Consider the following 55312-nt stretch of genomic DNA (forward strand, 5'->3'; position numbering starts at 1 on the left):
GCCGCCCGCGGTCGACGGCCGTTCGGCCTGGCCATCCTCGACGTGGTGATGCCCGGCACCGGCGGCCTCGAGCTGGCCCGCCGGATCCGCGCGGACGCCAGCCTCGACGGCCTGCGCCTGCTGCTGCTCTCCTCCGACCATCACGTCGGGCGGCGCGCGGTGGCGGAGTCCGGGGCCGACGGGGCGCTCAGCAAGCCGGTCCGGCACTCCGAGCTCTACGACACGCTCGTCTCGACGATGGCCGCAGGCCTGCCGGTCGAGCCCGAGCCCGAGCTGGCCGCCGCCGTCGCGTCGCTCGGCATCTCGGTGCTCGTCGTCGAGGACAACCCGGTCAACCAGCTGGTGGCCACCGGCCTGCTGGAGAACCTCGGCGCCTCGGTCGCGCTGGCCTCCGACGGGCTCGACGCGATCGCCCAGCTCGCCCGCACCCACACCTTCGATGCGGTGCTGATGGACTGCCGGATGCCCCGGATGGACGGCTTCGACGCGACCCGGGCCATCCGGGCCTCCGAGCCCGACGGCGTCCGGGTCCCGATCATCGCCATGACCGCCTCCGCCCTCGAGGGCGAGCGCGAGCGCTGCCTGGCCGCCGGCATGGACGACTTCCTCACCAAGCCTGTCGACGCGACCGCCCTGGAACGGGTGATCCGGCGCTGGACCGGACCGCAGACCGGTCAGGAGCCGCTCCCCTCCGCGGACCCCGCGGCCGAGGCGCCCGCCACGGGCGTCGTGCTCGACCCGGCCCGGGTGCGGATGCTCGACGAGCTCCGCAAGGACGGCATCAGCTTCTTCGAGCGCACCGCGGCGTCGTTCATCGGCCGCATCGACTCCCAGGTGGCCGCGATCCAGGACGCCATCGACGCCCGCGACGCCAACCGCACCTTCACCTCCGCCCACCTGGTGAAGGGCAGCGCGCTCAACCTGGGCCTGCCGCTGGTGGCCGCCGCGGCCGCGCGGGTCGAGTCGCACGCCGAGGGCGGCCGTGTCGACGGGACCGAGCCGATGATGGCCGACCTGGGCCGCGAGGTGGGCCGGGCCGTCGCCGCGCTGAAGGACGCGACCGGTTGAGCCTGCTGACGACTCGGTTCGAGGTCGTCGCCCGGCACCGGCCGGTCGACCTCGTGCTGCCCGGCGAGCTGCCGACCGCGCCGTACCTTGCCGTCACCGGTGAGGGGCCACTGACGATCGCGGGCCCGGACGTCGAGATCACCGCCGGGTACGACGGCCACGCGTGGCTCACGGTCGACACCGGCGGCCGGCGGCCGACCCGCCACCGCAGCCGGCGCCACGGCCGGGCGAAGGCCCGCGTCGACGCGCTCGGCCTGGCCCTGACCGGCACCCAGGCGACCGTGCTGACCCGCGAGGCGGACCGCTGGGTGGCCCGCGGGCGGGTCGACCTGGAGGGCCGGGTCGACACCCGCGACGAGGACTGGCTGGCCGGCGTCGGGACCAGCGGGGGCACGGCCGGCGCGTTCGGGCAGCTGGGGCTGCGCGACCTGCGGCTGGTGACCCGGGCCGACGGGTCGCCGTACCGGCTGGGTCGGGTGCTGCTGCTGACCGCCACCAGCGCCGGACCGGGCTTCTTCGCGACCGCGCACACGTCGGTGTGGTCCCTGGACCCCGACACCCTGGAGATCGCGCACCGCGGCGACCTGTTCTTCCGCCGCCCCGACAAGCCCGGGGTGTACGGCGACCACGCCACCCACCTGGTCCGCGACGACGAGGCCGGCCGCTGGCTGGTCGCCACCAGCGGCTGGGGCGACTTCGACAAGCGGCGCCCGGTGCAGGTCCTGCTCGCCTCCTCGACGGCCGACCTGTCGACCGGGGCGCACGTCCTCGACACCGAGGTGCTGGCACTGCCCACGGACGGGCTCACCTCGGTCGCCGTCTGGGACCCGCACCTGGTCCGCACCGACGACGGCTGGCTGGTCGGCTACGTCAGCGCGAGCCGCTACTTCCGCTTCCACCCGGTCCTCGCGGGCGGCCCGTCCCTCGACGAGCTGCGGCTGCTCGGCGCCGACCCGGCCCGCCGGGCCTGCGAGGGCACCACCCTGCACCGCGACCCGGCCTCCGGCGCCTGGCAGGTGCTGGCCAGCGACCGCAGCGGCGAGTACCCCGTCTACGACCTCGCGCTGTCACCCGTCGGGCGGCTGTCCGCGCCGTACCCCTCGAACATCCCGTGGCCCACCGTCGTCCCCGTGGACGGCGGCTGGCTGATGGTCGCCTTCAACGGCTCCGGGTACGGCGGCCGGCTCACCGGCTACGGCACCCACGGCGACGTGGTGATCATGCACTCCACCGCTGGTTGAGGAGGGACGAAGTCCCGTCTCGAAACCCGTCTTGCCAGGAGTCGGCCTCGATCGAGGCCGACTGTCGACTCACCGGGTTTCGAGGCTCGCTCCGCTCGCACCTCAACCAGCGTGGGGCGGCGGCTAGTCGGTGATGGCCAGCAGCGGTCGGACGGCGGTCCGGGCCGCGTGGATGCGGGACTTCACGGTGCCGAGCGGGATCTCCAGCAGCGCCGCGATCTCGCTGTACTCCAGCTGCTGCACGTCGCGGAGCACCAGCGGCTCGACCAGCTCCGGGTGGCTGCTGCCGACGACCTCGAGGGCCTCCAGCAGGTCGAGCCGGCTGCCGGCGATCACGCTGGTGGTGCGCGGGTCGGGCGCGACGGGCAGCTCGTCGGTGAGCCGCTCGGCGGCGCGGCGCTTCAGGGTGCGGTAGGTGCCTCGCGCGCTGTTGGACGCGACCGCGTGCAGCCAGGTGGTGAACCGGCTGCGGCCGCCGAACTGGCCGATCTTGGTGGCGACCAGCAGCAGCGCGTCCTGGGTCGCCTCCTCGGCGTCCTCGGGGTAGAGCAGCATCCGGCCGCAGGTACGGCGTACCCGCGGCTGCACCGCGGCGAGCAGGTCCTCGAGCGCGGCCCGGTCGCCGGCTGCCGCGCGCAGCGCCAGGGCGTCGAGCTCGTCGGGATCGGAGAGGTCGGGCATCTGCGGCAGACTACCGATCGTGTCCCTCCCCGAACGCCTCGGCCGCCTGGAGCGCGTCGAGGCGATCGGCGCCGGCGGGTTCGCGACGGTGTGGCTCTACCGCGACACCGAGCTGCAGTCCGACGTCGCGGTGAAGGCGCTCGCCGACAACTGGGCCCGCCGACTCGACGTCCGCGAGCGGTTCCTCGAGGAGGCCCGGATCCTGCGCCGCGCGGACTCCGACCACATCGTGCGCGTGTACGACGTCGGTGAGGTCGACGCGACGCCGTACTTCGTGATGACCTACGCCGACCTCGGCACGCTGGCCGGCCTGACGGCGCCCGGCCGCCCGCTCCCGTCCGGTCGGGTCCTCGACCTGGTCACGCAGGCCGGCGCGGGGCTGGGAGTGCTGCACGAGCTGGGCATCGTGCACCGCGACGTGAAGCCGCAGAACCTGCTGCTGCGCAGCGGCGGCAGCGGTGGCGAGCGGGTCCTGGTGGCCGACCTGGGCGTGGCCAAGGCGATGCTGCACGCCAGCGGGCTGACCCAGGTCGTCGGGACGCCGGCCTACATGGCGCCCGAGCAGGTCAGCGGCACGGGCATCGACCGGCGGGCCGACGTGCACGCCCTGGGGGCGGTCGCCTACCAGCTGCTCACCGGGCAGCAGGCCCGCACCGCCACGATGCACGAGCTGCTGACCGCCACCCTCCCGCCGGCGCCGTCGACGCTCGCCGACCTCGCCCCCGCCGTGGACGAGGCGCTGCTGCGCGCCCTGGAGCCGGACCCCGCGGACCGCTGGCCGGACGTCGCCTCCTTCGTCGGGGCGCTCCGCGAGGCCCTGGCCGGCCCGGACCCCGACACCGGCTCCGCCACCCTGATCACCTCGCGCACGCTGCTCGGGGAGCCGGTCGCGCCCGCCCCGCACCGCCCCTCGCTCACGCCGCTCTTCTGGCTGCTCCTCGTCGTGGTGCTCGGCGCGGCCTTCGCCGCTTCGTACGCCGCGACCAACGCGCTGAGCTGACGGTCGCCTAGCCTGGGACGTGACCCGCGCCACCCCTGCGGGCACCCACCACCCGGCGCCACACCACCCCGTGGCCGACAGATCGGACACCACCATGACCGACCCCTTCGACCTCGCCCCCGAGCACGAGCAGGTCGTCTTCGCGAACGACCCGGCCACCGGCCTGCGCGCGATCGTCGCGATCCACTCGACGGCCCTCGGCCCCGCCCTCGGCGGCACCCGCTTCCATCCCTACGCCACCACCGACGCCGCGCTCCGCGACGTCCTGGACCTCTCCCGCGGGATGTCCTACAAGGCCGCGCTGGCCGGGCTCGACCTCGGCGGCGGCAAGGCCGTCATCATCGGCGATCCGCGCACCCTGAAGTCCGAGGCGCTGCTGCGCGCCTACGGCCGGTTCGTGCAGTCGCTCGGCGGCCGCTACCGCACCGCCTGCGACGTCGGCACGTTCAGCGTCGACATGGACCAGGTCGCGCGTGAGTGCGACCACGTCACCGGCCGCACCGTCGCCCACGGCGGGGCCGGCGACAGCTCCGTGCTCACGGCGTACGGCGTCTTCCAGGGGATGCGCGCCGCCGCCGAGGCCGCCTGGGGCGGTACGTCGCTCGCCGGTCGGACGGTCGGCGTGGCCGGCGTCGGCAAGGTCGGTCGTCACCTGGTGCGCCACCTGGTCGAGGACGGCGCCGACGTGGTCGTCACCGACCCCTGGCAGCCCGCGCTCGACACGCTCGTCGCCGACCACCCGGAGGTCCGCGTGGTCGCCTCGACCGCGGCCCTGGTCGCCGAGCCGCTCGACGTCTACGCGCCGTGCGCGCTCGGCGGCGCGCTCACCGACGAGGTCGTCGCGGTGCTCCGCGCGCGCGTCGTGTGCGGAGCGGCCAACAACCAGCTCGCGCACCCCGGGGTCGAGAAGTCGCTGGCCGACCGCGGGATCGTCTACGCACCCGACTACTGCGTGAACGCCGGCGGCCTCATCCAGGTCGCCGACGAGATCGACCCGAGCGGGTTCAGCTTCGAGCGCGCGCAGCAGCGCGCGAGCGGGATCTTCGAGACCACGCGGGACGTGCTGGCGCTCGCCGTACGGGACGGCGTGTCTCCTGCCCTGGCGGCCGACCGGCTGGCCGAGGCGCGGATGCGCGACGTGGGCCGGCTGCGAGGGATCTGGATCAGCTGACACTCAGCGGTGGACGGTCCGCACGCGCGGACCGTCCCCGCCGAGGTCAGTCGCGCTGGGGTTCTGAGTAGTCCGACCACTTCTCGAGGACCTCCGGGTCCACGGGATCGGATTCGACGATGTTCTCGTCGCCGTGCAGCTCCTGCGCCAACTTCCCGAAGTCCGTCTCGTGAGTGCGGTACTTCAGGTCGCGTGCGACCTTCGTCTGCTTTGCCTTCGCTCGGCCGCGCCCCATAGGGTCAGCCCCCTCGCACGTTGGCCGGGGCACAGTGGCTCCCGGGCTGGTCCTCAGTATTTCTTCGTGGGGGCAACGCTACCTGTTGGGTGGCTGTTCCCGCACACCGAGTGTCCGAATCGCCGGTGGACGAGGCCGAACTCACCAACCGGGGTGCTGTCCGGTGAGCCGGACCCGGCCCCCGTCGGTGTCCGAGGAGCTCACCTCGCCGGCCGCCCAGGCCCGGATCCCGAACCCGTCGAGCAGTGCCACGGCGGCGTCGACGTCCGCGGCCGGCATCAGCGCGACCATGCCGACGCCGCAGTTCAGCGTCATCTCGAGGTCGGGCTGCGAGACGTCGCCGACCCGGCGGACCAGGTCGAAGATCGGCTGCGGCGTCCAGGTCGTCCGGTCGAGGGTGGCGGTCAGCTCGAGCGGCATCACCCGCTCCAGGTTGGCGGCCAGGCCGCCTCCCGTCACGTGGGACATCGCGTGGGTGGCCGTCGCGTCGGCGAGCGCGAGGCAGGCCTTCGCGTAGATCCGGGTCGGGGTCAGCAGCTCCTCGCCCAGCGGGCCGCCGAGCTCCGGCACGTTCCGGTCGAGCGCCCAGCCGGCCTTCTCGAGCAGCACGTGACGGACCAGGGAGTAGCCGTTGGAGTGCAGGCCGCTGGCGGCCATGGCGACCACCACGTCGCCCGGGCGGACCCGGCCGGGGCCGAGCAGCCGGTCGGCCTCCACGACGCCCGTCGTGGCGCCGGCGACGTCGTACTCGTCGGGGCCGAGGAGGCCCGGGTGCTCGGCGGTCTCGCCGCCGACCAGCGCGCAGCCGGCCTCGACGCAGGCGTCCGCGATGCCCTTGACGATCGCGGCGATCCGCTCGGGCACCACCTTGCCGGTGGCGATGTAGTCGGTCATGAAGAGCGGCTCGGCCCCGCAGACGACCAGGTCGTCGACGACCATGCCGACCAGGTCGTAGCCGATGGTGTCGTGGACGTCCATCGCCTGCGCGATCGCGACCTTGGTGCCGACGCCGTCGGTGGAGGTGGCCAGCAGCGGGCGGGTGTACTTGGTCAGCGCCGAGGCGTCGAAGAGGCCGGCGAAGCCGCCCAGGCCGCCGATCATCTCGGGCCGGCGGGCCCGCTCGATCGAGCCCTTCATCAGCTCGATGGCCCGGTCGGCCGCGTGGATGTCGACGCCGGCCTCGGCGTACGCGTTGCTGCCGGGGACGGCGTCGTTCACAGGAGTGACCTCACGGGTTGTTGAGCACGGGCAGCGCACGGCCCATGGTCGGGGACTTCAGGGTGGCCTCGAGCAGGTGCTTCCCGAGCAGCGACTCGTCGGGCAGCGGGACGGGGTACTCGCCGGTGAAGCAGGCCCGGCACAGGCTCTCCTTCGGCTGGCGGGTCGCCTCGATCATCCCGTCGAGGGAGATGTAGCCGAGGGTGTCGGCCCCGACGCTGGCGGCGATCTCCTCGGGCGTCAGGCCGTTGGCGATCAGCTCGGCCCGGGTGGCGAAGTCGATGCCGTAGAAGCACGGCCACTTCACCGGGGGGCTGGAGATCCGCACGTGCACCTCGCGGGCGCCGGCCTCGCGGAGCATCCGCACCTGGGCGCGCTGGGTGTTGCCGCGCACGATCGAGTCGTCGACCACGACGATCCGCTTGCCGCGGATCATGTGCTCGAGGGCGTTGAGCTTCAGCCGGATGCCGAGCTGGCGCAGGGTCTGGCTGGGCTGGATGAAGGTGCGGCCGACGTAGGCGTTCTTGACGAAGCCCTGGCCGAACGGGATGCCGGACTCCTCGGCGTAGCCGGCGGCGGCGGGGGTGCCGGACTCGGGGACCGGGATCACCAGGTCGGCCTCGACCGGGAACTCGCGGGCCAGCTGGCGGCCCATCTCGACGCGCGACTCGTGGACGCTGCGGCCGCTGATGGTGGCGTCGGGGCGGGCGAGGTAGACGTACTCGAAGACGCAGCCCTTGCGGTCGGGCTCGGCGAACTTGTGGGAGCGCAGGCCGTTCTCGTCGATGACGAGCATCTCGCCGGGCTCCACCTCGCGCACGACGCTCGCGCCGATGGTGGCCAGGGCGGCGTCCTCGGAGGCGACGACCCAGCCGCGGTCGAGGCGACCCAGGACCAGCGGCCGGATGCCCTGCGGGTCGCGGGCGGCGTACAGGGTGTTCTCGTTCATCCACACGAAGCAGAAGGCGCCCCTGAGCAGCGGCAGCACCTCGAGGGCGCGCTGCTCCAGCGACGTGTCGGGGTGGTGGGCGAGCAGCGCCGTGACGAGGCCGGTGTCGTTGGTCGACGTCTCCTGCGGGCGGGTGTGCAGCTCGAGCTCGTCCTCGGGGCCGGGCAGGTCCTCGACCATCTGGGAGAGCTCGTGGGTGTTGATCAGGTTGCCGTTGTGACCGAGGGCGATCGAGCCGTCGGCGGTCGGCTGGAACGTCGGCTGGGCGTTCTGCCAGGTGCTGGCGCCGGTCGTGGAGTAGCGCGAGTGGCCGATCGCCAGGTGGCCCTTGAGCGAGGCCAGCGTGGTCTCGTCGAAGACCTGCGAGACCAGACCCATGTCCTTGTAGACCAGGATCTGACGGCCGTTGGAGACGGCGATGCCTGCCGACTCCTGGCCGCGGTGCTGGAGGGCGTAGAGACCGAAGTAGGTCAGCTTGGCGACGTCCTCGCCCGGGGCCCACACCCCGAAGACGCCACAGGCGTCCTGGGGGCCCTGGTCCTGCGGGTCGAGGGCGGCGGTGAGCCGGCCGTCGCCGCCTCTGCGTGAGCTGCCACTGTTGCTGAGGTACGGCACGCGCCGAGTCTACCGATCCGAAGGCTCAAGAGTCGCTTCGTGGTGCCGAACGTCACCGCAGCATCCGGGTACTGCCGTAGTCGGACGTACGATCGATCCCATCCCCCCGCCAGCATCCCTGGAGGCCATCCCGTGCCTGCGCCGCCGCCCGAGTCCGCACGGTCGGGCGCGTGGGCAGCGGCGGCCGAGGACGACGCGCTGCTGCTGATCGCCGAGGGCGTCACCCAGATCGCCGGGTTCGGCGTGGCGGCCATCAGCGTCGCGCGCGACGACGGGCACATGCAGGTGATGGCGGTCGCGGGCAGCGACGACGCCCGCCAGCAGCTCGAGGGCCGACGGACCCCCATCGACGCACTGATGACCGAGCTCGCGAAGGCCGACGACTGGGGGATGCTGAAGTTCGTGCCGCACGAGCGGCTCGACCTCGGCGAGGGCGAGTGGGGATGGGTGCCCGACGTCGAGCCGCTCGCCGGCGACGACGCCTGGCACCCGATGGACCTGCTCGTCGCGCCCCTGCACGACCAAGACGGCACCCTGCGCGGCAGCCTGTCGATCGACCTGCCGGCCGACGGCCGCCGGCCCGGCCCCGACCAGCGCCGCGTCCTCGAGCTGTACGCCGAGCAGGCGGCGCGCGCCGTACTCACGGCGCTGGAGCGCGAGGAGCTGGCCGCCCAGGTCCGGCTGGCCGACACCGCCCGGCGGATCGTGCGCCAGGCCTCGGTGCAGCCGTCGCTCGAGCACATCCTGCAGACCTCCCGGCCCGCGCTCACCGAGGGCTTCCGCGCGATCGGCATGTGGATCCAGACCTTCGACGAGGACGGGCTCGGCACCGGCAGCGTCTACTCCGCCGACGGCGCCGTGGTCGAGCTCCCGCTGGACCTCATCGAGATCGCCGAGACCGCGGCCCGCCTGCTCTGGGCCGAGCAGCAGGTCACGGTGGTCGCCGCCGGCCGGCCGCTCGGCGTCCTCACCGCGGAGCAGGGGACCCGGGTGGTCGACTTCCTGCACGCGATCGAGGTCGGCTCGATCCTCTTCGTCCCGCTCGGCGCGGGGCGCGAGTGCCTCGGCAACCTGGTGCTGACCCGCCCGCTGCACGCCCCCGACTGGACCGAGACCGAGTCCGCCGCCGCGCTCGACGTCGGCCGCGATCTGGGTGGCGCGATCCTCAACGTGCGCGCCTACGAGCGCGAGCACCGGCTGGTCACCGAGCTCCAGGCCCTCGACACCTACAAGAGCCAGCTCATCGCGACGGTCTCCCACGAGCTGAAGAACCCGCTGACCTCGGTCCTCGGCCACCTGGAGATCCTCGAGTCCGTCGAGGGGCTCCCCGGCCCGGTCCGCACCTCACTGAACGCGATGGAGCGTGGCGCCCGCCGGCTCGGTCGGGTGGTCGACGACCTGCTGCTGCTCGCCAAGGTCGGCGACCCCGACAACCCGGTCGTGGCCCGCCCCGTCGACCTGCGCACGATCGTCGACGACGTCGTCGAGCTCACCGCGGTGGAGGCCGAGCGGCGGCACCTCACGGTGACCGTCGAGGCCGGCTCGGAGCAGGTGCTCGCCAGCGGCGACGCCACCGAGCTCGACCGGGTCGTGTCCAACCTGGTCAGCAACGCGCTGAAGTACACCGCCGAGGGCGGCCGGATCACCGTCTCGGTCGCCCGGGTCGGCAGCGAGGTGGAGCTGCTCTGCAGCGACGAGGGCCTCGGCATCTCCGCCGAGGACCAGAAGCAGCTGTTCACCGAGTTCTTCCGCTCCTCCAACCCCGCCGCCGTCGCCCAGCCCGGCACCGGGCTGGGCCTGGCCATCGTCAGCCGGATCGTGCAGCGCCACGGCGGGCACATCGCGGTCGAGTCCGAGCTGGGCAAGGGCAGCACGTTCCGGGTGCTGCTGCCGGCCGCCTGAGCGTCAGGCCATCGCGCGGGCGCCCTGCTCGATCGCCTCCCGGATCCGCACGTAGGTCCCGCAGCGGCAGATGTTGCGGATCGAGTCGAGGTCGGCGTCCTCGATCTCGCGCTGCTCGCGTCGTACCTTCCGGACGAGGGCGACCGCGGCCATGATCTGGCCGGGCTGGCAGTAGCCGCACTGGGCGACGTCGCGGTCCAGCCAGGCCTGCTGCATCGGGTGCAGGTCCTCGTCGACGGTCCCGGCGAGGCCCTCGATGGTGGTGACCTCGTCGTCCGCGGCGAGGTCGCCGACCCGGACCGCGCAGGGGTTGAAGCCGCGGCCGTTGACGTGCGAGGTGCACGCCTTGCACACGTTGATGCCGCAGCCGTACTTGGGGCCGGTGACCCCGAGCAGGTCGCGGAGGACCCAGAGCACCCGGACGTCCGGGTGCACGTCGACGGTCACGGTCCGGCCGTTGAGGCGGAAGGTCTGCTTCGGCACGGCGCGCTCCTCAGACGATCTTCTTCAGGCCGTTGACCGGCGACGGTGGGACGGGCGGGACGTAGGGCTTCACGCTGAACTCCACGGGGTCGCGGTGGTTCACCGGGAAGTACGACGGACTGCGCCCGGTCGCGCGGGCGTAGGCGCAGGCGACGGCCGCGAAGCTCGCCGCGACGCCGGCCTCGCCGGCACCGCCCGGGACCCCCGTGGTCGGTGGCATCACGATCACCTCGACCTCGGGTGGGACGTTCCACTGGCGCGTGTAGAAGTAGTTGTCCCAGCTGGCCTCGAGGAAGTGGCCGTCGCGCAGGTGCATGCTCGAGGTGAGCGCGAGGGCGATGCCGTCCATGATCCCGCCCTGCATCTGCGCCTCCAGCCCGCGCGGGTTGACCGGCAGCCCCACGTCCACGGCGAAGGTCACCCGGGTGACCCGGGGCCCGCCGACGCCGTCCCGGATGTCACGACCGGTCTGGACGTCGCGGCAGTCGAGCTCGACCAGGCAGGCGCTGGCGCCCTTGTACTCCTTGTGGATCGCGATGCCCTGCGCCGTGCCGGCGGGCATCGCCCGGCCCCAGTCGCCGACCTCGGCGACCTTCTCCAGGACCGCCCGGGTCCGCTCGTCGCGCAGGTGACGGCGGCGGAACTCGTAGGGGTCCTCCTTGACCACCGTGGCGATCTTGTCGACGGTCAGCTCCCCCGCCGCGCGTACGTCGGGCGAGTAGATGTTGCGCATGCTGCCGGTGTTGAAGCGGTCGTCGGTCTCGGTCAGCGTCTGGGTGACGACGCCGAAGTCGTAGGGCACCTCCTGGGTCAGCGCGAAGATCGTCTCCGCGAAGCCGAGGTTGCCCAGTCCGGTCGGCAGACTGGCGGCGGTGGCGGTGATCAGCTCGCCCAGGCCGTGGCGGTAGTCGGTCTCGATGCTGGTGTGGCTCTGCTGGAACGCGACCACCTTCTTGCCGACGACCACGGCCCGGACCCGGCTGGTGCACATCGGGTGGCCGCGGCCGACCCGGGCGTCGTCGGCCCGGTGCCACATCAGCTTCACCGGCTTCCCCATCGCCCGGGACACCTGGGCCGCCTCGAGGGCGCCGTCGAAGAAGAGCCGTCGTCCGAACGACCCGCCGCCCTGCACGACGTGCACGTCGACCCGATCCTGCGGCAGGCCGAGCACCTCGGCGATCCGCTGCTGCGCGGCGATCGGGGACTTGAGCGCCGACCAGATCTCGGCCCGGTCCTCGCGGACGTCGGCGATCGCGGAGTTGGTGTCCATCGCGGAGTTGCTGCGGAAGTAGCACAGGACGTCGGTCTCGACCGTCCGGCTCAGCGGGGTGTTCGGGAGAGCCGGCAGCGGCAGCTGGGCACGCCGGAGCTCGCGGACGACGTCGTCGTCGGACATCCCGGCGACCGGGCCGTCACGCCAGTCGACCTTCATCGCCCGGACGGCGTCGATGCACTGGCCGAACGTCTCGGCCCGCACGGCCACCCCGAAGGGCAGCACGGCCACGTCCGTCACCCCGGGCAGGGCCAGCACCTCCGCCTCGTTGCGCAGCCGCCGCGGCTCGCCGTTGAGCGTGGGGGCCCGGCAGACCATGGTCGGCAGCGCGCCGTCGACCTGGAGGTCGGTGGCGAAGGTCTTCCGCCCGGTGACCGCGTCCCGCGCGTCGACCCGGCCCTGACCGGTGCCGACCACCCGGAAACGGCTCGGGTCCTTGAGGCGGACCCGGACCGTCCGGTCCGTCCGCGAGGCCGCCGCGCGCGCGAGGTCGCCGTACGACGCGGTGCCGCTCGGGCCCTGGACGATGCCGCCCTTGGCGACCAGCTTCGCGACCTCGTCGCCCAGCAGCACGGCGGCGGCGTCGAGGAGCGCGCCCCGGGCGACGGCCGCGGCGACCCGGACTGGGGTGTACGTCGAGATCGTGGTGTTCGAGCCGCCGGTGAGCTGGTTGAACAGCAGCTCGGGTCGCGCGTCGGCCAGGGTGACCCGGACCTTGTCGAGCGGCAGGTCGAGCTCCTCGGCGATCAGCATCGCCGTGGAGGTGGTGACGCCCTGGCCGTTCTCGGAGCGCGGGAGCGCGAAGGAGGCGGTGCCGTCCTCGTGCAGCTCGATCCGGATCAGGTTGGCCGTGGGACGGGCGGCGTCGGTCAGCAGGTCGTTGAGGTCGTAGAGCTCGGCCGGCTGCGGCACGGTCGGGACCGCGGCTGCCGGCTCGGCGCCGAGGGCCAGGTCGGCGGCCGCGACCAGGGTGGTGCCCCCGAGGACGTAGCCGACGAAGGAGCGGCGGTCGACGCCCGGCGGGGCCACCGCCTCCGGATCGAGGGGACGGTGGACTGCGGACATGGCGACTCCCGAGATACGGGGGGCCGGAGCATGCCCCCGGCGACTTCGTTACCCCGGAGTGACGACGGTCACTCGCGAGTGGTTCGGAGCCGCCGGGAGGGCGGATGGGTCCCGGGGAGCTAGGCGCCCAGGTTGCGCAGCAGCAGCGCCTCGGCGAGCACGACCCGCTCGAACTCGGCCAGGTGCAGGCCCTCGTTGGCGCCGTGGGCCCGGGTGTCGGGGTCCTCGACGCCGGTGACCAGGACGCTGGCCTGCGGGAACGCCTCCAGGAACTCGGCGATGAACGGGATCGAGCCGCCGACGCCCATGTCGACCGGCGCGGTGCCGTCCCAGGCCTCCGCGAAAGCCGCGCGGGCGGCGTCGTACGCCGGGCCCTGGGCCGGGAGCGCGATCGGCTCGCCGGTGTCGACGACGGTCGTCTGCAGGGCGGCGCCCCACGGGACGTGCGCCCGCAGGTGCTCCTCGAGCCGCGCGACGGCGTTCTCGGAGGTGTCGCCGGGGGCGATCCGGATGGTCACCCGGGCGCGGGCGACCGGGCTGAGGGTGTTGGAGGCACCGGCGACCTTGGGCGCGTCGAAGCCGGTGACGGTGATGGCCGGCTGGGTCCACAGCCGCTCGACCGCGGGGCCCTCGCCGATCCAGGACAGCCCGTCGATGGCGCCGGACTCGGCGCGCAGCCGCTCCTCGGGGTACTCCACGTCGGCGGCCGGACCGCTCGCCAGGCCGGCCACGGCCGGCGCACCGTCGGGGGTCCACAGGCTGTCGAGCAGCCGGACCATCGCCATGATCGCGTCGGGCGCGAGGCCGCCCCACATGCCCGAGTGCACGGCGTGGGTGAGCGTGCGGACCTCGACGTCGACGCGGATCAGGCCGCGCAGGCTGGTGGTCAGCGCGGGGACGCCGATGTCCCAGTTGCCGGAGTCCGCGATCACGATGACGTCGGCCTTGAGTCGGTCCTGGTACTGCTCGAGCAACTGCGGGAGGGTCGCGCTCGCGACCTCCTCCTCACCCTCGATGAACAGCCGTACGGTCACCGGCAGGTCGTCGCCGAGCGCCCGCAGCGCTCCGACGTGGGCCATGATCCCGGCCTTGTCGTCCGCGGCACCGCGGCCGTAGAGCCGGCCGTCGCGCTCGGTGGGCTCGTACGGCGGGGAGTCCCAGTCGGCCGGGTCGTTCTCGGGCTGGACGTCGTGGTGGGCGTAGAGCAGCACCGTCGGCGCCCCCGCCGGCCCCTTCTTCTCCCCGACGACGGCCGGCGGCGCGCCGTCGAACGCGCGCACGATCTCGGCGTCCACGCCCTCGGCCAGGAACAGCTCCAGGGTCCGCTCGGCGCTCTTCTCGACCTCGCTCAGCCGCTCGGGATCGGCGCTGACGGACTGGATCCGCACCAGGTCCTCGAGATCCGCCCGCACGGACGGAAGGACGGCCTGCACCTTGCCCCGGATGTCGTCGCTCATGGCTTCGACCCTAGGTCAGCGGCAGATGGGGGGTCAGGTCGGCCCGCTCGCCACTGGCCCGGACCCGGGCGGTCGACTCGGCCTCCGCCCAGCCCAGCTCGCCGGTCGCCAGGGCGATCCAGGTGGCGGCGTCGGTCTCGACGACGGCGGGCGGGGTGCCGCGGGTGTGCCGGACTCCGGGGATCACCTGGACGGCGGCGTACGGCGGGACCCGGACCTCGACGGAGTGGCCGGGCGCGCGGTGCTCAAGGACGGCCAGGTAGTGCTTGACCAGCAGCCGGAGGTCGGTCTTCTCGGCCGACCCGTCGGCGAGGCGGGCGCGGGCCGCCGCGACGTCGGCCGGGGCGGCGGGCTTGAGGCGGGCGGCCATCAGTCGGTCTCCTCCTGCTCCAGGTCGGGGTGCGGCATGAGCATCGCGTAGTAGAGGTAGGTCCGGCGCTCGGCGTCGTCGCGCCCGCGGGTGCGCTCGCCCCAGGCGGTGACCAGGTCGACCAGCTCCTGCGACAGCTCGCGGGCCTCGTCCTTGGTCAGCCGCAGCGAGCTGTCCATGACCGACCGGGCGGTGCCCTCGTCGCGGCGGTCGTCGTGCGCGCGCTCGACGTAGGCGTGCGCCTTGGCCGCCGACTGGGCGCGGTAGACCGCCGAGGCGGCCTTCCCGCCGGGCGCCTTCTCGATCTCGCCGAGGTCGAGGTTGACCCCGCGCGGCGAGGAGCGCCAGACCCGGTCGCGCCGGTCGCGGGCGGCGTCGGGGTCCTCCTCGATCAGCCCGTACTTGGCCAGCTGCCGCAGGTGGAAGCTCGCCTGGTTGGCCGGGATGTCCAGCAGCGCGGCGAGGTCGGCGGCGCGCAGCGAGCCTGCGGCGTCGAGCTCGGTGAGGATCCGGTTGCGGACCGGGTGGGCGATCGCGCGCAGCACCTTGGGGTCGTGCACGGGTCGACTCTCGGGCATGCGGCCACCCTACCCAACTTCCGCACGCACTATTGCGCAACATAACGTGCGCAATGTATGTTGCGGAATATGACCGGACACCGCCGCCTCCTCGGCAACCCCGACTTCACCGCGCTCTGGATCGGCCAGACGATCAGCGAGCTGGGCACCCGCACGAGCCTCTTCGTCTTCCCGCTCCTCGCCTACGCCCTCACGGGATCGGCGCTGCTCGCGGCGCTCGTGGAGGCCGTGCACCTGCTCGGCATGGCCGGGGCCCTGCTCCCGGCGGGCGTGGTCGCCGACCGGGTCGACCGGCGCCGGATGATGCGCGCGGCCAGCGCCACGGGCGCCCTGCTCTACGCCTCGCTCGCGCTCGCCGGCCTGTACGGTGCCCTCACGCTCCCGCACCTGCTGGCCGTCGCGCTGGTGACCGGGGCGGCCGCGGGCGTGTTCGCGCCGGCCGAGATGGCGGCGGTGCGGGCCGTCGTACCGGCCGAGGACCTGCCGACCGCGCTGAGCCAGCAGCAGGCCCGCCAGCACGTCGCCGCGCTGCTGGGGGCGCCGCTCGGCGGTGCCCTGTACGGCGTCACCCGCTGGCTGCCGTTCGCCGCGGACGCGCTGAGCTTCGCGGCCTCGTGGCTGCTGCTCGGCCGGATCCGGGCCGACCTGCGCCCGCCGCCGCGGACCACCCCGCGCAGCCCCGGACGCGACCTGGCCGCGGGAATCCGGTTCATCGCCGGCCAGCCGTTCTTCCGGGTGCTGACCGTCTGGGCCGCGTGCGCGAACCTGGTCATCAACGCGCTGTTCCTGGTCGCGGTGCTGCGGCTGGTGCAGGACGGCTTCCCGCCGCTGCAGATCGCGCTGGTCGAGGTGGCGTCCGGGGTCTGCGGGATCGCCGGGGCGGTGGTCGCGCCGTGGCTGATCGACCGGCTGCCGACCGGGCGGCTGACCGTGGCGGTCGCCTGGAGCTTCGTCCCGCTGCTGGTGCCCCTGGTCTTCTGGAACAGCCCCCTGGTGGTCGCGGTGGCCCTGTCGGTCGGGGTCTTCCTCAACCCCGCGGGCAACGCCGGCATCGGCTCCTACCGGGTCGCGGTCACTCCGACCGAGCTGCAGGGCCGGGTGCAGTCGACGTCGCAGTTCGTGTCCATGTCGACGATGCCGCTCGCCCCGCTCCTCGGCGGGCTGCTGCTGGAGGGCCTCGGCGGCTCGGGCGCGATCCTGGTGCTGGCCGTCCTGGTCGCCGCGGTCGCGCTGATCCCGACCCTGGCCCGGTCGGTGCGTACCGTCCCCCGTCCCGTCGAGTGGGCGGTGGCGGCATGAGCGCCCGGCGGACCGAGCGGCTGCGCCGCGAGCTGGCCCGTCGTACGGCGCGGCCGGTGCCGATCCGGTCGTCTCCCCGCAGCGTCCCGGCGCCGCGCTGGGACCGGTAGGGCCCGGTCGGCAGACTGGACGGGTGCCGGAGGGGGACAGCGTCCACAAGCTCGCGCGGCGCCTCGACCGCGACCTGCTCGGGCGCGAGGTGGCCCGCAGCGACCTGCGCGTCCCCGCGCTGGCCACCCGCGACCTGGCCGGACGCACCGTGCTCGCGCACGTCACCCACGGCAAGCACCTGCTGACCCGGTTCTCCGGCGACGTCACGCTCCACAGCCACCTGCTGATGGACGGCGAGTGGTCGGTCACCCGGCCGGGCAAGCGACTGCCGGCGCGACTCCTCCCCCACGTCCGGGTCGTGCTGGAGCTGGCGACCGGGAGCACCGCCTGGGGCATCCGGCTGCACCAGCTCGACCTGGTCTCGACCGGCGACGAGCACCGCCTGGTCGGGCACCTCGGCCCCGACCCGCTGCGCGAGGACTGGGACCCCGCCGAGGCGGTACGACGGCTCCGCGCGGACCCCGGCGTACCCCTGGTGTCGGCGCTGCTCGACCAGACCCGGATGGCCGGGCTGGGCAACCTGTGGGCCAACGAGCTGGCCTTCCTGACGGGGGTGTCGCCCTGGACACCGGTGGGCGACGTCGACGTCGAGCGGTTGGTCGAGCGGGCCGCCCGGGCCTTGCGCCACTCCGCGCTGGTGCCCGGCGCCTACCAGGTCACGACCGGCAGCAGCCGCCGCGGCGAGGACCACTGGGTGTCCGGGCGGCAGCGCCGGCCGTGCCTGCGCTGCGGCACGACCGTGCTGATGGTCGACGACCTGCCCCAGGACCCCGCGAACCGTCGTACCTGGTGGTGCCCGCACTGCCAGCCGGGACCGGGCCCGGAGACCCGGAGGCCGACCGTCGGCCGATGACGCTCAGCGGATGACGCTCAGCCGATGACCACGGCGGTGCCGGGCTCGGCGGCGCCGAGGTGCTCGACCGCGGCAACGGCGACCCGGACGTCGTCGTCGCCCACCAGCCCGACCATCCGCGGCTCGGCGACCAGCCGGGCGGCCACGTCGGGGCCCCGGGCCGGGTCGACGCCGGTGATGACGACCAGGTCGGCGCCGCCGAGATCGCGGGCCCGGGCGGCCAGCAGGTCGAGGTCCTGGTCGTCGGTCGGGTCGGCCTTCAGCGACCAGGCGGAGACCCGGCTGGAGCGGGCCAGCTCGGCCGTCGACTCGGCCGCAGCCCCGTCGGTGTCGACCACCAGCAGCCCCGCCCCGGCCCGCGCCAGGCGCAGGCAGACCTCGTGGCCGGGTCCGGTCCCGCCCCCGACGACGACGCAGAGCCTCCACCGCAGGTGCACCGGGGCAGGCTACGGGGTTCATCCGTCGTTCACGGGTCGTCCCTACGGTCACGCGATGGACACCCTCACCAGCGACCGCGTCGTCACCGCCGACGGCCGGACCCTCCTGGTCGACCCCGCCGACCCGCGCGCGGCCGACCTGGTCGCCTCCGGCGGCGACCTCAACCCGCTCTCCCTGCGCATGTGGCGCCGCGCCCTGGCCGCCGTCGACTGGGACGTCGTCGTCGACGTCGGGGTCAACTACGGCGAGATGCTGGTCCGTCCCGCCCTGCCCGCCGGCGCCCGGCTGGTCGGCTTCGAGCCCAACCCCGTGGTCCGCGAGCTCGCCCGCCGCACCCTGGCGCTCAACGGGCTCGACGTCGACCTGCGGCCCCAGGCGGTGGGCGGCCGCAGCGGCTCGGCCCGCTTCGCGGTCGACCGGACCTGGTCGGGCACGTCGTCGCTCGACACCGGCACGTACGACGAGCCCGGCCGCTGGTCGTTCCTCGACGTCGAGGTCACCACCCTCGACGAGATCCTGGGCGAGCAGCCCGGCCCGTTCTGCGTGAAGGTCGACGTCGAGGGCTTCGAGCACGAGGTCGTCGCCGGGGCCCGCCGGTCCCTCGCGGCCCCCGTCCCGTGGGTGCTGATGCTGGAGGTCAAGCACCTGCCGGTGGTCGTCCTCGAGGGCCTGGCCGCCGAGCACGCGGTGCTGCTGCTCGCACCCGGGGCGACCCCCGCGGGCGACCGCTTCGTCCGCGCCCACCCCGACCATCTGGAGGACCTGCTGCCCTCGGGCAAGGTCTACGGCCAGGACTGCCTCCTGGCCGGACCGCTCGCGGTCGGGCCGCTGCTCAGCGGTCCCCTCCTGGGTGGCCCCCGGCGCGGCTGAAGGTCCCCGCGGCCCGCCGTACCTGGTCGGCGAGCTCGGGCGGGCCGTCGATCCTGAAGTCGGCCCCGACCTGGGTCAGCACCATCAGCGGCCACTGCAGGTCGTCGACGTTCATCGCCAGCCGGCAGCCGGCACCGTCGGCGACGACGCTGCCCCAGTGCCCGACGGCCTGCTGCACGCGCTCGACCGGCGCCTCCACCCGCACACGTACGGCGTACCGCTGCGGCATCCGGCGGATCCCCGACTGGACGAAGGTGAGCGCGTCCTCGGCGGGGAGGTCGCGCGGGCGGAACCGGCCGCCGAACAGCCGGGCGTCGGCGATCCGATCGACCCGGAAGCTGCGCCAGTCCTGGCGGTCGCGGTCGTAGGCGACGAGGTACCAGCGGCGTCCCAGCGAGACCAGCCGGTGCGGCTCCACCCAGCGCTCGGTCGGCTCGGCCTCGCGGGCGGTGTAGGTGAACCGCAGCGGCTCGTCGTCGCGGCAGCCCTGGGCGAGCAGGGTCAGCACCGCCGCGTCGACCACCGGACCGCCGCCCCACGTGAAGTTCTCCGTCTGGGTGCGCAGGGCGTCGAGCTGGCGGCGCAGCCGCGGCGGCATCAGGGCGGTCACCTTGGTCAGCGCCTGCACGGAGGTCTCCTCCATGCCGCTGACCGCGCCGGCCGCGGCCGTGCGCAGGCCGACGGCGATCGCCACCGCCTCCTCGTCCTCCAGCAGCAGCGGCGGCAGCTGGCCGCCCGCACGCAGCTGGTAGCCGCCGGACACGCCCCGCATCGCGTCGACGGCGTACCCGAGCTCGCGGAGGCGGTCGATGTCGCGTCGCAGCGTGCGCGGACTGACGTCGAGCCGTTCGGAGAGCTCGGCGCCCGGCCAGTACCGGTGGGTCTGCAGCAGCGACAGCAGGCGGAGCATCCGGGCGCTGGTGGTCATGACGTCGAGACTAGATCGGATTGCGGCCAGGAACTGGCCGCAATGCTCCCTAGCGTCGTTGCCATGATGATCCGAACCCGCGGACTGACCCGCCACTTCACCCGTCACCAGCAGACGGTCGAAGCCGTGCGCGGCCTCGACCTCGACGTCCGGGAGGGCGAGCTCGTCGCCTTCCTCGGTCCCAACGGCGCCGGCAAGTCGACGACGCTGCGCATGCTCACGACCCTGGTCGCCCCGACCTCCGGCACCGCCGAGGTGGCCGGGTACGACGTCGTCCGCGACCAGCGCGACGTCCGCCGCAGCATCGGCTACGTCGGCCAGGGCAACGGCGCCGGCCACCAGCAGCGCGGCCGCGACGAGCTGGTCAGCCAGGCCCGCGCGTTCGGTCTCTCGCGGGCGGCGGCCGGGGCCCGCGCCGACGAGCTGCTCGAGGCCTTCGACCTCACCGAGCACGCCGGCCGGCCGGTCTCCACGCTGTCCGGCGGCCAGCGCCGCCGCCTCGACGTCGCGATCGGCCTGGTGCAGTCGCCGCGGGTGCTCTTCCTCGACGAGCCGTCGACCGGTCTCGACCCGCAGAACCGGGTCAACCTGCAGGAGCAGGTGCGCCGGCTGCACCGCGAGCAGGGCACGACGATCGTGCTGACCACGCACTACCTGGAGGAGGCCGACGCGATCGCCGACCGGGTGGTCGTGATCGACCACGGCGTGGTCATCGCCGACGACACCGCGGTCGCGCTGCGCTCCGGGCTCGGCGACCTGGTCACGCTGGGCCTGGCGTCCGAGGCCGACGCGGTCACGGCCGCCGAGCGGGGGGCCCGCCTGGTCCCCGGCGCGAGCGTCGAGCGGGCGGGCGCCGTCGTACGACTCCGCGCGCCGCGGGCCTCCGAGGCCGCCGCCGGCCTGGTCACCGACCTCGCGGCGACCGGCGTCGCCATCGCCCGGCTGGAGGTCACCAGCGCCACCCTCGACGACGTCTTCCTCGAGCTCACCGGGCGCAGCCTGCGCGAGTCCGACACCGCCCCCACCCTCGAAGGAGCCCCCGCATGAGCACCCTCACGCCCACCCTGACGCCCACCCTGGTCACCGACACCTGGAACGTGATGACCCGTGAGCTGAAGCCGGTCTTCCGCGAGCCCGCCTCGGTGCTGTTCGCGATGGTCCAGCCGCTGGTCTTCCTGGCCCTGTTCGCGCCGCTACTGCCCGACACCGGCGACGGCTCGGCGCTGCAGTGGTTCGTGCCCGGGATCGTCGCGATGACCACGCTGATGGGGGCGTCGTTCACCGGCGCCAACCTGCTCCAGGAGATGGTCACCGGCTCCCACGAGCGGCTGCTGGTCTCCCCGCTGTCGCGGACCTCGCTGCTGGTCGGCCGGGCGCTGAAGGAGATCGTGCCGATGCTGATGCAGACCGCGATCATCATCGCCGTCTGCACGCCGTTCTCCTTCGACCTGCACCTCGGCGGCGTGCTGCTGGCGATGGTGATCATGGCCGCGTTCAGCGTCGGCATCGGCGCCCTGTCTTTCGCGCTCGCCCTGGTGAGCAGGGGCCAGGACTGGCTGTTCTGGACCGTGCAGCAGACGCTGGTCTTCCCCTTGCTGCTGCTCGCCGGCGTCCTGCTCCCCCTGGACGGGGCGCCGGGCTGGCTGCGGTTCCTGTCCGACCTCAACCCACTCACGTACGTCGTCGAGGCGGTCCGCCCGCTGTTCGCGGGGTCGTACCCCCTCGACACCATCGGCGCCGGCCTGCTCGCGTCGGCGCTGGTCGCGGCGCTCGGCCTGGCGGTCGGACTGCGGGCGATGCGCGCGTCCTCGTGACCTCTCGGGGCTCACGACCGCCTACGCTGCGGCCGTGAGCCTCGAGAAGCTCGGCGCCGAGCACGTGCGGGCGACGGTCGTCGCCCTGGAGCGGCGGATCGACGCCCGGTTCCCCGAGCGCGGGCTGCACCAGGTCTCACTCGAGCTGGTCGCGATGGTCGACCGGGTCGCCAGCGTCTCGGTCGTGAACCGGCGCCGCATCGACACCGCCCGGACCGTCTCCCGGACGCTGATGGCGCTGGTCGTCGTGGCCACCGTCGTCGTGCTCGTCATCGCCGCCCGCGACGTGTCCGGCGACGCCGGACCCGACAGCAGCGTCGACTGGGTGCCGCTGATCGAGTCCGCGATCAACGACCTGGTCTTCGCCGCGATCGCGGTGTTCTTCCTCTGGTCGTTCCCCGAGCGGGTGCAGCGCGGGCAGGTCCTGACCCTGCTCCACCAGCTCCGCTCGCTGGCCCACATCGTCGACATGCACCAGCTCACCAAGGACCCCGAGCGACTCCGCCCCGACTTCGTCCGGACGCCGGTCAGCCCCGAGCCGCACCTCGACCGCGACCAGCTGGAGCACTACCTCAACTACTGCTCGGAGCTGCTCAGCCTGGTCGGCAAGGCCGCCGCCCTGTGCGCCGAGGAGTCGCGCGACAACGTCGTCCTCGACACGGTCAGCACCATCGAGTCGCTCACCACCGGCATGTCCCGCAAGATCTGGCAGAAGATCTCGGTGCTGCCCAAGGCCTGACCCGCCCGGGGTGGGTCCGGCGGGTGTGTCGGACTACCCCGCCAGCCCGTCCAGGATCTCCAGGGTCCGCGCCCAGGCCTCGGACTCGGGGTCGATCACGGTGAAGTGGTCACCGTCGACCTCCACCAGCTCGGCGCTCGCACCGGCCTCGGTCGCGGCGGCGACGTACGCCTCGGACTGGGAGATCGGCACGACCTGGTCGTCACGGCCGTGCACGCACCACAGGGGTACGGCGAGCGGCACCTGGCGGATCGGGTCCACGGACGCGTCGCCCGGGCCGGGCGGGTGCCCCAGGAACGCCTCGACCGCCCCGCCGCCGAGCCCCGCCTCGTGCGCGGCGTCCAGGTCGAGCACGCCGGCCTGCGACACGACGTGGGTGAGGCCGACGTCCTGACCGGCGGCCCAGGTGACCAGGTGGCCACCGGCGGAGTGGCCGATCCCGACGACCGGCCCCGGCAGCACCGGACGGGCCGCGACGGCGGCGCGGACGTCGGCGAGCGTGTCGGCGGCACCGGTCCCCCGCCGGTACTCGATCGCCCAGGCGGCCCATCCCGCGGCGACCAGGCTCGGGACCAGCGGCTCGGCGTACTCGAGGCCGTACTCAGGCTTCCAGAACCCGCCGTGGACCACCACGGCCACCCCGCGGGGCTCGCCGGCGGGGAGGGTCAGCTCGGCGTACTGGCTCGCGTCGTCGCCGTACGACGTCCGCTCGCTCAGCAGCGGGAGGCCGGTCGGGACGTCGCTCGACTCGCTCATGGCGCCATCCTGCCCGCAGGCCGCGAGCAGCGCGCCCAGGGCAGGCAGGGAGAGCAGCGTGCGTCGGCGCATGCCAGGGGTTCGGCGCCGCGCCCCCGGCGGATGGCGGTCAGTCGAAGCGACCCTGGCGGCCGCGCTTGGTCTCGCCGCGCCGCTTCTTGGCGTCCAGCCGCCGCTCCTTCGAGCCGCGGGTCGGCCGCGTGGGCCGGCGCGAGGGCGGCGGCGGGGCGGCGGCCTCGCGGAGCAGCTGCGCCAGCCGCTCGCGAGCGGCCCGGCGGTTGGCCAGCTGCGTGCGGTGCTCGCTGGCCGCGATGGTGACCACGCCGTCGACCAGCCGGCCGGCGAGGCGGGCCAGCAGCCGGGCCCGCAGGTGCTCGGGCACGGACGGCGAGCCGGCGACGTCGTACGAGAGCTCGACGCGACTGTCGGCGGTGTTCACGCCCTGCCCGCCGGGACCGGAGGAGCGCGAGAACCGCTCGGTCATCTCACCCGCGGGCACCGCCCACGAGCCGGTGACGACGAGGTCGTCAGGCAAGTGCCGCCGGCAGCGTCGCCATCCACGCCGACCGGACCTCGAGGAGGGACGCCTCGAACTGCCCCTCGACGACCAGGCTGTCGCCGCCGGTGACCCCCAGCGCCGTGAGGGGTACGCCGTGGCGCGCGGCCAGGTCGGCGAGCCGGCCCTCGTCGCCGGGAGCGACGGTGACCACGACCCGGCCGGCGGACTCGGCGAAGAGCCCGACGAAGGCGTCGCCCTCGAGCGAGACGGTCGCGCCGACCATGGCCTTCAGGGAGCCCTCGACCAGGGTCTGGGCCAGGCCGCCGTCGGAGACGTCGTGGGCCGAGGTGAGCAGCCCGACGCCCTCGTGCAGCAGTTCGGCAAGCGACTTCTCGGCCGCCAGGTCGACCCGCGGCGGCTGCCCGCCGAGGTGGCCGTGCACCACGTGGGCCCACTCGGAGCCGGACAGCTCCTCGCGGGTCTCGCCGAGCAGGAAGACCTGCTCGCCGGCGACGGTCCAGGCGGACGGCGTGCGCTTCGTGACGTCGTCGACCACGCCGAGGACGGCCACGACGGGCGTGGGCAGGATCGCGGTCTCGCCGGTCTGGTTGTAGAGGCTGACGTTGCCGCCGGTGACCGGGATGCCGAGCTCGAGGCAGCCGTCCTTCAGCCCGCGGCAGGCCTCGGCGAACTGCCACATCACGTCGGGGTCCTCGGGCGAGCCGAAGTTCAGGCAGTCGGAGATGGCCAGCGGCACCGCGCCGCCGGTCGCGACGTTGCGGTAGGACTCCGCGAGCGCGAGCCGCGCGCCGACGTACGGGTCGAGCTTGGCGAAGCGGCCGTTGCAGTCGGTCGAGACCGCGACGCCGAGGTTGGTCTCCTCGTCGACGCGGATCATCCCGCTGTCGCTGGGCTGCGCGAGCACGGTGTTGCCGCGCACGTAGCGGTCGTACTGGTCGGTGACCCAGGACTTGTCGCAGAGGTTCGGGCTGGCCACGAGACGCAGCAGGGTCTCGCGCAGCTCCGCGCCGGTCGTCGGGCGGGCGAGCGCCTCGGCCGCGTCGGCCTGCAGCGCGTCCTGCCAGGACGGGCGCGCGAACGGGCGGTGGTAGGTCGGGCCGTCGTGCGCCACCGACCGCGGCGGTACGTCGACGACCCGCTCGCCGTGCCAGTCGATCTCCAGCCGGCCGGTGTCGGTGACCTCACCGACCACGACGGCCTCGACGTCCCACTTCGCGCAGATGGCCAGGAACGCGGCGACGTCGTCGGGCTCGACGACGGCCATCATCCGCTCCTGCGACTCGCTCATCAGGATCTCCTCCGGCGCGAGCGTGGAGTCGCGCAGCGGGACCCGGTCGAGCTCGACGTGCATGCCGCCGTCGCCGGCGGACGCGAGCTCGGAGGTCGCGCAGGAGAGCCCAGCGCCGCCAAGGTCCTGGATGCCGGCGACCAGGCCGGCGGCGAAGATCTCGAGGGTGCACTCGATGAGGAGCTTCTCCATGAAGGGGTCGCCGACCTGCACGCTGGGCCGCTTGGCGGGGCCGTCGGCGTCGAAGGTCTCCGACGCGAGCACGCTCACGCCGCCGATGCCGTCGCCGCCGGTGCGGGCGCCGTACAGGATGACCTGGTTGCCGACGCCGGACGCCTTGGCGAGGTGGAGGTCCTCGTGGCGGAGCACCCCGATCGAGAGGGCGTTGACCAGCGGGTTGCCGAGGTAGGTCTCGTCGAAGACGACCTCGCCGCCGATGTTGGGCAGGCCGAGCATGTTGCCGTAGCCGCCGACACCGGCCACGATCCCCGGCAGCACACGATGGGTGTCGGGGGCGTCGAGCGGGCCGAAGCGCAGCGGATCCATCACGGCCACCGGGCGCGCGCCCATGGCGAGGATGTCGCGGACGATGCCGCCGACGCCGGTCGCGGCGCCCTGGTAGGGCTCGACGTACGACGGGTGGTTGTGCGACTCGACCTTGAAGGTGACGGCGTAGCCCTGACCGATGTCGAGGACGCCGGCGTTCTCGCCGATGCCGGCCAGCATCTTGCCGATCGGCGTCTCCTGCGGGATCTCGGAGAACTGCTTGAGGTGCACCTTGGACGACTTGTAGGAACAGTGCTCGCTCCACATCACCGAGTACATCGCCAGCTCGGAGCTGGTGGGCCGGCGACCGAGGATCTGGCGGATCTCCTGGTACTCGTCGGCCTTCAGGCCGAGATCGGCCCAGGGCTGCTCGCGGGTGGGGTCTTCGGACGCAACGGCGACGGTGTCCAGCACGGCCACAATCTACCGGCGGTCGGCCCCCCTCCCGCACATCGACCCCACGCCGGTGGTTGAGCAGGTTGCGCAGCAACCGTGTCAAAACCCCCGTACCCGAGCTACGTCGTCGGGTGCGGGGGTTTCGACACGCTCAGGACTTCGTCCTTCACTGCTCAACCACCGGGGGCGAGCAGCCCGTCGGCCACGACCTCGAGCATCGGGCGCACGGCAGCCACGTCGAGCTCACCCTGGTCGGCGACCGTCGCCACGCCCCCGACCAGCCGGGCCACCTGGAGCGCGCTCACGTCCTCGCGTACGGCGCCCTCGGCCCGGAGCCGGTCGAGCACCCGGTCGCCGGCCGAGCGCAGCACCTCGCACTTGGTGCGGATCGGGGAGCCGTCGTCGCCCATCGCGCAGGTGATCTTGGCCGGGCCGCCCTTGTGGACGCTGATCAGCCGGACGTAGTCCTCGAACCAGCCGAGCAGCACGTCGCGCGGGCCGCCCTCGCGGGCGAGCGCCTTCTCGGCCGTCTCGTTGACCCCGTCGACCCAGCTCTGCATGACGGCGTCGATCAGGTCATCGCGCGACGGGAAGTGCCGGTAGAGCGTGCCGGCGCCGACCCCGGCCTGCTTGGCGATCAGGTCCAGCGAGGCGTCGTACCCCTGGGCTCGGAAGACCGTCCGGGCGACCTCGACGATGCGGTCGCGGTTGCGCTGGGCATCGGCGCGCACGGGTCCTCCAAAGAAATCGCTTGCTAAACGGAGACAGTCTCCGTATCGTTCCAGGAGGAAGCGGAGCCATCCTCCGGATCTAATGTACCTCGGCCCGTCGGGCCAGAACAGGACTTCCTCCTCATGTCCACAGACACCACCGCCCCACCCGCTCGCACCATCCCCGCGAGCCCCGCCGCCGGCCCCGGGCTGCCGACCGAGCTGCCCGACAACGCGGGCCGGGCCGCCGCCGGCATCGCGATCGTCCTGGTGGCCCAGCTGATGCTCATCCTCGACGCCACCGTCGTGAACGTCGCCCTGCCGCACATCGACGCCGACCTGGGCTTCGGCCCGGCCGGCCTGTCCTGGGTCCTGAACTCCTACACGCTCGCCTTCGGCGGACTGCTGCTCCTCGGCGGCCGGTTGGGCGACGTCTTCGGCCGGCGCCGGATGTTCGAGTCCGGCCTCGCCGTCTTCACACTCGCCTCGCTGCTCGGCGGCCTCGCCCAGAGCCCCGAGGTGCTGGTCGGCGCCCGTGCCCTCCAGGGCGTCGGCGCCGCGATGGCCGCCCCCGGCGTGCTCGCCCTGCTCACCACGAGCGCCCCCGACCAGGCCGCCCGCAACCGGGCCCTCGCGCTCTTCGGCGCGGTCTCCTCGGGCGGCATGTCCATCGGTCTGCTGCTCGGCGGCTTCCTCACCGACGTCGGCTCGTGGCGCTGGACGATGTTCATCAACGTCCCGATCGGCCTCGCGGTGCTGGCGCTGACCCGCCGATTCCTCGACGAGACCGCCCGCCGACCCGGCCGCTTCGACATCGTGGGCGCGGTCACCGCCACCGGCGGTGCCGTCGCGATCGTCTGGTCGCTGATCGGCGCCCCCGACCACGGCTGGACCTCCGCCCGGACCCTGATCGGGCTCCTCGTGGGCCTGGCCCTGGTCTGCGCCCTCGCCGTCACGGAGCGCCGGGTCGCGCACCCGCTGCTCCAGCCGGTGCTGCTGCGCAGCCGGCAGCGGGTCGGGGGGCTGCTGATGATCGCCCTGGTCGTCGGTGGCCAGCTGTCGATGTTCTTCCTGGCCGTCCAGTTGATCGAGGGCCAGCTCGGGTTCGGCCCGATGCAGACGGGTCTGGCCTTCCTGCCGCTGACCCTCGGCATCTTCGGGATGTCGCGGGTGACGCCGCGCCTGCTGGGCCGGGTCGGCGCCGTCCCGATGATGGTCGTCGGCTCGCTCGGCCTGGCGGCCAGCTTCGCCTGGCTCTCGACCGTCTCGGCGAGCGACACCTACCTCAGCGGCGTCTTCGGCCCGATGCTCCTCAACGGCCTGTCCGCCGGTCTGGTGTTCATGCCGGTGACCTCGACGATCCTCGCCGGGGTCGAGCCCGAGCACGCCGGCTCGGCGTCCGGGCTGCTGCAGACCTTCCAGCAGCTCGGCGGGGCGATCGGCCTGGCCGTGATCGTGTCGGTGTACGCCGCCGGCGCGGAGCCCGGCCAGTTCCTCCCGGGCGCGGACGCGGCGTTCCTCACCTCGTCGCTCTTCGCCCTGCTCGCCCTGGCCGCGGCCCTCGGACTGGTACGACGGCGCCGGGCCGTCGCGGTCCTCGAGACCGCCTGACCCGCTCCGCCCTCGCGCCCCGACCCGGGCGTCGGCTCAGCCCTCGGCTGTGTCGGCGTCCGGGTCGCGGCGTTCCCAGGCCGATCCGGTCCAGGTCCAGCGACCGTCGGGGCTGTAGACCGGCGGCCCACCCAGGACGGGCTCGGGATGCACGTCGACGATCGTGCTCATCGTGGTTCCCCCCTTCGCCGCACTCCCCCGAGCGCGGACCGGACGACCAGGATGGGGCAGCGGTGCCGTCGGCGCGGCCGATCGGCTCAGATTTCACCCGGCGCCGACCGAATCCCCCTCTGACCTGCGAAGACGTGTCGCAGAACTACAGCGTTGTAGTTCACCCGAACCTCTGTTACGCCTGTGACTGGTGAGGTTAAGGTGACGCGGACTCGACGGATTCGCCCCCGCCTTCTTCCCCTGGAGCTCCGCCATGCGCCGCCCCCGCCTGCCCTTCCGCGCCGTCCTCGCGACGACCCTGACCGGCCTGCTCGTCGCGACCACCGGGGTCGTCCTGGCCACGGGCGGAGCCGGCTCGACGGCCACCGCCGAAGCCCCGTCGTACGCCGCTGTGAGCTCAGCCACCGCGGCCACCGCCGCTAGGAAGACGACCAACCCGGTGACGCCGGGCGACTTCACCGGCTTCGGCTTCGACCAGTGCCTCGCGCCCACCCAGGCCAAGATGGACCGCTGGCTGGCCACCTCGCCGTTCCTGGCCGTCGGCATCTACATCTCCGGCAAGTCCCGGGCCTGCCGCAACCAGCCCAACCTCACCCCGACCTGGGTGGCGACCCAGCTCCGCAAGGGCTGGCGGCTGCTGCCCATCACCCTCGGACCGCAGGCCTCCTGCCAGCCCCGGTTCCCGCGCTACCAGGACGACGTCCGGATCGACCCGCGCCCCGGCAACGGCACCTACGGCCGGGCCTTCCGGATGGGCCGCGCCGAGGCCGACACCACCGTCACCGACGCGAAGGCGCTCGGCATCGTCGCCGGCAGCACCCTCTGGTACGACCTCGAGGGCTACGACAGCAAGAACACGAACTGCCGCGAGTCGGCGCTGCGCTTCCTCAGCGGCTGGACCGAGCGGCTGCACGAGCTCGGCTACGTCTCCGGGGTCTACTCCAGCGCCGGATCCGGCATCAAGGACCTCGACGACGCGCGGGTCGCCCGGCCGACCGCCTTCACCTTCCCCGACCGGATCTGGGTCGCCCGCTGGGACGGCGTCGCGAACACCTCCTCGCCCGGTTACCTCCGCGAGGAGGGCTGGCGCCCCGGCGGCCGGGTCAAGCAGTACCGCGGCGGCCACGACGAGACCTGGGGCGGCGTGACGATCAACATCGACAGCAACTTCCTCGACCTCGGCCGCGGCTCGGTCGCCGCGCGCGAGACGCGCTGCGGCGGCGTCCCGCTCGACCTGCGGACGTACGGCGCCATCCGCCGACCCACCGCCACCCGGTCGGCCCCGGCCGGGCAGGTCAAGGCGCTGCAGTGCCTGCTGAAGGAGAAGAACCTCTACCGCGGCAGCACCAACGGGCGCGTCAACAAGCGCACCGTGCGCGCCTACCGCGTGTGGCAGAAGCACGTCGGCCACACCGTCTCCGACTCCTGGTCGCGCCGGAACTGGATGTCGCTGCTCGCCCACGGCAGCGCACCGCTGCTGAAGTACGGCTCCGCCGGCGAGGCGGTCCGCCGCCTGCAGCGCAGCCTCAACGCTGCCCGCCCGGCGAACAAGCTCCCCGTCGACGGCGTCTTCCGCGCCAGCACCGACAAGGCGCTGAAGACCTACCAGACCCGGATCCGGCACCGCGCCAGCGGCGTCGTCACCGCCGCGACCTGGCGGGCCCTCGCCCAGGGCCGGGTCCGCCGCTGACCCACCCGCCCGCCGAGTCAGCAGTAGTTGTGGGCCGAGTCAGCACTTGTGGTGCTGACTCGGCCCACAACTACTGCTGACTCGGCGCTGGAGGGGGGTCAGCCGGAGGCGGGCGGGCCGACGAGCAGCGCGAGGACGGTCAGGACCAGAACGGCCACGACGCCGGCGGCCAGGCCCTGCTGCGGCTTGCGGATCAGCCAGGAGACCAGCCGCTGGACGGGTCCGGCGGGGGTCTCGGTGCGCAGCCGCCAGGTGGTGCCGAGCAGGCCGCGGTGCTCGGCGTACCGGTCGAAGAGCACGGTGAAGAACGGCGGGATCGAGGAGACCACGCCGAGCACGGTGCGGCCGGTCGACCACTTCTGGTCGACGGCGACGACCAGCGTCGTGAGCACGTAGGCGATGAAGACGATGCCGTGCAGCATGCCGCCGACGCTGACGACAGCCTCGGTGGTCTCGGTGACGTACTTCAAGAACATGCCCGTCAGCAGCAGCGCCCAGGTGATCGCCTCGGCGACCGCGACGGTTCGGAAGAGCTTCAGCGGGCTCATGCGAACGCGGCGGCGGCGAGCGAGGTGAAGAAGCCCAGGCCGTCGGTGCCGGAGCCGGTGAGCTCCTCGACCGCGTGCTCGGGGTGCGGCATCAGGCCGACCACGTTGCCCCGCTCGTTGGTCACGCCGGCGATGTCGCGCAGCGAGCCGTTGGGGTTGACGTCGAGGTAGCGGGCGACGACGCGCCCCTCCCCCTCGAGCCGGTCGAGGGTCTCGGCGTCGGCGACGAAGCCGCCTTCGCCGTTCTTGAGCACGACGGTGATCTCGGCGCCCTCGTCGTACGACGAGGTCCAGGCCGTCGAGGCGTTCTCGATGCGCAGCCGCTGGTCGCGGCAGACGAACTTGCGGTGGTCGTTGCGGATCAGCGCCCCGGGCAGCAGGTGGGACTCGCAGAGGATCTGGAAGCCGTTGCAGATGCCGAGCACCGGCATCCCCTTGCCGGCCGCCTCGATCACCTCGGTCATCACCGGGGAGAACCGCGAGATCGCCCCGCAGCGGAGGTAATCGCCGTACGAGAAGCCGCCGGGCAGCACGACCGCGTCGACCCCGCGGAGGTCGTGGTCGCCGTGCCACAGCGCGACCGCCTCGTGTCCGCCGATGCGGACCGCACGCTGCGCGTCGGCGTCGTCGAGCGAGCCCGGGAAGGTGACGACCCCGACCTTCACGCCACGGTCCCAGCGTCCGACGCAGCCACGCGCACGGTGAAGTTCTCGATGACCGGGTTGGAGAGCAGCGTCTCGGCCATCTGGTGCACCTGCTCGAGCACAGCGTCGGTCACCTCGCCCTCGACGGTGATCTCGAAGCGCTTGCCCTGGCGGACGTCGGTGACGCCGCTGAAGCCGAGCCGGGGCAACGCCCCCTGCACGGCCTTCCCCTGCGGGTCGAGGATCTCGGGCTTGGGCATGACGTCGACGACGACTACGGGCATGGCCGTCAGTCTAGAGCGGCCCGCGGACGGTCCGGCACACTGGAGGTATGAGCATGCCCACCTCCGGCACCCCCCGCGCCAACGCCGCCTCGCCGCTGAAGCTGGAGTTCCCCCAGTCCCTGGCCACCTACGACGACTACGCCGCCGCCCAGAAGTCGGTCGACTACCTGTCCGACCAGAAGTTCCCCGTCGAGCAGCTGATGATCGTCGGCACCGACCTGAAGCGGATCGAGCGGATCACCGGGCGGCTCACCTGGAACCGGGTCGCCATGGGCGGCGTGCTCTCCGGCGTCTGGCTCGGCCTCTTCGTCGGCGTGATCCTGTCGCTCTTCTCCGACGAGGGCTTCGTCACCATCGTCTCGACGATGCTCTTCGGCGCCCTGTTCGGCCTGATCTGGGCCCTCGTCGGGTACGCCGCCACCCGCGGTCAGCGGGACTTCTCGTCGGTCACCCAGGTGGTGGCGACCCGCTACGAGGTGCTGGTCGAGCACAAGTCCGCCGCGCAGGCGCGCGAGCTGCTCGCCGGGCTGCCCGGTGCGCTCCCCAACCCCTTCGCCTAGCCCCACCGACGCTGGTTGAGGTGCGAGCGGAGCGAGCCTCGAAACCCGGTGAGCCGACCTCTGGCCTCGATCGAGGCCGTCGTACGTCTCACCGGGTTTCGAGGCTCGGCGCTGGCGCGCCTCACACCTCAACCACCAGCGGGGGCGTCAGGTGAGCTCGCGCTTGAGGATCTTGCCCGTCGCGGTCATCGGGAGGCTGTCGACGACCTCCACCTGGCGGGGGTACTTGTAGGCCGCCATCTGCTCCTTGCCCCAGGCCACCAGCTCCTCGGGCGAGACGGAGGCGCCGTCGTTGAGGATGACGTACGCCTTGATCTCCTCGCCGTGGCTGTCGTGCGGGACGCCGACGACGGCGGCCAGCGAGACGTCCGGGTGGGTGAGGAGGACCTCCTCGATCTCGCGCGGGTACACGTTGAAGCCGCCGCGGATGATCATGTCCTTGGAGCGGTCGACGATGTAGTACCAGCCGTCCTCGTCGCGGCGGCCGAGGTCTCCGGAGCGGAACCAGCCGTCCCGCAGCACCTCGTCGGTCGCCTCCGGCCGGCCGTGGTAGCCCTTCATGATGTTGTGGCCCTTGATGGCGATCTCGCCGATCGCGTCGGGCGTCCACTCGACCTCGTCCCAGCTCTCCGGGTCGAGCAGGGTCATCTCGACGCCGGGGATCGGGGTGCCGACCGAGCCGACGCGGGCGGGCTCGCCGTAGTGGGAGAACGACGCCACCGGCGAGGTCTCGGAGAGGCCGTAGCCCTCGAGGATGGTGACGCCGAAGCGCTTCTCGAAGTCCTTGTGCACCTCGACCGGCAGCGCCGAGCCGCCGGCGGCCGCGACCCGGAGGTTCTGCGCCAGCGTCGACACGTCCGTGTCGGGGGTGAGCGCGCCGAGCAGGCCCCAGTACATGGTGGGGACGCCAGCGAAGAAGGTGACGCCCTCCTTCAGCATCAGGCCCAGCGCCGGCTCGGCCTCGAAGCGCGGCAGCATCACGACGGTGCCGCCGAAGGCGAAGGCACCGTTCTGGATGACCGTCTGGCCGAAGGAGTGGAAGAGCGGCAGCACGCACAGGTAGGTGTCGGGCTTGTCCGCGTCGGCGCCGAAGAGGTCCTTGCTGGCCAGCGCGTTGTCGCGCATGTTGCGGTGCCGCAGCTCGGCGCCCTTGGGCTGGCCCGTGGTGCCGGAGGTGTAGAGGATGACCGCGGTGTCGTCCTCGTCGGTGGCGACCGAGGTGAAGGTCGAGGGCTGCCCCGCTGCGGCCTGCATCAGCGTCTCGGTGCCCTCGATCGGCGAGTCCGCACCGGGGTCGGCGGTGATCACGAAGAAGTGCTCACAGCCCTCGGCGTCCTGGAAGCCGGCGTACCCCTCCTGGCCGATGGGCAGCTCGGGGGTGCCCTGGAAGCAGAAGTAGGCCTTCGCGTCGGAGTCGCCGAGGTGGTAGGCCACCTCACGGCCCTTGAGCAGGACGTTGAGCGGCACCACGGTCGCGCCGGCCTTGAGGATGCCGAAGTAGACGATCGTGAAGTAGGGCAGGTTCGGGCAGCTCAGCGCGACCTTGTCGCCGGGCTCGATCCCGCGCGAGGTCAGCAGGTTGGCGACCAGGTTGGCGGCCCCGTCGACCTGCGCGTAGGTGAGCCGGGTGTCCCCGAACACGATCGCGTCGCGGTCGGCGTACTGCCGCGCACTGTCCTCGAGAAAGGTCGACAGGTTGTAGCTCAACGTGGCCTCCGTCACGAAAGGGGATGGTCGCCAACCTACCCCCGGACCCCGAGGCCGGCTCAGGGTCGACTCAGGGGTACGCCGGGGCTCGCTCCCGATGCCGGTGGGTCCGGGCAGCGCGAGGCTGAGGGTCATGATCACCGCGCGAGCGCTCACGAAGACGTACGGCGAGACCACCGCCGTCGACGGCATCGACTTCACCGTCCGCCCCGGACTGGTGACCGGCTTCCTGGGGCCCAACGGCGCCGGCAAGTCCACCACCATGCGGATGGTGATCGGGCTGGACCGGCCCACCGCGGGCGAGGTCCGCGTCAACGACCACCGGTACGCCGACACCCCCGCGCCGCTGCGCGAGGTCGGCGCGCTGCTCGAGGCCCGGTCGGTCCACCCGGGCCGGTCCGCGCTCGACCACCTGCGCTGGCTGGCCGCGACCAACGGCATCCCGCGCTCGCGCGTGGACGCCGTCCTGGAGCAGGTCGGTCTCGGGGCCGTCGCGGCCCGGCGGGTCGGCAAGTTCTCGCTCGGCATGGGCCAGCGGCTCGGCATCGCCGCCGCGCTGCTCGGCGACCCGCCGGTGATCGTGCTCGACGAGCCGGTGAACGGCCTGGACCCCGAGGGCATCCGCTGGGTCCGCACCCTGGCCCGCGAGCTGGCCGCTGAGGGCCGCACGGTGATGGTCTCGAGCCACCTGATGTCGGAGATGGCGCTGACCGCCGACCACCTGCTCGTGATCGGCCGGGGCCGGATCCTCGCCGACTGCTCGATGTCGGACTTCATCAGCGAGCACGCGGCGTCGTACGTGCGGGTGCGGAGCCCGCAGCAGGTGGTCCTGGCCGAGACGCTGCAGGCGCGGGGCCTCGCCGTCACCGCGTACGACGGGGAACTGCGCGTCGACGGCCGCGACGCGGTGACGATCGGCGACACCGCGGCAGCCGCCGGGCTGACCCTGCACGAGCTCACCGTCGTCAGCTCGTCGCTGGAGGAGGCCTTCATGACGCTGACCGCGGACAGCGTCGACTACCACGCCACGACGGGAGCAGCGGCATGAGCGCCACCGCCATCGGGACCACCGAGCGGGCGACCGCGTCGTACCCGCCGCAGACCTTCGGGCGGGTGCTGCACGGCGAGTGGATCAAGTTCTGGAGCGTCCGCAGCACCCGCTGGTCGCTGGTCGCGCTGGTCGTCCTCGGCGTCGGGCTGACCGCGATGATCTGCGCCTCGAGCGCGGACTGGCTGGCCAGCGGCGACGCCGACGAGTCGCCCGGCTCGTTCGTGACCTGGGGGATGATGCTGGCGCAGGTGACCGGCGTCGTGCTCGGCGCGATGGTGGTCACCAGCGAGTACGGCACCGGGATGATCCGCTCCACGCTGGCCGCCGTCCCGCGGCGCGGGCGGGTGCTGGCCGCCAAGGCCGTCGTGCTGACCGGCGTGCTGCTGGTCGCGGGCACGGTGACCGCGTTCGCGGGCTACCTGGCCGGCAACTTCTTCCTCGACCGGGCCGGCGTGGGCGTGCCGCTCGACGGCGACGGCGTCGTACGGGCGCTCTTCGGGAACGGGCTCTACCTCGCCACCCTCGGTCTGCTGACCGCCGCCGTCGGCCTGCTCGTGCGGCACACGGCGGCCGCGCTCTCGATCGTGCTCGGCACGGTCTTCGTGGTCGGCACCATGGCCAACCTGCTGCCCGGCACCTGGGGCGAGTGGGTGTCCAAGCTGCTCCCCGGCAACGCCGGCATGACCATCGCCACCCCGGTCTCGTTCAACCCCGAGGCGCTCGGTCCCTGGACCGGCTTCGGCGTACTCGTCCTGGAGACCGTTGTCGTGCTCGCCGCGGGGTGGTGGGCCCTGGTCCGCCGCGACGCCTGACCACGCCGCCGGTGGTCGAGCAGGTTGCACCCGAAGCCGTCTCGAAACCCGGTGAGGCGGCAGTCGGCCCCGGAGACCGACTGTCGGCCCACCGGGTTTCGAGACGGGACTTCGTCCCTCCTCAACCACCGGGACGGGACGGGTTTCGAGACGGGACTTCGTCCCTCCTCAACCACCGACCCCACCGGTGGTTGAGCAGGTTGCGCTAGCAACCGTGTCGAAACCCCCGCAACCCGACCACGGCGCTCGGGTGCAGGGGTTTCGACACGGTCAGGACTTCGTCCTTCCCTGCTCAACCACCGTCGCCGGCGGCGAGGAGGCGGGCGGCGCGCTTCAGGTCGGACCGGACGGCGTACGGCGCGGCCGCCGACAGGGCGCGCGCGAGCGGGGCGGCGAGACCGGTGGCCCGGAGAGTCATCGTGGGCTCGACCTCGCAGCCGCCGGGGGCGGGCGCGAAGTCGAGGGTCAGCTCGGCCGAGAAGCCGCGCCAGGTGCCGCGTTCGGTCCAGCGGTGCGGACGGTCGAGGGCGGTGGTCTCCATCTGCGGCCGGAGCCCGGGCGTGGTGACGTCGACCCAGGTCTGGCCGACGGCCGGGCCGGGCGAGACGTCCTCGACCCGCGCCAGGCTGGACTGCCAGGCGGGTCGATTGGCCGGCTCGACCAGGTAGTCGAACGCGGCCTCGGGCGACACCCGGAAGTGGACCATCAGAAGGTCTGGCCGGTGAGCAGCTCGTAGGCCTCGACGTAGCGGGCGCGGGTGCGCTCGACGACCTCGACCGGCAGCGGCGGCGGCGCCTCCCCGGAGGTGCGGTCCCAGCCGGACGCGGGCGAGGTCAGCCAGCCGCGGACGACGTCCTTGTCGAACGACGGCTGCGGGGCGCCCGGCGTCCACTCGGCCGCCGGCCAGAAGCGCGAGGAGTCGGGGGTGAGGACCTCGTCGGCGAGCACGGTGGTGCCGTCGGCTCGGCGGCCGAACTCGAACTTGGTGTCGGCCAGGATGATCCCGCGCTCGCGGGCCAGCTCCTCGGCCCGCGTGTAGACGCGCAGGGTCAGGTCGCGCAGCCGCTCGGCGACGTCGGCGCCGACCTCGCCGACGACGGCCTCGAAGGAGACGTTCTCGTCGTGGTCGCCGACGGCCGCCTTCGTGGCCGGGGTGAAGATCGCGCCCGGCAGCCGGCTCCCGTCGACCAGGCCGGCCGGGAGCGCGAGCCCGCACACCTCGCCGGTCTCGTCGTACTCGCGGAGGCCGGAGCCGGTGAGGTAGCCGCGGGCGACGCACTCGACGGGGAACATCTCCAGCCGCTCGCAGACCACGGCCCGGCCCCGGACGGAGTCCGGCACGTCGGTGGAGACGATGTGGTTGTCGACGATCTCGCGGAGCTGGTCGAACCACCACAGCGACATCCGGGTGAGGATCTCGCCCTTGTCGGGGATGGTCGTGTCGAGGACGAAGTCGTACGCCGAGATCCGGTCGCTCGCGACCATCAGCAGCTCGCCCGACGGCAGCGTGTAGAGGTCGCGCACCTTGCCCGAGTGCAGGTGCTCGGCGCCCTCGATCGCAGGGGCGGCGGGGATGTTGAGGTCGGCCACGGCCCCAGCCTAGTGACGGCCGCCGGACCGGGCGTGGGAGGCTGCGGCATGGCTGAGTCTGCGGAAGAGGTCTACGCCCGCGTCGTCGCCGCCGTCGGGGAGGGCGGGCACCTGCCGCTGCCGTCCATCGGCGAGTGGGACGTCTTCCCCTGGCAGGCGGAGGGGGGCGCCGTCGTACCGAAGGTGCTGCAGCCGCCCGCCGACGAGCCCCCGCGCTGGGGAGAGTCGCCCGAGAAGCCGTGCGGCTCGTGCGCCGGCTTCGACCCCGATCGGGTGGTGTGGGAGGACGAGCACTGGGTGCTCACCCACGAGGGCGCGCCCTCCGGGTTGCCGGTGCTGCTGATGCTGCACACCCGCGAGCACCTGGACATGCCCGACCTCAGCGACGAGCTCGCCTCCGAACTGGGCCGGATCAGCGTGCGACTGACCCGGATCATCGGCAGCCTGCCGAACATCGGCCGCGTGCACGTCGACCGCTGGGGCGACGGCGGCTCGCACTTCCACCTGTGGGTCATCGCCCGGACGGCGCGCCTGGGGCAGGTGCTCGGGTCGTACGCCGTCGAGTGGGACGCCGTGCTGCCGCCCGGGCCGGAGGACGTGTGGCGTGCCGACCTGCACACGGTCGCCACCAAGCTGGCCAACTGGGGCGGGCACGCCCGGGCCTGAGGGGGGCGGCTGAGGGTTCCGCTTAGCGGTCGGGCTGCGGGGGTTTCGAGACGGGACTTCGTCCCTCCTCAACCACCGGTCTGCTGCGGGGGTTTCGAGACGGGACTTCGTCCCTCCTCAACCACCGGTCTGCTGCGGGGGTTTCGAGACGGGACTTCGTCCCTCCTCAACCACCGGTGGGGGTACGGCGCCAAGGGGCCGGTCGGCCCTGCAGCCACCACTCCATCCGCTTGGTGATCCACGGCAGCGCGGCGTACGTCATCACCGGGGTCATCACCGCGATGGTGACGAAGACGCGGAGCGGGAGCGGCCAGCCCGGGATCAGATGGCTGGTGGCGACGTTGACCAGCAGGCTCAGCGGGAAGAAGACCAGGAAGATCACGCTCGCCTGCTTCCACCGCGGCGGAGGCGTGGGCGCCGGGCGCAGGTCCTCGACGTCGCGGGTGGTGGGCGGGTCGAACCAGCCCTCGATGCCCGTACGACGCTCGACCCGCGACTCGACGACGCCGAGCCCGGCCGCCGACGAGCGCCACCACTGCCGCTCGTGGGACTGCTCCCACCCGAGCAGCGAGTCCTGGTCGGCGAACCGGTAGAGCATGTGCCACTCCGTCGAGCCCGCCTCGGGACGCACCCAGCCGGAGCCGAGGAAGCCGGGGAACTGCTGGGCCAGCGCCGTACCGGCCTGCAGCCAGCTGAGCATCTCGGGCTCGTGCCCGGGCTCGAGGTGGCGGGTGATGGAGACGGTGACGGGCTCGCTCATCCGCGCACCTCGAAGGTGCGCGCCCCGGTGTCCGGGCCGGGGCGGACGTCGACGGCAGTCATGCCCCCATCATCGCGCGGGCCCTGTCGCCCCGGTGGTTGAGGAGGGACGAAGTCCCGTCGCCCCGGTGGTTGAGGAGGGACGAAGTCCCGTCTCGAAACCCGGTGGGCCGATCGTCGGTCTCCCGGACGCCAGTTGTCGGGTCACCGGGTTTCGACACGGTTGCTGCGCAACCTGCTCAACCACCGAGGGGCGGGTGGGTACACAGGACCCGTGACCGAGCACCTCGTGGACGACCGCCCGCACGAGGAGCAGGACGAGGGGTACGAGCCGCACCCGCGGCGCTGGCGGATCCTCGGGGTGTCGCTGGTCGTCGGCTTCATGTCGCTGCTCGACGTCTCGATCGTCAACGTGGCCATCCCGTCGATGCAGGACGGGCTCGACACCTCGGCGGGGACGGTGCAGTGGGTGGTCTCGGGCTACGCGCTGGCCTTCGGGCTGACCCTGGTCGCGGGCGGCCGGCTCGGCGACGCCCACGGCCGGCGCCGGATGATGCTGATCGGGCTGGCCGGGTTCACGGTGGCGAGCGCCGCGGTCGGGCTGGCGCCGAACGCTCCGCTGGTGATCCTGGCCCGGCTGGCCCAGGGCGCGTTCGCGGGGCTCCTCACCCCGCAGAACTCCGGGCTGATCCAGCAGCTCTTCCGCGGCCGCGAGCGGGCCAAGGCGTTCGGGCTGTTCGGGTTCACGGTCTCGACCGCCTCGGCGACCGGGCCGGTCCTGGGCGGGCTGATCATCGCGGCGGCCGGCGAGGAGGACGGCTGGCGCTGGCTGTTCCTGGTCAACGTCCCGATCGGGCTGGTGGCCGCGGTCGCGGTCCTGCGGATGGTGCCGAAGCGCCGCCCGGACTCCGAGCCGGCCGACAACCGGATCGACGTACCCGGGGCGGTGCTGCTGGGGCTGACCGTGCTCTGCCTGCTCTACCCGGTCGTCTCGATCGAGGGCGGCCACCGGCTGCCGCTGGTGCTGCTGGCCGGGGTGCCGCTCTTCGGCTGGGCGTTCGTCCGCTGGGAGCACCGTACGACGCACCGGGGTCACCCGCCGCTCCTCGACCTCCGGCTGCTGCGCACACTGCCCGGCTACGTGAACGGGCTGGCCATCGGCGCGCTCTACTTCACCGGCTTCACCGGCCTGCTGCTGGTGCTCTCGATCCACCTGCAGGAGTCGCTCGGCCTCTCGCCGCTCCAGGCCGGGCTGGCGATCATGCCGTTCGCGGTCGGCTCGGCGATCGGCGCGCCGCTGGCCGGCCGGTACGTCTCCGACGCCGGGCGGATCCTGACCGTCGCGGCTCTCGCGGTGATGGTCGTCGGCGTGGTCCTGGTGGCGCTGCTCGCACCCGGCCGCGACCCGATCTGGCCCTGGCTGCTGCCGACCCTGCTGCTCACCGGCCTCGGCGGCGGCGCGGTCGTCTCGCCCAACATCACCCTGACGCTCGCCGAGGTGCCACCGCGGATGGGCGGCGCCGCCGGCGGCGCCCTGCAGACCGGCCAGCGGATCGGCGCCTCGATCGGCGCCGCCCTGCTGGTGACCGTCTACCAGGTCAGCGCCGACAGCGTCTCGACCGACGCAGCACTCCGGGCCGCGCTGCTCACCGGCGCCGGGCTGGTGCTCGTCGCCCTGGCGATGGCGTTCAGAGGATGGCGCCAGGCGCGTACGACGCCGCCTGCGGGTAGCGGGCGCTGACCTCGGCGACCCGCCGTACGACGGTCTGGACCTGGTCGACCGCCGCACCGGTGAAGGTGATCGGGTCGGCGACCAGACCGGCCAGCTGCTCGGCGGTCAGCCCCAGGCGCACGTCGGCGGCCAGCCGGGCGAACACGTCGTTCTCGGCCTGGCCCTTCCGCATGTCGAGCGCGGTGCCGACCGCGGCCTCCTTGATCGCCTCGTGGGCCGACTCGCGGCCGACCCCGTTGCGGACCGCGGCCATCAGCACCTTGGTGGTCGCGAGGAAGGGCAGGTAGCGGTCCAGCTCGCGCTGGATGACCGCCGGGAAGGCGCCGAACTCGTCGAGCACCGTGAGGAAGGTCTGGAACAGGCCGTCGGTCGCGAAGAACGCGTCGGGCAGCGCGACCCGTCGTACGACGGAGTCGGAGACGTCGCCCTCGTTCCACTGGTCGCCGGCGAGCTCGCCGACCATCGAGACGTAGCCGCGGACCACGACGGCGAGGCCGTTGACCCGCTCGCAGGAGCGGCTGTTCATCTTGTGCGGCATCGCCGAGGAGCCGACCTGGCCCTCCTTGAAGCCCTCGGTGACGACCTCGTTGCCGGCCATCAGCCGGACGGTCGTCGCGAGGTTGGAGGGACCGGCGACCAGCTGGGCGAGCGCGGTGACCACGTCGTAGTCGAGCGAGCGCGGGTAGACCTGGCCGACGCTGGTCAGCACCCGCTCGAAGCCGAGGTGGGCGGCGACCCGCTGCTCCAGCTCGGCCAGCTTGGCGCCGTCGCCGTCGAGCAGGTCGAGCATGTCCTGGGCGGTGCCCATCGGGCCCTTGATGCCGCGCAGCGGGTAGCGCCCGAGGAGGTCCTCGACCCGCTCGAGCGCGATCAGCATCTCGTCGGCGACGGTCGCGAACCGCTTGCCGAGCGTGGTCGCCTGGGCGGCGACGTTGTGGCTGCGGCCGGCCATCACCGTCGTCTCGTGCTCGGCGGCCAGCCGCGCGAGCCGCGCGAGGGTGGCCACGGCCCGGTCGCGGACGAGCTCCAGGGACTGCTTGAGCTGGAGCTGCTCCACGTTCTCGGTGAGGTCGCGCGAGGTCATGCCCTTGTGGATGTGCTCGTGACCGGCGAGGTCGGCGAACTCCTCGATCCGCGCCTTCACGTCGTGGCGGGTGATCCGCTCACGGGCGGCGATCGACGCCAGGTCGACCTGGTCGACGACCTTCTCGTAGGCCTCGACGACCCCGTCGGGGACGTCGATCCCGAGGTCGCGCTGGGCCTTCAGGACCGCGATCCAGAGCTGGCGCTCCAGGACGATCTTGTGCTCGGGCGACCAGATGGCCGCGAGGTCGGCCCCGGCGTAGCGGGTGGCGAGGACGTTGGGGACGGTCACGGTGCGTCATCCTCCCACGTGCCGATCCTCGCTCGGCAATGCGTCGAAGCCCACCAGCGACCACGGCCGTCCCGGCCCGCGCGCGAGACGGCGGCCGCTCATCGCCTCCACCCAGCCGGTGGCGGGACGGAGGGTCAGGGTGCTCTTCGGACGACTCGGGTCGTCGCCGACCCGGGTCGTGACGAGGGGAACGTGCCCGTGCTCCGCGGCACGCAGATTGATCCAGCTGCCGATGACCTCCCCGAAGTCCCACCCGTCGACGAGATCGTCGAGGCAGCTCGTGGTCCGCCGGGCCACGACGAGTCCCTGCGGGCAGGTGTCCAGCACCTCGGCGACGGTCAGCGGCGCCCGGGCGACCAGCGCATCGACCGCGTCGGCGTCGTACAGGAGCGCGGAGGTCGTGATCTCGGGTCTCCCGGCCAGTCCCGCCTGCAGAACCTGGGTCGCATGGCGGCGCGCGAGCCCGATGGTCGCCAGCCGGCGCTCGGCGGCGCGTCGGGTCATCAGCATCCGGCGACGGTAGGTGCCTCGGCCTCCGCTCGGGGGGCCGCGCCGAGATCTGTGGAGGGGCCCGTCGAGTAGTAGGGAGAAGGCGCCGGGTGGCCCCCTCTCCCTACTACTCGGACAGCCACTCCCAGCGCCTCTCGAACCCGCTTCGCAGTACCTCACACGCTGGATAGATATCGGGGTCTTTAGATACCAATCTTGCTAGGTTGTTGCCATGGCCACTGGCGCTCCCCGCCCGTTCACGCCGGCAGGCGAGGACGCACGCGACCTGCGGCGGCGCACGGTCGGCCGCGACGACCTGCTCGACCACCTCGTGGGCACCTTCCGGACCGCCGCCACGGGACGCCGCCGGGAGCACAGCCTGCTGATCGGCCCCCGCGGCTCCGGCAAGAGCCACCTGCTCGCGGTCGCGGTCGCGGCACTGCTGGACGACCCCGACCTCGCCGGGCGGTACGCCGTCGCGGGCGTCCCCGAGGACGGACTGGGCGTGACCAGACTCGCCGACGTGCTCGACGCCGTGCTGACCACGCTGGGGTCGGCGACCACCGACGATCGCGCTGCCGCGGTTCGGAACGCCCTCGGCGACCGGGTACTGCTGCTGACCGTCGAGAACCTCGACCGGGTGCTGGGCAACCTCGGTCCGGCGGGCCGCCGCGACCTGCGGGCCTGGCTCCGGTCGTCCGGGACCCTCGTCCTGGCGACCACCTCGACCGTGCCGGATGCGCTCCGGGAGGAGGACTGGTCGGGCACCTTCACCGACCTGGCCCTGACCGCCCTCGCCGCCGACGATGCGACCGAGCTGGTCACGCTGCTGGCCCGCGACCGCGGCGACCACGCGGCCGCCGAGCTCCTCGCCGGCGCGACCGGCCGCGCCCGACTCGCGGCGCTCGGCCACCTGACCGGAGGCTCGCCGCGATCCTGGACGATCCTGGCCGGGTTGCTGGACGAGCGGTCCCTCGACGAGCTGACCCCGGCCGTCGTCCGGCTCGTGGAGCGGCTGGTGCCCCACCACCAGCAGCTGCTGTGGGAGCTGCCCCCGAACGAGCAGCGGGTGGTCCGCGCCCTCGCCGACGGCGGCTCGACGACGCTCACGGTCGGGGACCTGAGCGACCGGGCCGACCTCGGCCAGGCCGTCACCTCGACCACGCTGAAGCGACTGGCCGCGGGCGGGTGGGTCACGAGCGCGAAGCTGCGGACCGGCGACCGGCGCCGGACCTGGTACCGGCTCCGCGACCCGCTGCTGCGCCACCACGTCCAGGACCGCTCGGGGCAGACGCAGCCGCTCGCGCAGGCCGCCGCTCTCCTTCGCGTCCTGCTGGACCCCGCGGAGCGCGAGCGGCACCGACCGGCCGAGCCGCCGGGCACGGACCTGCTCCGCGAGCTCGCGGCGACCCTGGACCGGGTCTCCGAGCCCCTCACCCCCAACCCGGCACTGCGTCGGGACGTCGACGGCCTCCAGCTGCTCGCCCACCAGTGGCAGGCCCGCGAGGACCTGACCTACCTCGGGACCGACCTCGTCGAGCTGGTCGACCGCGCGCGGGACGGATCGACGGGCGACCTCGCGGAGGCCGTCGGCGCGCTGCTCCGCGCGGCGGACGGGAGCGGGCTGACCGCCCCGGAGGCCGTCCTGCTCGACCTGACCGCCGTCACCTGGGACGCGCACCGCGACCCGGCCGCGACCCGGGCCGCCCTGGCCGGGCTCGCCCCGGCCGCCGGTGAGACGGGGCTGCTCCGCCCCCTCGACACCACCATCGCCGCGCTGGCCGCCGAGCACACCGGCCAGGGCGCGTTCGACCACGCGCGCGAGCTGCACGAGCTGCTCGTCGACCTCCGGGGCGAGCACGCCGGCCGGCTGCACCCCGCCAGCCTCGCCGCCCGGGGCGACCTGGCCTGGGCGACCGCGATGGCCGGGGACGTCGCCGGCAGCCTGGCGCTCCACGAGGAGGTCGTCGCCGACGCGGTCGACGCCCTCGGCGCCATCGACCCGACCACGCTCCGCCTCCGGCAGTCCCAGGCCGTGGTCCGGGGCTGGGCGGGCTCGCCCGAGCCGGCGGCCGAGGAGGTCGTGGCCCTGGTCGCCGATCTGGAGGAGGTCGGCGCGCCCGGCCAGACCGACCTGCTGCGGGCCCGGGCCTGGCTGGGCCGTGACCTCGGCCGCCAGGGCCGGTATGACGAGCAGGTTCGTGAGCTCGAGCGACTCCTCCCCGAGGCGGTCACGACGTACGGCGCGAGCGCGCACACCGTCCGCTTCCTCCGGTCCGACCTCGCGGCCGCGCGCGCCCGGGCCGGCGACCACGAGGGCGCAGCGGCCGACCTCGACGCGGTCGTCGCCGACGCCACGGGGGCCGACGAGCCGACCGGCACCCTGGCCCTCCACCACCGGGCCCGCCGGGCGGCCGTCGCCGTCGGCGCGGGCGACCGGGCCGGTGCCCTGCGGTTCCTGGTCGCCCTGGCCGACGACGCTCCGCCGCCGCGCCCCCTGCACGACTGGTGCGTCCTGAGCGTCCTCGCCGTCACCGACGGGCCCGCGGACGCGGCCGTGACCGAGGCCCTCGGGGCGGAGACCGGCCTGCTGGCCCGCGTCGCCGCGGCGCGCGCCGGCGACGAGGAGGCGCTGGTGGCCCTGCCACCCGAGCTGGCCGCGGCGCTGGACCACCCACCCGGTGGCTGAGGAGGTCGCGCAGCGACCGGCTCGAGACCCGGTGGCCCGACGACGGAGGACCAACCGCGAAGGGCTAGACCGACCCGGCGATGTCCGTGCGGTGCTGAGCGCCGGGGAAGTCGATCCGGGCGACCCCGGCGTACGCCGCGTCGCGGGCGGCAGCGACGTCGGCGCCCGTGCCGACCACGGCCAGGACCCGGCCGCCGGCGGTGACGAGCTGGCCGTCGACCACGGCGGTCCCGGCCTGAATGACGTGCACGCCGGCGAGCGCCTCGGCGGAGTCGACGCCGGTGATCGGGTCGCCCTTGCTGGCGGTCTCGGGGTAGCCCTTGCTGGCCAGCACCACGCCCACCGCGGAGCCGGACCTCCAGGCGGGCGGCGGGACCTCGGCGAGGGTGCCGGTGGCGGCGCCGAGGAGCAGCGGGCTGAGCGGGCTGTCGAGCAGCGCGAGCAGCGGCTGGGTCTCGGGGTCGCCGAAGCGGGCGTTGAACTCGACGACCCGGACGCCGCGGGAGGTGAGCGCGAGGCCGGCGTACAGGAGGCCGGCGAACGGGGCGCCGCGGCGGGCCATCTCGTCGACGGTGGGCTGCAGGACGCTCGCCAGGACCTCCTGGACCAGGCCGGGCGGCGCCCACGGCAGCGGCGTGTAGGCGCCCATGCCGCCGGTGTTCGGGCCGGCGTCGCCGTCGAAGATCCGCTTGAAGTCCTGCGCCGGCTGCAGCGGGTAGACCGTGCGGCCGTCGGTGATGGCGAACAGCGAGACCTCGGGGCCGTCGAGGTACTCCTCGATGAGCACCCGCTCGCACTGGGCCGCGTGGTCGAGCGCCTCCTGGCGGTCGGTGGTGACCACGACCCCCTTGCCGGCGGCGAGGCCGTCGTCCTTCACGACGTACGGCGCGCCGTACTCGTCGAGGGCGGCGGCCACCTGCTCGGCGGTGGTACAGGAGCGAGCCGCGGCGGTCGGGACGCCGGCGGCGGCCATCACGTCCTTGGCGAACGCCTTGGAGCCCTCCAGGCGGGCGGCCGAGGCCGAGGGGCCGAAGACGGGGATGCCGCGAGTGGTGACCGCGTCGGCGACGCCGGCGACGAGCGGCGCCTCCGGGCCGACGACGACCAGGTCGACACCGAGGTCGAGGGCGAGGGCGGCGACCGCCTCGCCGTCCATCGGGTCGACGTCGTGGAGGGTGGCGACCGCGGCGATGCCCGGGTTGCCGGGTGCGGCGTGCACCTCGGTGACGCCCGGGTCCCGCGCCAGGGCACGGGCAAGGGCGTGTTCGCGGCCACCGGTGCCGATCACGAGCGTCTTCACGACGCGACAGCCTAACGGCGTCCACGCCGGGGGCCGACCGCCCCACTCGTCGGCGGGACCCAAGTTCCGCGCCCGAACCCCTGAGGGGGTGCGACCTACGCTGGCCGGCGTGCCCCCCACCCACCCCGGCCGCACCGCGACCCGGCGCCCCTCCGAGCCGCGCGCGCGACTGCTCCGCACGGCGGCGTCGCTCTTCTACCGCGAGGGCATCAACGGCGTCGGGGTGGACCGCGTGCTCGCCGAGGCCGGGGTCACCCGGGCCACGATGTACCGCCACTTCCCCGGCAAGGAGGCGCTGGTGACGGCGTACCTCGAGCTGGAGGACGCCACCGTCAAGCAGCTCGTCGCCGACGCCGAGGCCGCCGGTGGCTCACCGCCCGAGCTGCTCGCCGCCGTCATCGAGGGCATCGCCCAGGACGCGACCCGGCTGCACACCCGCGGCTGCCCGTTCATCAACGCCAGCGCCGAGTTCCCGGACCCCGCGAGCCCGGTGCGCGCCGTCGTACGACGCCACCGCGACTGGTTCCGGCAGACCCTGACCGAGCTGACCACCGCCGCCGGCGTGGGCGACCCCGCTCAGGTCGCCGCCGCGCTGGTGCTGCTGCGCGACGCGATGCTGGTCGGCGGCTACCTCGACGGCGACAGCGTCGCCGACACCTTCCGGGCCACGGCCCGCCAGGTCGCGGGCCTCACCCCCACCCCCGGTGGTTGAGGAGGGACGAAGTCCCGTCTCGAAACCCCCCAGGCGACGAAGCTGCCCGAGTCTCCGGGGATTCGAGACGGTCGCTGCGCGACCTCCTCGACCGCCGGTTGATCAGATCAGCTCGTGCCGCACGATCGTGGCGGCCCGCGACGGACCGACGCCGATCACCGAGATCCGCGCGCCTGACATCTTCTCGACGGCCAGCACGTAGTCCTGGGCGTTCTGCGGGAGGTCCTCGAAGGTGCGCGCCTCGCTGATGTCCTCCCACCAGCCGGGGAAGTACTCGTAGACCGGCACGGCGTGGTGGAAGTCGGTCTGGTTGACCGGCATCTCGTCGTGGCGGACCCCGTTGACGTCGTACGCGACGCAGACCGGGACCTGGTCGAGGCCGGTGAGCACGTCGAGCTTGGTGAGCACGAAGTCGGTGACGCCGTTGACGCGGGCGGCGTAGCGGGCGATGACAGCGTCGTACCAACCGCAGCGGCGGGGACGGCCGGTGGTGGTGCCGTACTCGGCGCCGACCTTGCGGAGGTGCTCGCCGTGATCGTCGAAGAGCTCGGTCGGGAACGGGCCCTCGCCGACGCGGGTCGTGTAGGCCTTCACGATGGCGATGACCTGGTCGATGCGCATCGGCGGAATGCCGGAGCCGGTGCAGGCGCCGCCGGCGGTGGCCGACGACGAGGTCACGAACGGGTAGGTGCCGTGGTCGACGTCGAGCAGGGTGGCCTGGCCGGCCTCCAGCAGCACGACCTCGTCACGGTCGAGGGCCTGGTTGAGCAGCAGTCCGGTGTCGCAGACCATCGGGGCCAGCCGGTCGGCGTACTCGAGGAGCTCCTCGACGACGGCGTCGACCGTGGCGGCCCGGCGGTTGTAGATCTTGGAGAGCACCTGGTTCTTGTGCTCGAGGACCGCCTCGACCTTCTGGCGCAGGATCTTCTCGTCGAAGATGTCCTGGATCCGGATGCCGACCCGGTTCATCTTGTCGGCGTACGTCGGACCGATGCCGCGGCCGGTGGTGCCCAGGCGGCGGCTGCCGAGGAAGCGCTCGGTGACCTTGTCGAGGGCCCGGTTGTAGCTGGCGATGACGTGGGCGTTCGCGCTGACCTTCAGCCGGCTGGTGTCGAGGCCGCGGGCCTCCAGGGCATCGATCTCCTGGAAGAGGACCTCCAGGTCGACCACGACGCCGTTGCCGATCACCGGGGTGACGTTGGGGCTGAGGATGCCGCTGGGCAGCAGGTGCAGGGCGTACTTCTCGTCGCCGATCACGACCGTGTGGCCCGCGTTGTTGCCGCCGTTGAACTTCACGACGTGGTCGACGCGGCTGCCGAGCAGGTCGGTCGCCTTGCCCTTCCCCTCGTCGCCCCACTGGGCACCGATGATGGCGATGGCGGGCATCTGCTCTCCTCGTCACAAATAAAAGAGGCCCCGGCACAAGTGCACCGGAGCTCTTGCGACCTCACGCTACCAAAGAACGCCCTCCGGCCCTCATGGCCGCGGGATAGGTTCGCCGCGTGGACCCCCTCCTCGTCATCACCAACAGCGACGCCGGGACCTCGGACGAGGAGACCCTCGGACGAGCCCTGGCCGTGCTGCGCGAGCACGCCTCGGTCGAGGTGGTCGGCACCTCCAACCCCGGCGAGCTCGACGGCGCGCTGACCCGGGCCGGCTCGCGGCGCATCGTCGTGGCGGGCGGGGACGGCAGCATCCACGCGGTCGTCAAGGCGCTCTACCGGCGTCACGACCTGGCCGGCAGCGTCCTGGGCCTGCTCCCGCTCGGCACCGGCAACGACTTCGCCCGCGGCAACGGCATCCCGCTCGACGTCGAGGACGCCGCCCACGTCGTCCTGGAGGGCCGGGTCGCGCCGATGGACCTGATCGTGGACGAGCTCGGCGAGATCGTGGTCAACAGCGTGCACGCCGGCGCCGGGGCGCAGGCCAGTCGCCGTGGGGCGCGCTGGAAGACGCGGCTGCACGCGGTCGGGGTCGGCAAGGCCAACCTCGGCAAGCTGGGCTACCCGATCGGAGCCGCGCTCGCGGCGGTCCAGCCGCCGTTCATCCGGGTCCGCATCGAGGTCGACGGCGAGGTCGTCTGCGACTTCGACCAGCCCGTCCTGATGGTCGCCGTCGGCAACGGCTCCTCCGTCGGCGGAGGCACGGTGCTCACGCCCGGCGCCGATCCGGGTGACGGCCGGGTCGACGTGATGATCTCCCGCTCGGTCGGTCCCCTGGCCCGCCTCGGGTACGTCGCCCAGCTGGTCCGCGGCCGGCACCAGACGCGCGACGACGTCATCGCGCTGCGTGGCTCGACGGTGTCGGTGCGCGGCGAGGAGTTCTGGTGCAGCGCGGACGGCGAGATCTACGGCCCCGAGCGCGCCCGCACCTGGCGGGTCGAGCCGGCGGCGTACTCGCTCATCGTCCCGACCTGACCTCCGCTTCTCCGCTGGTTGAGGTGCGAGGGCCGCCAGGCCCGAGCCTCGAAACCAGTGGCTTCCTTCGCATCTCCACCAGCGGCAGCGCGTCAGAGCCAGCCGCGCCGGGTCGCCTCGACGCCCGCCTGGAACCGGCTGTCGGCACCGAGCTCGGCCAGGATGTCGGCGACGCGGCGCCGTACGGTCCGGAGGCTGACGCCGAGGCGGCGGGCGATCTGCTCGTCCTGGGCGCCGGTGGCGAGCTGCTGCAGCAGGAAGTGCCGCAGGTCGGGGCGGGTCTCGGGGCCGTCGAGCCCCGTGACGGGCACGGCACGGTCCCACAGCGCCTCGAACCAGAGGGTGAGCGCCTCGACCAGGCCGCGCTGGCGGGTCAGGGTCCGCGGCTCGTCGCCGAAGCCGAGCGGCTCCGGCATGATCGCGTGCGTCGTCCCGATGATGAACAGCCGCGTCGGCAGGTCGGGCAGCACCCGCACCTGCTCGCCCGCCTCGGCCCGCAGCACCAGGGTCTCGCGGGCCTCGGTCAGCGCCCGGACGGGATAGATGGCCCGCGACTGGCGCCCCTCCGCGACGCAGGCGGCGACCACGGCCGCCATGGCCTCCTCGCGCGGACGCTGGAACTGCTCGGGGCGCAGCCACAGCAGGTCGCCCTTGCTCGCCCCGATCAGCGCGGACAGCAGCTGCACCGGCTGGCCGCCGGAGCTCACCTCCCCGTCCAGGGGTACGACGTCGAGCACCTCGCCCGGGGCCGGCTTGGCCGCCGGGGCGGTCAGGAACGGGATCGCCGCCGCGACCGCGTCGAGCTGGGCGTGCGCGCGGGCGGCCGAGTCAGCTGTCTCGGTGAGCATCTGACCCACCGCCTCCACCGGGCCGGCGACGAACAGCCGTGAGTCCTCGATCCGGGCGATGCCGTGCTCGAGGAGGGGCGCGAGCTCGCCCATCAGGTCCTCGAGCTCGACGTGCAGGGTCGCGGCCACCGAGACCAGCTCGCGGCCGCTCTGCCCGAGGACGCGGTGGTAAAGACGATCGACGGGCTTCGGGAACCCCAGGGCGGTGAGCAGGGACTCTGCCGACTGACGGGCCATGGTGGCAACTTAGGGCCAGCGGCCGTTCATAGCCAGGTGGCACGGACCGGTCAATGTCATGATCGGCGGACGTCGGCCGGTCCGCTGCCCGTCTCGGGGGAGGCGGCGCGCCGGACGACCGGGCGCACCCGGGGGGATGCACCCGGACGACCGACGTCCCGCAAGGGCGCCGGAACCGCCACAGGGGACGGTTCCGGCGTCCTTCCCCGCGGCGACTACGCTGGCCGGTCGGACCGACATCCACCGAGCAGGAGCGTTCGCGGCATGGCACGAGGCAGCAACCAGGGCGAGCCCACCGACTGGGTGACCCGCGCCGCCGACGACACCGTGCGGCACGCCGGCGAGCGCGGCGGCGACGCCGACCGGGTCATCACCTGCGCGTCCGGCGCGAGCCCGTCGGGGCCGATCCACCTCGGCAACCTGCGCGAGTTCCTGACGCCGCACCTGGTGGCCGAGGAGATCGGGCGCCGCGGCATCGCCGTACGCCACCTGCACAGCTGGGACGACTACGACCGGTTCCGCAAGGTGCCCGCCGGCGTCGACCCGTCCTGGAGCGAGCACATCGGGCGGCCGCTGTCCGCCGTACCGGATCCGTGGGCGTGCCACGAGTCGTGGGCCGAGCACTTCAAGGCCCCCCTCCGCGAGGCGCTCGCCGAGCTCGGCGTGGAGATGCTGGAGATCTCGCAGACCGAGCAGTACCGCGCCGGCGCCTACACCGAGCAGGTCCTGCACGCGATCCGGCACCGTGACGTCATCGAGGACGTGCTGGCCAAGCACCGCACCAAGAAGGCCGACCCGGAGCCCGAGAACGCCCAGGAGGCCGAGGCGCTCGCCGACTCGGTCGCCGACGCCGACGAGGCCGCCGGGTCGGGTGACCTGGCCCGCTTCCCCTACAAGCCCTACTGCCGCGAGTGCGGCCGCGACACCGTCGAGGTCACCGCCTGGGACGACGAGACGACCGACCTGTCCTACACCTGCTCGTCGTGCGGGTTCACCGGCGTCACCAACGTCGCGACCCAGCACGAGGGCAAGCTGGTGTGGAAGGTCGACTGGCCGATGCGCTGGGCCTACGAGGGCGTCGACTTCGAGCCGGGCGGGCTCGACCACTCCACGCCGGGGTCGTCGTACACGGTCGGCAAGGAGCTGGTGAAGCGGGTCTTCGACTTCCGGGCGCCGTCGTACGTCGCGTACGCGTTCGTGGGCTTCGCCGGCATGCAGAAGATGTCCTCGTCCTCGGGCGGCGTGCCGACCGCTTCCGACGCGCTGCAGATCCTGGAGGCGCCGATCCTGCGCTGGCTCTACGCGCGCCGGCAGCCCAAGCAGGCCTTCGACATCGACTTCGGCGCCGAGGTCGTGCGCCTGTACGACGAGTGGGACGCGCTCGGCCGCAAGGCCGCGAACCCCGACAAGCGCGACGCGACCGTGCTCGCCTTCGAGCGGGCGTCGTCGACCGCCGCGGCGGGCGTGCTGCCGACGCCGCGCGTCGTCGTGCCCTTCCGGCTGCTGTCGTCGGTGGCCGACGTGACCGCCGGCAACCTCGACCAGGTCAGCCGGATCGTCGGCGAGGTCGGCCACCCGCACGACTCGATCCGCGACCTCGAGCCGCGGCTGGTCAAGGCGGCGACCTGGGCGACCGAGTTCGTGCCCGAGTCCGAGCGCACGACCGTCCGGACGTCGCCGGACCTCGAGCGGCTGGCTGCGCTCGACGAGGACGAGGAGCGCTGGCTGGCCCAGCTGCTCGACCGGCTTCCCGACACTCCCTCCCCCGACGAGCTGACCGCGCTGATCTACGGCGTGCCCAAGCTGGCGCGCGGGCTCGGTCTCGACGACGCCCCGACGGACCAGGTCAAGGCCGATCAGAAGGCCTTCTTCAAGCTGCTCTACAACCTCCTGGTCGACGCCGACCGCGGCCCGCGGCTGCCCACGCTGTTCCTCGCGCTGGGCTCGGAGCGGGTCCGGTCGCTGCTGCGGGCGCCGCAGCTGTAACGCGACGTTCGCCGCACTGGGTACGCGCTGCAGCGCGTACCTAGTGCGGCGAACGTCGCGTTACATGGGGGGCGCTCAGGCGCCGCCGAGCAGCTCGTCGTACGCGGTGGGACTCGAGTCGCGGAGGAACTCCGAGCAGCGCTCCCACTCGGCGGTCTCCCCGATCGCCTTGGCGGAGAGGGCGAGCAGGGCCAGGGCGCTGAGGAAGCCGCGGTTGGGCTCGTGCTCCCACGGCACCGGGCCGTGGCCCTTCCAGCCGTTGCGGCGCAGCAGGTCGAGGCTGCGGTGGTAGCCGACCCGCGCGTAGGCGTAGACGGTCACCGGGTCGAGGCCCTCGTCGGCGGCCTTGGCGGCGAGGGTCGCCCAGGCGAGCGGCGACTCGGGGTGGCGTCGTACGACGTCCACGGGCTCGACGGAACCGGTCAGCTCCGCGCTCGCGGGGTCGACGGGCAGGTTTGTGGGCGGAGGTCCGGCCATCAGATCGACGTGGCTCATGACCCCAGTGTCCACGGTGTGGTGTTCAGTAGGACCGTGACCCACCCCGCTCCCGCCACAACGCCCGCCACGGAGGAGAAGGACCCCTGGCCGGCGCTGTTCGCGCTGTGCCTCGGCTTCTTCATGATCCTGGTCGACTCGACCATCGTCTCCGTCGCGACGCCGGCGATCATCGCCGACCTCGACGCCGACGTGAACTCGGTGGTGTGGGTGACCAGCGCCTACCTCCTGGCGTACGCCGTGCCGGTGCTGATCACCGGGCGGCTCGGCGACCGCTTCGGGCCCAAGCGGCTCTACCTGGTCGGGCTGACCGTCTTCACGCTCGCGTCGCTGTGGTGCGGGCTGACCCAGTCGATCGAGGGACTGATCGTGGCCCGGGTGGTGCAGGGCCTGGGAGCCTCGATGATCACGCCGCAGACGATGGCGATCATCACCCGCATCTTCCCGGCCCAGCGCCGCGGCAAGGCGATGTCGCTGTGGGGCGCGACCGCGGGCGTCGCCACGCTGGTCGGCCCGATCCTGGGCGGGGTGCTGGTCGACGGCCTCGGCTGGGAATGGATCTTCTTCATCAACGTCCCGGTCGGGATCATCGGCTTCGCGCTGGCCTGGCGGCTGGTCCCGACGCTGCCGACCAACCGGCACCGCTTCGACTGGCTGGGCGTCGCGCTCAGCGGCGTCGGCATGTTCCTGCTGGTCTTCGGCATCCAGGAGGGCCACTCCCTCGACTGGAGCAGCACGGTGATCGCGATGATCGTCGGGGGCGTCGTGGTCCTCGGCGCGTTCGTCACCTGGCAGGCCCGCAACACCCGCGAGCCACTAGTGCCGCTCGGCCTCTTCCGCGACCGCAACTTCTCGCTGGCCAACGTCGCCATCTCGGTGATGGGCTTCGCGATCACCAGCATGGCCATCCCGCTGATGCTCTGGGCCCAGGTGGTCCGCGGGCTGAGCCCGACCCGCGCGGCGCTGCTGCTGGTCCCGATGGCCGTGATGACCATCGCGCTGGCCAAGCCGGTCGGCGGGCTCACCGACCGAGTCCACCCGCGGTCGATCACCGGCGTCGGGTTCACGCTGCTCGTCGGCTCCACGGCCTGGATCGCCGCGGTGATGGCGTCCGGCGCGGCGACGCTGTGGCTGGTGCCGCCGATGGTGGTCTTCGGCATCGGCAACGCCTGCGTCTGGGCACCCAACTCCGCCACGGCCACCCGCAACCTCCCGCTCCAGCAGGCCGGTGCGGGCTCGGGGGTCTACAACGCCACCCGCCAGGTCGGGGCCGTGCTCGGCTCCGCGGCGATCGCCGTCCTGATCGACGCGCGGCTGGCCGCAGAGGGGCTGCCGTCGTTCTCCGGCGCGGCCGAGAGCGCGACCGGCGGACTGCCTCAGGCCGCGCTCGACGGGTTCGCCGACGCGATGGCGGCCTCGACGCTGCTGCCCGCCGCGGTGCTGGTCATCGGCCTGGTCGCGGTGCTCTTCTTCGAGCGCCCCGGCCACGCCGGCTTCGGGGCCGCGGCCCCCGCACCGGCCGCCGCGGCCGAGTAGCCCGCCGAGTCGGCGCGAGCTCGCGCCGACTCGGCCTCAGGCGGTGCTCAGCGCAGGCTCTTGCCGGCCGAGCGCAGGTTCTCGCAGGCCTCGACGACCCGGGCCGACATGCCGTTCTCGCCGGCCTTGCCCCACGCGCGCGGGTCGTAGGTCTTCTTGTTGCCGACCTCGCCGTCGACCTTCAGCACGCCGTCGTAGTTGCTGAGCATGTGGCCCGCGATCGGCCGGGTGAAGGCGTACTGGGTGTCGGTGTCGACGTTCATCTTCACGACGCCGTAGTCGACGGCCGCGGCGATCTCCTCGGGCGAGGAGCCCGAGCCGCCGTGGAAGACGAGGTGGAACGGCTTGCTGCCCGGCTCCAGGCCGAACTCGCCGACGACCGCCTCCTGGGCCTCCTTCAGCACCTCCGGGCGCAGCTTGACGCCGCCCGGCTTGTAGACGCCGTGCACGTTGCCGAAGGTCAGCGCGGTCATGTAGTAGCCGCGGTCGCCGTACCCGAGGGCCTTGGCCGTCGCGATCGCGTCCTCGGTCGTCGAGTAGAGCTTGTCGTTGATGGCGTGCTCGACGCCGTCCTCCTCGCCACCGACGACGCCCACCTCGATCTCGAGGATGATCTTGGCGGCGATGCTCTTCTCGAGGAGCTCGGCGGCGATGACCAGGTTCTCGTCGAGCGGCACGGCCGAGCCGTCCCACATGTGCGACTGGAACAGCGGCGCCTCGCCGCGCTGAACGCGCTCGATCGAGATGTCGAGCAGCGGCCGGACGAAGTCGTCGAGCTTGTCCTTCGGACAGTGGTCGGTGTGCAGCGCGATGTTCACCGGGTACGCCT

53 protein-coding genes (2 of these 53 only partly in view) are annotated in these 55312 nt (G+C 73.2%); 23 read left to right on the plus strand and 30 right to left on the minus strand.

The window, feature by feature from the left end; all coding sequences use genetic code 11:
- Nucleotides 1-1068, plus strand: partial view of a hybrid sensor histidine kinase/response regulator gene (locus BLT76_RS19215; protein ID WP_170867155.1) — the end only. 2106 nt of this gene lie to the left of the window's left edge; only the last 1068 of its 3174 coding nucleotides appear in the window; its start codon lies beyond the left edge, outside the window; it ends in the stop codon at nucleotides 1066-1068.
- Complete coding sequence (locus BLT76_RS19220; protein ID WP_244509490.1) at nucleotides 1065-2309, plus strand: hypothetical protein; 1245 nt, start codon at nucleotides 1065-1067, stop codon at nucleotides 2307-2309. The genes BLT76_RS19215 and BLT76_RS19220 overlap by 4 nt, the downstream gene beginning before the upstream one ends.
- Nucleotides 2310-2432: 123 nt before the next feature.
- Here BLT76_RS19220 and BLT76_RS19225 read toward each other — a convergent pair whose 3' ends face one another.
- Nucleotides 2433-2990, minus strand: coding sequence for an RNA polymerase sigma factor (locus BLT76_RS19225; RefSeq protein WP_090859823.1), 558 nt, complete (start codon nucleotides 2988-2990; stop codon nucleotides 2433-2435).
- Nucleotides 2991-3009: 19 nt separating this feature from the next.
- Here BLT76_RS19225 and BLT76_RS19230 point away from each other — a divergent pair, with 19 nt between their 5' ends.
- Both BLT76_RS19230 and BLT76_RS19235 read left to right on the plus strand, forming a co-directional pair.
- The gene (locus tag BLT76_RS19230; RefSeq protein ID WP_139175697.1) at nucleotides 3010-3990 is read left to right on the plus strand and encodes a serine/threonine-protein kinase; all 981 of its coding nucleotides are present in this window, start codon (nucleotides 3010-3012) and stop codon (nucleotides 3988-3990) included.
- A 94-nt stretch (nucleotides 3991-4084) separates the two neighbouring features.
- Nucleotides 4085-5161, plus strand: coding sequence for a Glu/Leu/Phe/Val family dehydrogenase (locus BLT76_RS19235; RefSeq protein WP_090859827.1), 1077 nt, complete (start codon nucleotides 4085-4087; stop codon nucleotides 5159-5161).
- A gap of 46 nt (nucleotides 5162-5207) precedes the next feature.
- Here BLT76_RS19235 and BLT76_RS19240 read toward each other — a convergent pair whose 3' ends face one another.
- From BLT76_RS19240 to purF, 3 genes are all read right to left on the minus strand, one after another.
- Nucleotides 5208-5396 (minus strand): DUF3073 domain-containing protein, encoded by a 189-nt coding sequence (locus BLT76_RS19240; protein ID WP_090859829.1) that lies wholly within the window; start codon nucleotides 5394-5396, stop codon nucleotides 5208-5210.
- Between the two features lie 141 nt (nucleotides 5397-5537).
- Complete coding sequence (gene purM, locus BLT76_RS19245; RefSeq protein WP_090859831.1) at nucleotides 5538-6614, minus strand: phosphoribosylformylglycinamidine cyclo-ligase; 1077 nt, start codon at nucleotides 6612-6614, stop codon at nucleotides 5538-5540.
- 10 nt (nucleotides 6615-6624) lie between these two features.
- Entirely contained in the window at nucleotides 6625-8178 is a 1554-nt protein-coding gene (gene purF / locus BLT76_RS19250; RefSeq protein ID WP_090859833.1) for an amidophosphoribosyltransferase, read from the minus strand.
- Between the two features lie 132 nt (nucleotides 8179-8310).
- Between purF and BLT76_RS19255 the strand changes: the two genes are divergently transcribed.
- On the plus strand, nucleotides 8311-10080 hold the full coding sequence (locus BLT76_RS19255) for a sensor histidine kinase (RefSeq protein ID WP_090859835.1): 1770 nt from the start codon (nucleotides 8311-8313) through the stop codon (nucleotides 10078-10080).
- A gap of 3 nt (nucleotides 10081-10083) precedes the next feature.
- Here the strand turns inward: BLT76_RS19255 and BLT76_RS19260 are convergent, their stop codons facing one another.
- The 5 genes from BLT76_RS19260 to BLT76_RS19280 form a co-directional block, all read right to left on the minus strand.
- Nucleotides 10084-10563: a (2Fe-2S)-binding protein gene (locus tag BLT76_RS19260; protein WP_090859837.1), complete on the minus strand. Its 480-nt coding sequence runs from the start codon at nucleotides 10561-10563 to the stop codon at nucleotides 10084-10086.
- A gap of 10 nt (nucleotides 10564-10573) precedes the next feature.
- Nucleotides 10574-12901 (minus strand): molybdopterin cofactor-binding domain-containing protein, encoded by a 2328-nt coding sequence (locus BLT76_RS19265; protein WP_090859839.1) that lies wholly within the window; start codon nucleotides 12899-12901, stop codon nucleotides 10574-10576.
- Between the two features lie 119 nt (nucleotides 12902-13020).
- Nucleotides 13021-14358: a dipeptidase gene (locus BLT76_RS19270; protein WP_090859841.1), complete on the minus strand. Its 1338-nt coding sequence runs from the start codon at nucleotides 14356-14358 to the stop codon at nucleotides 13021-13023.
- Nucleotides 14359-14368: 10 nt separating this feature from the next.
- A complete protein-coding gene (locus tag BLT76_RS19275) occupies nucleotides 14369-14728 on the minus strand; it encodes a sterol carrier family protein (protein WP_090859843.1) in 360 nt (119 codons plus the stop codon).
- Nucleotides 14728-15306 carry a winged helix-turn-helix domain-containing protein gene (locus tag BLT76_RS19280; protein ID WP_090859845.1) on the minus strand — a complete coding sequence of 193 codons (579 nt, stop codon included), beginning with the start codon at nucleotides 15304-15306 and terminating at the stop codon, nucleotides 14728-14730. Before BLT76_RS19280 ends, BLT76_RS19275 begins: the two co-directional genes overlap by 1 nt.
- Nucleotides 15307-15375: 69 nt before the next feature.
- Here BLT76_RS19280 and BLT76_RS19285 point away from each other — a divergent pair, with 69 nt between their 5' ends.
- The gene (locus BLT76_RS19285; RefSeq protein WP_090859847.1) at nucleotides 15376-16605 is read left to right on the plus strand and encodes an MFS transporter; all 1230 of its coding nucleotides are present in this window, start codon (nucleotides 15376-15378) and stop codon (nucleotides 16603-16605) included.
- 133 nt (nucleotides 16606-16738) lie between these two features.
- Nucleotides 16739-17569 carry a DNA-formamidopyrimidine glycosylase family protein gene (locus BLT76_RS19290; protein WP_090859849.1) on the plus strand — a complete coding sequence of 277 codons (831 nt, stop codon included), beginning with the start codon at nucleotides 16739-16741 and terminating at the stop codon, nucleotides 17567-17569.
- Between the two features lie 17 nt (nucleotides 17570-17586).
- On the opposite strand, the gene BLT76_RS19295 is transcribed toward BLT76_RS19290, so the two are convergent.
- Nucleotides 17587-18006, minus strand: coding sequence for an SDR family NAD(P)-dependent oxidoreductase (locus tag BLT76_RS19295; RefSeq protein ID WP_090859851.1), 420 nt, complete (start codon nucleotides 18004-18006; stop codon nucleotides 17587-17589).
- Between the two features lie 55 nt (nucleotides 18007-18061).
- Here BLT76_RS19295 and BLT76_RS19300 point away from each other — a divergent pair, with 55 nt between their 5' ends.
- The gene (locus tag BLT76_RS19300; RefSeq protein WP_090859853.1) at nucleotides 18062-18877 is read left to right on the plus strand and encodes an FkbM family methyltransferase; all 816 of its coding nucleotides are present in this window, start codon (nucleotides 18062-18064) and stop codon (nucleotides 18875-18877) included.
- Here BLT76_RS19300 and BLT76_RS19305 read toward each other — a convergent pair.
- On the minus strand, nucleotides 18840-19805 hold the full coding sequence (locus BLT76_RS19305; RefSeq protein ID WP_211753075.1) for a helix-turn-helix transcriptional regulator: 966 nt from the start codon (nucleotides 19803-19805) through the stop codon (nucleotides 18840-18842). The genes BLT76_RS19300 and BLT76_RS19305 overlap by 38 nt on opposite strands.
- Before the next feature lie 63 nt (nucleotides 19806-19868).
- On the opposite strand from BLT76_RS19305, the gene BLT76_RS19310 reads away from it, so the two are divergent.
- From BLT76_RS19310 to BLT76_RS19320, 3 genes are read left to right on the plus strand one after another with little or no spacing between them, the layout of a single operon-like run.
- Nucleotides 19869-20852 (plus strand): ATP-binding cassette domain-containing protein, encoded by a 984-nt coding sequence (locus BLT76_RS19310; protein WP_244509491.1) that lies wholly within the window; start codon nucleotides 19869-19871, stop codon nucleotides 20850-20852.
- A complete protein-coding gene (locus BLT76_RS19315) occupies nucleotides 20849-21619 on the plus strand; it encodes an ABC transporter permease (protein ID WP_090859856.1) in 771 nt (256 codons plus the stop codon). The genes BLT76_RS19310 and BLT76_RS19315 overlap by 4 nt, the downstream gene beginning before the upstream one ends.
- A 34-nt stretch (nucleotides 21620-21653) precedes the next feature.
- Complete coding sequence (locus BLT76_RS19320; RefSeq protein WP_090859858.1) at nucleotides 21654-22358, plus strand: hypothetical protein; 705 nt, start codon at nucleotides 21654-21656, stop codon at nucleotides 22356-22358.
- A 33-nt stretch (nucleotides 22359-22391) separates the two neighbouring features.
- Here the strand turns inward: BLT76_RS19320 and BLT76_RS19325 are convergent, their stop codons facing one another.
- The 4 genes from BLT76_RS19325 to BLT76_RS19340 form a co-directional block, all read right to left on the minus strand.
- The gene (locus tag BLT76_RS19325; protein WP_244509492.1) at nucleotides 22392-23114 is read right to left on the minus strand and encodes an alpha/beta hydrolase family protein; all 723 of its coding nucleotides are present in this window, start codon (nucleotides 23112-23114) and stop codon (nucleotides 22392-22394) included.
- Nucleotides 23115-23223: 109 nt separating this feature from the next.
- The gene (arfB, locus tag BLT76_RS19330; protein WP_090859862.1) at nucleotides 23224-23649 is read right to left on the minus strand and encodes an alternative ribosome rescue aminoacyl-tRNA hydrolase ArfB; all 426 of its coding nucleotides are present in this window, start codon (nucleotides 23647-23649) and stop codon (nucleotides 23224-23226) included.
- Entirely contained in the window at nucleotides 23642-25882 is a 2241-nt protein-coding gene (gene purL, locus BLT76_RS19335) for a phosphoribosylformylglycinamidine synthase subunit PurL (protein WP_090860023.1), read from the minus strand. Before purL ends, arfB begins: the two co-directional genes overlap by 8 nt.
- Nucleotides 25883-26037: 155 nt before the next feature.
- Nucleotides 26038-26595: a TetR/AcrR family transcriptional regulator gene (locus tag BLT76_RS19340; RefSeq protein ID WP_090859864.1), complete on the minus strand. Its 558-nt coding sequence runs from the start codon at nucleotides 26593-26595 to the stop codon at nucleotides 26038-26040.
- A 123-nt stretch (nucleotides 26596-26718) separates the two neighbouring features.
- Between BLT76_RS19340 and BLT76_RS19345 the strand changes: the two genes are divergently transcribed.
- Entirely contained in the window at nucleotides 26719-28185 is a 1467-nt protein-coding gene (locus BLT76_RS19345) for an MFS transporter (RefSeq protein WP_090859866.1), read from the plus strand.
- Nucleotides 28186-28221: 36 nt separating this feature from the next.
- On the opposite strand, the gene BLT76_RS26620 is transcribed toward BLT76_RS19345, so the two are convergent.
- Entirely contained in the window at nucleotides 28222-28356 is a 135-nt protein-coding gene (locus BLT76_RS26620) for a hypothetical protein (RefSeq protein WP_257025123.1), read from the minus strand.
- A 253-nt stretch (nucleotides 28357-28609) separates the two neighbouring features.
- On the opposite strand from BLT76_RS26620, the gene BLT76_RS19350 reads away from it, so the two are divergent.
- On the plus strand, nucleotides 28610-30046 hold the full coding sequence (locus BLT76_RS19350; protein WP_090859868.1) for a glycoside hydrolase domain-containing protein: 1437 nt from the start codon (nucleotides 28610-28612) through the stop codon (nucleotides 30044-30046).
- Nucleotides 30047-30144: 98 nt separating this feature from the next.
- Here the strand turns inward: BLT76_RS19350 and BLT76_RS19355 are convergent, their stop codons facing one another.
- The 3 genes from BLT76_RS19355 to purS are packed head-to-tail and all read right to left on the minus strand — an operon-like array spanning nucleotide 30145 to nucleotide 31522.
- Entirely contained in the window at nucleotides 30145-30594 is a 450-nt protein-coding gene (locus BLT76_RS19355) for a DUF3817 domain-containing protein (RefSeq protein ID WP_090859870.1), read from the minus strand.
- Nucleotides 30591-31259, minus strand: coding sequence for a phosphoribosylformylglycinamidine synthase subunit PurQ (gene purQ / locus BLT76_RS19360; protein WP_090859872.1), 669 nt, complete (start codon nucleotides 31257-31259; stop codon nucleotides 30591-30593). Before purQ ends, BLT76_RS19355 begins: the two co-directional genes overlap by 4 nt.
- The gene (purS, locus tag BLT76_RS19365) at nucleotides 31256-31522 is read right to left on the minus strand and encodes a phosphoribosylformylglycinamidine synthase subunit PurS (protein WP_090859873.1); all 267 of its coding nucleotides are present in this window, start codon (nucleotides 31520-31522) and stop codon (nucleotides 31256-31258) included. Before purS ends, purQ begins: the two co-directional genes overlap by 4 nt.
- A 47-nt stretch (nucleotides 31523-31569) precedes the next feature.
- On the opposite strand from purS, the gene BLT76_RS19370 reads away from it, so the two are divergent.
- Nucleotides 31570-32082 (plus strand): YflT domain-containing protein, encoded by a 513-nt coding sequence (locus BLT76_RS19370; RefSeq protein WP_090859875.1) that lies wholly within the window; start codon nucleotides 31570-31572, stop codon nucleotides 32080-32082.
- Nucleotides 32083-32229: 147 nt separating this feature from the next.
- On the opposite strand, the gene BLT76_RS19375 is transcribed toward BLT76_RS19370, so the two are convergent.
- Complete coding sequence (locus BLT76_RS19375) at nucleotides 32230-33804, minus strand: long-chain-fatty-acid--CoA ligase (protein ID WP_244509493.1); 1575 nt, start codon at nucleotides 33802-33804, stop codon at nucleotides 32230-32232.
- A 118-nt stretch (nucleotides 33805-33922) separates the two neighbouring features.
- On the opposite strand from BLT76_RS19375, the gene BLT76_RS19380 reads away from it, so the two are divergent.
- A complete protein-coding gene (locus BLT76_RS19380) occupies nucleotides 33923-34837 on the plus strand; it encodes an ABC transporter ATP-binding protein (protein ID WP_090859879.1) in 915 nt (304 codons plus the stop codon).
- Nucleotides 34834-35652, plus strand: a complete 819-nt coding sequence (locus tag BLT76_RS19385) for an ABC transporter permease subunit (protein WP_090859880.1) — start codon at nucleotides 34834-34836, stop codon at nucleotides 35650-35652. The genes BLT76_RS19380 and BLT76_RS19385 overlap by 4 nt, the downstream gene beginning before the upstream one ends.
- Before the next feature lie 292 nt (nucleotides 35653-35944).
- Here the strand turns inward: BLT76_RS19385 and BLT76_RS19390 are convergent, their stop codons facing one another.
- Nucleotides 35945-36358: an SRPBCC family protein gene (locus BLT76_RS19390; protein ID WP_090859882.1), complete on the minus strand. Its 414-nt coding sequence runs from the start codon at nucleotides 36356-36358 to the stop codon at nucleotides 35945-35947.
- Entirely contained in the window at nucleotides 36358-37242 is an 885-nt protein-coding gene (locus tag BLT76_RS19395) for a phosphoribosylaminoimidazolesuccinocarboxamide synthase (protein ID WP_090859884.1), read from the minus strand. Before BLT76_RS19395 ends, BLT76_RS19390 begins: the two co-directional genes overlap by 1 nt.
- A gap of 48 nt (nucleotides 37243-37290) precedes the next feature.
- Here BLT76_RS19395 and BLT76_RS19400 point away from each other — a divergent pair, with 48 nt between their 5' ends.
- Complete coding sequence (locus BLT76_RS19400) at nucleotides 37291-37908, plus strand: HIT family protein (protein ID WP_090859886.1); 618 nt, start codon at nucleotides 37291-37293, stop codon at nucleotides 37906-37908.
- A 166-nt stretch (nucleotides 37909-38074) separates the two neighbouring features.
- Here the strand turns inward: BLT76_RS19400 and BLT76_RS19405 are convergent, their stop codons facing one another.
- On the minus strand, nucleotides 38075-38668 hold the full coding sequence (locus tag BLT76_RS19405; RefSeq protein WP_090859888.1) for an antibiotic biosynthesis monooxygenase: 594 nt from the start codon (nucleotides 38666-38668) through the stop codon (nucleotides 38075-38077).
- Between the two features lie 273 nt (nucleotides 38669-38941).
- Here BLT76_RS19405 and BLT76_RS19410 point away from each other — a divergent pair, with 273 nt between their 5' ends.
- Nucleotides 38942-40408: an MFS transporter gene (locus BLT76_RS19410; RefSeq protein WP_090859890.1), complete on the plus strand. Its 1467-nt coding sequence runs from the start codon at nucleotides 38942-38944 to the stop codon at nucleotides 40406-40408.
- Here BLT76_RS19410 and purB read toward each other — a convergent pair.
- Both purB and BLT76_RS19420 read right to left on the minus strand, forming a co-directional pair.
- Complete coding sequence (gene purB / locus BLT76_RS19415; protein ID WP_090859892.1) at nucleotides 40356-41774, minus strand: adenylosuccinate lyase; 1419 nt, start codon at nucleotides 41772-41774, stop codon at nucleotides 40356-40358. The genes BLT76_RS19410 and purB overlap by 53 nt on opposite strands.
- 6 nt (nucleotides 41775-41780) lie before the next feature.
- Nucleotides 41781-42284, minus strand: a complete 504-nt coding sequence (locus BLT76_RS19420; RefSeq protein ID WP_090859895.1) for a hypothetical protein — start codon at nucleotides 42282-42284, stop codon at nucleotides 41781-41783.
- Between the two features lie 211 nt (nucleotides 42285-42495).
- Between BLT76_RS19420 and BLT76_RS19425 the strand changes: the two genes are divergently transcribed.
- Nucleotides 42496-44952 (plus strand): winged helix-turn-helix domain-containing protein, encoded by a 2457-nt coding sequence (locus tag BLT76_RS19425; protein ID WP_090859897.1) that lies wholly within the window; start codon nucleotides 42496-42498, stop codon nucleotides 44950-44952.
- 64 nt (nucleotides 44953-45016) lie between these two features.
- Here BLT76_RS19425 and purD read toward each other — a convergent pair whose 3' ends face one another.
- A complete protein-coding gene (gene purD / locus BLT76_RS19430) occupies nucleotides 45017-46252 on the minus strand; it encodes a phosphoribosylamine--glycine ligase (RefSeq protein WP_090859899.1) in 1236 nt (411 codons plus the stop codon).
- Between the two features lie 109 nt (nucleotides 46253-46361).
- On the opposite strand from purD, the gene BLT76_RS19435 reads away from it, so the two are divergent.
- Nucleotides 46362-46964, plus strand: coding sequence for a TetR/AcrR family transcriptional regulator (locus BLT76_RS19435; protein WP_090859901.1), 603 nt, complete (start codon nucleotides 46362-46364; stop codon nucleotides 46962-46964).
- Between the two features lie 102 nt (nucleotides 46965-47066).
- Here the strand turns inward: BLT76_RS19435 and BLT76_RS19440 are convergent, their stop codons facing one another.
- Complete coding sequence (locus BLT76_RS19440; protein WP_090859902.1) at nucleotides 47067-48350, minus strand: adenylosuccinate synthase; 1284 nt, start codon at nucleotides 48348-48350, stop codon at nucleotides 47067-47069.
- Between the two features lie 116 nt (nucleotides 48351-48466).
- On the opposite strand from BLT76_RS19440, the gene BLT76_RS19445 reads away from it, so the two are divergent.
- Nucleotides 48467-49381 carry a diacylglycerol/lipid kinase family protein gene (locus BLT76_RS19445; RefSeq protein ID WP_090859903.1) on the plus strand — a complete coding sequence of 305 codons (915 nt, stop codon included), beginning with the start codon at nucleotides 48467-48469 and terminating at the stop codon, nucleotides 49379-49381.
- Between the two features lie 92 nt (nucleotides 49382-49473).
- On the opposite strand, the gene BLT76_RS19450 is transcribed toward BLT76_RS19445, so the two are convergent.
- Nucleotides 49474-50466 (minus strand): helix-turn-helix transcriptional regulator, encoded by a 993-nt coding sequence (locus BLT76_RS19450; RefSeq protein ID WP_090859905.1) that lies wholly within the window; start codon nucleotides 50464-50466, stop codon nucleotides 49474-49476.
- Nucleotides 50467-50730: 264 nt separating this feature from the next.
- Between BLT76_RS19450 and lysS the strand changes: the two genes are divergently transcribed.
- On the plus strand, nucleotides 50731-52452 hold the full coding sequence (gene lysS / locus BLT76_RS19455; RefSeq protein ID WP_090859908.1) for a lysine--tRNA ligase: 1722 nt from the start codon (nucleotides 50731-50733) through the stop codon (nucleotides 52450-52452).
- Between the two features lie 75 nt (nucleotides 52453-52527).
- Here the strand turns inward: lysS and BLT76_RS19460 are convergent, their stop codons facing one another.
- Nucleotides 52528-52947 carry a DUF3151 domain-containing protein gene (locus BLT76_RS19460; RefSeq protein ID WP_090859910.1) on the minus strand — a complete coding sequence of 140 codons (420 nt, stop codon included), beginning with the start codon at nucleotides 52945-52947 and terminating at the stop codon, nucleotides 52528-52530.
- Between the two features lie 36 nt (nucleotides 52948-52983).
- On the opposite strand from BLT76_RS19460, the gene BLT76_RS19465 reads away from it, so the two are divergent.
- Nucleotides 52984-54483 (plus strand): DHA2 family efflux MFS transporter permease subunit, encoded by a 1500-nt coding sequence (locus BLT76_RS19465; RefSeq protein WP_280139654.1) that lies wholly within the window; start codon nucleotides 52984-52986, stop codon nucleotides 54481-54483.
- A 47-nt stretch (nucleotides 54484-54530) separates the two neighbouring features.
- On the opposite strand, the gene fbaA is transcribed toward BLT76_RS19465, so the two are convergent.
- Nucleotides 54531-55312 carry the 3' portion of a class II fructose-bisphosphate aldolase gene (gene fbaA / locus BLT76_RS19470; protein ID WP_090859912.1) on the minus strand. Its footprint extends 250 nt past the window's final position, so only the last 782 of its 1032 coding nucleotides appear in the window; its start codon lies off the right edge, out of view — the gene reads right to left on this strand; the stop codon is at nucleotides 54531-54533.

The organism is Nocardioides lianchengensis, assembly GCF_900101465.1.
GTDB lineage: Bacteria > Actinomycetota > Actinomycetes > Propionibacteriales > Nocardioidaceae > Nocardioides > Nocardioides lianchengensis.

What these genes read in the sequence shown, in the direction of transcription:
- BLT76_RS19460 (WP_090859910.1), bottom strand. Translation starts at nt 52,947, where the DNA reads ATGAGCCACGTCGATCTGATGGCCGGACCTCCGCCCACAAACCTGCCC.
- BLT76_RS19325 (WP_244509492.1), bottom strand. Translation starts at nt 23,114, where the DNA reads ATGAGCGAGTCGAGCGACGTCCCGACCGGCCTCCCGCTGCTGAGCGAG.
- BLT76_RS19350 (WP_090859868.1), top strand. Translation starts at nt 28,610, where the DNA reads ATGCGCCGCCCCCGCCTGCCCTTCCGCGCCGTCCTCGCGACGACCCTG.
- BLT76_RS19270 (WP_090859841.1), bottom strand. Translation starts at nt 14,358, where the DNA reads ATGAGCGACGACATCCGGGGCAAGGTGCAGGCCGTCCTTCCGTCCGTG.
- BLT76_RS19280 (WP_090859845.1), bottom strand. Translation starts at nt 15,306, where the DNA reads ATGCCCGAGAGTCGACCCGTGCACGACCCCAAGGTGCTGCGCGCGATC.
- BLT76_RS19240 (WP_090859829.1), bottom strand. Translation starts at nt 5,396, where the DNA reads ATGGGGCGCGGCCGAGCGAAGGCAAAGCAGACGAAGGTCGCACGCGAC.
- BLT76_RS19390 (WP_090859882.1), bottom strand. Translation starts at nt 36,358, where the DNA reads ATGGTCCACTTCCGGGTGTCGCCCGAGGCCGCGTTCGACTACCTGGTC.
- BLT76_RS19355 (WP_090859870.1), bottom strand. Translation starts at nt 30,594, where the DNA reads ATGAGCCCGCTGAAGCTCTTCCGAACCGTCGCGGTCGCCGAGGCGATC.
- BLT76_RS19400 (WP_090859886.1), top strand. Translation starts at nt 37,291, where the DNA reads ATGGCTGAGTCTGCGGAAGAGGTCTACGCCCGCGTCGTCGCCGCCGTC.
- BLT76_RS19275 (WP_090859843.1), bottom strand. Translation starts at nt 14,728, where the DNA reads ATGGCCGCCCGCCTCAAGCCCGCCGCCCCGGCCGACGTCGCGGCGGCC.
- BLT76_RS19315 (WP_090859856.1), top strand. Translation starts at nt 20,849, where the DNA reads ATGAGCACCCTCACGCCCACCCTGACGCCCACCCTGGTCACCGACACC.
- BLT76_RS19305 (WP_211753075.1), bottom strand. Translation starts at nt 19,805, where the DNA reads ATGACCACCAGCGCCCGGATGCTCCGCCTGCTGTCGCTGCTGCAGACC.
- BLT76_RS26620 (WP_257025123.1), bottom strand. Translation starts at nt 28,356, where the DNA reads ATGAGCACGATCGTCGACGTGCATCCCGAGCCCGTCCTGGGTGGGCCG.
- BLT76_RS19310 (WP_244509491.1), top strand. Translation starts at nt 19,869, where the DNA reads ATGATGATCCGAACCCGCGGACTGACCCGCCACTTCACCCGTCACCAG.
- BLT76_RS19285 (WP_090859847.1), top strand. Translation starts at nt 15,376, where the DNA reads ATGACCGGACACCGCCGCCTCCTCGGCAACCCCGACTTCACCGCGCTC.
- BLT76_RS19370 (WP_090859875.1), top strand. Translation starts at nt 31,570, where the DNA reads ATGAGCATGCCCACCTCCGGCACCCCCCGCGCCAACGCCGCCTCGCCG.
- BLT76_RS19235 (WP_090859827.1), top strand. Translation starts at nt 4,085, where the DNA reads ATGACCGACCCCTTCGACCTCGCCCCCGAGCACGAGCAGGTCGTCTTC.
- BLT76_RS19300 (WP_090859853.1), top strand. Translation starts at nt 18,062, where the DNA reads ATGGACACCCTCACCAGCGACCGCGTCGTCACCGCCGACGGCCGGACC.
- BLT76_RS19440 (WP_090859902.1), bottom strand. Translation starts at nt 48,350, where the DNA reads ATGCCCGCCATCGCCATCATCGGTGCCCAGTGGGGCGACGAGGGGAAG.
- BLT76_RS19225 (WP_090859823.1), bottom strand. Translation starts at nt 2,990, where the DNA reads ATGCCCGACCTCTCCGATCCCGACGAGCTCGACGCCCTGGCGCTGCGC.
- purS (WP_090859873.1), bottom strand. Translation starts at nt 31,522, where the DNA reads ATGCCCGTAGTCGTCGTCGACGTCATGCCCAAGCCCGAGATCCTCGAC.
- BLT76_RS19265 (WP_090859839.1), bottom strand. Translation starts at nt 12,901, where the DNA reads ATGTCCGCAGTCCACCGTCCCCTCGATCCGGAGGCGGTGGCCCCGCCG.
- BLT76_RS19405 (WP_090859888.1), bottom strand. Translation starts at nt 38,668, where the DNA reads ATGAGCGAGCCCGTCACCGTCTCCATCACCCGCCACCTCGAGCCCGGG.
- BLT76_RS19345 (WP_090859866.1), top strand. Translation starts at nt 26,719, where the DNA reads ATGTCCACAGACACCACCGCCCCACCCGCTCGCACCATCCCCGCGAGC.
- BLT76_RS19450 (WP_090859905.1), bottom strand. Translation starts at nt 50,466, where the DNA reads ATGGCCCGTCAGTCGGCAGAGTCCCTGCTCACCGCCCTGGGGTTCCCG.
- BLT76_RS19425 (WP_090859897.1), top strand. Translation starts at nt 42,496, where the DNA reads ATGGCCACTGGCGCTCCCCGCCCGTTCACGCCGGCAGGCGAGGACGCA.
- BLT76_RS19385 (WP_090859880.1), top strand. Translation starts at nt 34,834, where the DNA reads ATGAGCGCCACCGCCATCGGGACCACCGAGCGGGCGACCGCGTCGTAC.
- BLT76_RS19420 (WP_090859895.1), bottom strand. Translation starts at nt 42,284, where the DNA reads ATGCTGATGACCCGACGCGCCGCCGAGCGCCGGCTGGCGACCATCGGG.
- lysS (WP_090859908.1), top strand. Translation starts at nt 50,731, where the DNA reads ATGGCACGAGGCAGCAACCAGGGCGAGCCCACCGACTGGGTGACCCGC.
- BLT76_RS19380 (WP_090859879.1), top strand. Translation starts at nt 33,923, where the DNA reads ATGATCACCGCGCGAGCGCTCACGAAGACGTACGGCGAGACCACCGCC.